51 protein-coding genes and 1 tRNA gene are annotated in these 51664 nt (G+C 67.2%); 20 read left to right on the top strand and 32 right to left on the bottom strand.

From position 1 onward, the window contains the following. Positions 1–15: 15 nt before the first annotated feature. Positions 16–882, bottom strand: a complete 867-nt coding sequence (pssA, locus tag SCI24_RS06205; protein WP_318724546.1) for a CDP-diacylglycerol--serine O-phosphatidyltransferase — start codon at positions 880–882, stop codon at positions 16–18. A gap of 166 nt (positions 883–1048) precedes the next feature. Next, entirely contained in the window at positions 1049–2065 is a 1017-nt protein-coding gene (ilvC, locus tag SCI24_RS06200; protein WP_318724545.1) for a ketol-acid reductoisomerase, read from the bottom strand. 176 nt (positions 2066–2241) lie between these two features. Here ilvC and ilvY point away from each other — a divergent pair, with 176 nt between their 5' ends. After that, positions 2242–3132 (top strand): HTH-type transcriptional activator IlvY, encoded by an 891-nt coding sequence (ilvY, locus tag SCI24_RS06195; protein ID WP_318724549.1) that lies wholly within the window; start codon positions 2242–2244, stop codon positions 3130–3132. 75 nt (positions 3133–3207) lie between these two features. Here ilvY and ilvN read toward each other — a convergent pair whose 3' ends face one another. The 5 genes from ilvN to rluD form a co-directional block, all read right to left on the bottom strand. Beyond that, entirely contained in the window at positions 3208–3699 is a 492-nt protein-coding gene (ilvN, locus tag SCI24_RS06190; protein ID WP_040183026.1) for an acetolactate synthase small subunit, read from the bottom strand. Continuing rightward, on the bottom strand, positions 3699–5423 hold the full coding sequence (locus SCI24_RS06185) for an acetolactate synthase 3 large subunit (protein WP_318724544.1): 1725 nt from the start codon (positions 5421–5423) through the stop codon (positions 3699–3701). The genes ilvN and SCI24_RS06185 overlap by 1 nt, the downstream gene beginning before the upstream one ends. A gap of 541 nt (positions 5424–5964) precedes the next feature. Next, on the bottom strand, positions 5965–8547 hold the full coding sequence (gene clpB / locus SCI24_RS06180) for an ATP-dependent chaperone ClpB (protein ID WP_318724543.1): 2583 nt from the start codon (positions 8545–8547) through the stop codon (positions 5965–5967). A gap of 259 nt (positions 8548–8806) precedes the next feature. Continuing rightward, positions 8807–9562, bottom strand: a complete 756-nt coding sequence (gene pgeF / locus SCI24_RS06175; RefSeq protein ID WP_133636828.1) for a peptidoglycan editing factor PgeF — start codon at positions 9560–9562, stop codon at positions 8807–8809. Positions 9563–9572: 10 nt separating this feature from the next. Beyond that, complete coding sequence (rluD, locus tag SCI24_RS06170; protein ID WP_318724542.1) at positions 9573–10532, bottom strand: 23S rRNA pseudouridine(1911/1915/1917) synthase RluD; 960 nt, start codon at positions 10530–10532, stop codon at positions 9573–9575. Positions 10533–10657: 125 nt separating this feature from the next. On the opposite strand from rluD, the gene SCI24_RS06165 reads away from it, so the two are divergent. Beyond that, positions 10658–11473 carry an outer membrane protein assembly factor BamD gene (locus SCI24_RS06165; protein ID WP_318724541.1) on the top strand — a complete coding sequence of 272 codons (816 nt, stop codon included), beginning with the start codon at positions 10658–10660 and terminating at the stop codon, positions 11471–11473. On the opposite strand, the gene SCI24_RS06160 is transcribed toward SCI24_RS06165, so the two are convergent. Beyond that, on the bottom strand, positions 11448–11708 hold the full coding sequence (locus SCI24_RS06160; protein WP_318724540.1) for a hypothetical protein: 261 nt from the start codon (positions 11706–11708) through the stop codon (positions 11448–11450). The two genes, SCI24_RS06165 and SCI24_RS06160, sit on opposite strands and share 26 nt — an antisense overlap. Between SCI24_RS06160 and SCI24_RS06155 the strand changes: the two genes are divergently transcribed. Both SCI24_RS06155 and brnA read left to right on the top strand, forming a co-directional pair. After that, positions 11707–11973 (top strand): BrnT family toxin, encoded by a 267-nt coding sequence (locus SCI24_RS06155; RefSeq protein WP_318724539.1) that lies wholly within the window; start codon positions 11707–11709, stop codon positions 11971–11973. The genes SCI24_RS06160 and SCI24_RS06155 overlap by 2 nt on opposite strands. Further along, positions 11960–12196: a type II toxin-antitoxin system BrnA family antitoxin gene (gene brnA, locus SCI24_RS06150; RefSeq protein WP_282734438.1), complete on the top strand. Its 237-nt coding sequence runs from the start codon at positions 11960–11962 to the stop codon at positions 12194–12196. Before SCI24_RS06155 ends, brnA begins: the two co-directional genes overlap by 14 nt. 87 nt (positions 12197–12283) lie before the next feature. Here brnA and SCI24_RS06145 read toward each other — a convergent pair whose 3' ends face one another. Then, positions 12284–13915: an NAD+ synthase gene (locus SCI24_RS06145; RefSeq protein ID WP_318724538.1), complete on the bottom strand. Its 1632-nt coding sequence runs from the start codon at positions 13913–13915 to the stop codon at positions 12284–12286. A gap of 101 nt (positions 13916–14016) precedes the next feature. Between SCI24_RS06145 and SCI24_RS06140 the strand changes: the two genes are divergently transcribed. Together SCI24_RS06140 and SCI24_RS06135 are read left to right on the top strand one after the other, a co-directional pair. After that, the gene (locus SCI24_RS06140; protein ID WP_318724537.1) at positions 14017–14331 is read left to right on the top strand and encodes a PP0621 family protein; all 315 of its coding nucleotides are present in this window, start codon (positions 14017–14019) and stop codon (positions 14329–14331) included. Positions 14332–14516: 185 nt separating this feature from the next. Then, the gene (locus SCI24_RS06135) at positions 14517–15050 is read left to right on the top strand and encodes a GspH/FimT family pseudopilin (protein ID WP_318724536.1); all 534 of its coding nucleotides are present in this window, start codon (positions 14517–14519) and stop codon (positions 15048–15050) included. A gap of 97 nt (positions 15051–15147) precedes the next feature. On the opposite strand, the gene SCI24_RS06130 is transcribed toward SCI24_RS06135, so the two are convergent. From SCI24_RS06130 to SCI24_RS06110, 5 genes are read right to left on the bottom strand one after another with little or no spacing between them, the layout of a single operon-like run. Then, positions 15148–16758 (bottom strand): PilX N-terminal domain-containing pilus assembly protein, encoded by a 1611-nt coding sequence (locus SCI24_RS06130; RefSeq protein WP_318724535.1) that lies wholly within the window; start codon positions 16756–16758, stop codon positions 15148–15150. Between the two features lie 56 nt (positions 16759–16814). Beyond that, on the bottom strand, positions 16815–17561 hold the full coding sequence (locus tag SCI24_RS06125; RefSeq protein ID WP_318724534.1) for a PilW family protein: 747 nt from the start codon (positions 17559–17561) through the stop codon (positions 16815–16817). Continuing rightward, positions 17558–18049: a type IV pilus modification protein PilV gene (gene pilV, locus SCI24_RS06120; protein WP_318724533.1), complete on the bottom strand. Its 492-nt coding sequence runs from the start codon at positions 18047–18049 to the stop codon at positions 17558–17560. Before pilV ends, SCI24_RS06125 begins: the two co-directional genes overlap by 4 nt. 16 nt (positions 18050–18065) lie before the next feature. Continuing rightward, positions 18066–18536: a GspH/FimT family pseudopilin gene (locus SCI24_RS06115; protein ID WP_318724532.1), complete on the bottom strand. Its 471-nt coding sequence runs from the start codon at positions 18534–18536 to the stop codon at positions 18066–18068. Continuing rightward, positions 18523–18966: a type IV pilin protein gene (locus tag SCI24_RS06110; RefSeq protein ID WP_318724531.1), complete on the bottom strand. Its 444-nt coding sequence runs from the start codon at positions 18964–18966 to the stop codon at positions 18523–18525. Before SCI24_RS06110 ends, SCI24_RS06115 begins: the two co-directional genes overlap by 14 nt. A 321-nt stretch (positions 18967–19287) precedes the next feature. Between SCI24_RS06110 and SCI24_RS06105 the strand changes: the two genes are divergently transcribed. Beyond that, positions 19288–19668 (top strand): hypothetical protein, encoded by a 381-nt coding sequence (locus SCI24_RS06105; protein WP_318724530.1) that lies wholly within the window; start codon positions 19288–19290, stop codon positions 19666–19668. A 62-nt stretch (positions 19669–19730) separates the two neighbouring features. Here SCI24_RS06105 and SCI24_RS06100 read toward each other — a convergent pair whose 3' ends face one another. The 13 genes from SCI24_RS06100 to rplU form a co-directional block, all read right to left on the bottom strand. Continuing rightward, positions 19731–20000, bottom strand: coding sequence for a BrnA antitoxin family protein (locus tag SCI24_RS06100; RefSeq protein WP_318724529.1), 270 nt, complete (start codon positions 19998–20000; stop codon positions 19731–19733). After that, on the bottom strand, positions 19978–20253 hold the full coding sequence (locus SCI24_RS06095) for a BrnT family toxin (RefSeq protein ID WP_318724528.1): 276 nt from the start codon (positions 20251–20253) through the stop codon (positions 19978–19980). The genes SCI24_RS06100 and SCI24_RS06095 overlap by 23 nt, the downstream gene beginning before the upstream one ends. 375 nt (positions 20254–20628) lie before the next feature. Next, positions 20629–21582 (bottom strand): 4-hydroxy-3-methylbut-2-enyl diphosphate reductase, encoded by a 954-nt coding sequence (gene ispH / locus SCI24_RS06090; protein WP_318724548.1) that lies wholly within the window; start codon positions 21580–21582, stop codon positions 20629–20631. Between the two features lie 258 nt (positions 21583–21840). Further along, positions 21841–22302: an FKBP-type peptidyl-prolyl cis-trans isomerase gene (gene fkpB, locus SCI24_RS06085; RefSeq protein ID WP_280553749.1), complete on the bottom strand. Its 462-nt coding sequence runs from the start codon at positions 22300–22302 to the stop codon at positions 21841–21843. An 89-nt stretch (positions 22303–22391) separates the two neighbouring features. Next, positions 22392–22940, bottom strand: a complete 549-nt coding sequence (lspA, locus tag SCI24_RS06080; protein WP_318724527.1) for a signal peptidase II — start codon at positions 22938–22940, stop codon at positions 22392–22394. A 22-nt stretch (positions 22941–22962) separates the two neighbouring features. Continuing rightward, positions 22963–25809, bottom strand: coding sequence for an isoleucine--tRNA ligase (gene ileS, locus SCI24_RS06075; RefSeq protein WP_318724526.1), 2847 nt, complete (start codon positions 25807–25809; stop codon positions 22963–22965). A 10-nt stretch (positions 25810–25819) separates the two neighbouring features. Further along, the gene (ribF, locus tag SCI24_RS06070) at positions 25820–26866 is read right to left on the bottom strand and encodes a bifunctional riboflavin kinase/FAD synthetase (protein WP_318724525.1); all 1047 of its coding nucleotides are present in this window, start codon (positions 26864–26866) and stop codon (positions 25820–25822) included. 82 nt (positions 26867–26948) lie between these two features. Continuing rightward, complete coding sequence (murJ, locus tag SCI24_RS06065; RefSeq protein WP_318724547.1) at positions 26949–28472, bottom strand: murein biosynthesis integral membrane protein MurJ; 1524 nt, start codon at positions 28470–28472, stop codon at positions 26949–26951. 219 nt (positions 28473–28691) lie between these two features. Then, positions 28692–28958, bottom strand: a complete 267-nt coding sequence (rpsT, locus tag SCI24_RS06060) for a 30S ribosomal protein S20 (RefSeq protein ID WP_133482677.1) — start codon at positions 28956–28958, stop codon at positions 28692–28694. Between the two features lie 380 nt (positions 28959–29338). Next, positions 29339–30478, bottom strand: coding sequence for a glutamate 5-kinase (gene proB, locus SCI24_RS06055; RefSeq protein ID WP_318724524.1), 1140 nt, complete (start codon positions 30476–30478; stop codon positions 29339–29341). Between the two features lie 52 nt (positions 30479–30530). After that, on the bottom strand, positions 30531–31721 hold the full coding sequence (cgtA, locus tag SCI24_RS06050; protein WP_318724523.1) for an Obg family GTPase CgtA: 1191 nt from the start codon (positions 31719–31721) through the stop codon (positions 30531–30533). 86 nt (positions 31722–31807) lie between these two features. Next, positions 31808–32065, bottom strand: coding sequence for a 50S ribosomal protein L27 (gene rpmA, locus SCI24_RS06045; RefSeq protein WP_040183062.1), 258 nt, complete (start codon positions 32063–32065; stop codon positions 31808–31810). Between the two features lie 34 nt (positions 32066–32099). Then, positions 32100–32411, bottom strand: coding sequence for a 50S ribosomal protein L21 (rplU, locus tag SCI24_RS06040; protein ID WP_040183063.1), 312 nt, complete (start codon positions 32409–32411; stop codon positions 32100–32102). Between the two features lie 293 nt (positions 32412–32704). Between rplU and ispB the strand changes: the two genes are divergently transcribed. Together ispB and SCI24_RS06030 are read left to right on the top strand one after the other, a co-directional pair. Beyond that, a complete protein-coding gene (ispB, locus tag SCI24_RS06035; RefSeq protein ID WP_318724522.1) occupies positions 32705–33712 on the top strand; it encodes an octaprenyl diphosphate synthase in 1008 nt (335 codons plus the stop codon). A 92-nt stretch (positions 33713–33804) separates the two neighbouring features. Beyond that, positions 33805–33881, top strand: a tRNA-Pro gene (locus SCI24_RS06030). A 251-nt stretch (positions 33882–34132) separates the two neighbouring features. Here the strand turns inward: SCI24_RS06030 and SCI24_RS06025 are convergent. The 4 genes from SCI24_RS06025 to SCI24_RS06010 form a co-directional block, all read right to left on the bottom strand. After that, complete coding sequence (locus SCI24_RS06025; RefSeq protein WP_318724521.1) at positions 34133–34585, bottom strand: universal stress protein; 453 nt, start codon at positions 34583–34585, stop codon at positions 34133–34135. Positions 34586–34679: 94 nt separating this feature from the next. Continuing rightward, positions 34680–36176, bottom strand: coding sequence for an SLC13 family permease (locus tag SCI24_RS06020; protein WP_318724520.1), 1497 nt, complete (start codon positions 36174–36176; stop codon positions 34680–34682). Between the two features lie 49 nt (positions 36177–36225). Then, a complete protein-coding gene (locus SCI24_RS06015; RefSeq protein WP_318724519.1) occupies positions 36226–37800 on the bottom strand; it encodes a phospholipase D family protein in 1575 nt (524 codons plus the stop codon). Beyond that, positions 37781–38023 carry a hypothetical protein gene (locus SCI24_RS06010; protein WP_318724518.1) on the bottom strand — a complete coding sequence of 81 codons (243 nt, stop codon included), beginning with the start codon at positions 38021–38023 and terminating at the stop codon, positions 37781–37783. The genes SCI24_RS06015 and SCI24_RS06010 overlap by 20 nt, the downstream gene beginning before the upstream one ends. Before the next feature lie 115 nt (positions 38024–38138). On the opposite strand from SCI24_RS06010, the gene SCI24_RS06005 reads away from it, so the two are divergent. Together SCI24_RS06005 and rapA are read left to right on the top strand one after the other, a co-directional pair. Next, positions 38139–38939 carry a TlpA disulfide reductase family protein gene (locus SCI24_RS06005; protein ID WP_318724517.1) on the top strand — a complete coding sequence of 267 codons (801 nt, stop codon included), beginning with the start codon at positions 38139–38141 and terminating at the stop codon, positions 38937–38939. Positions 38940–39053: 114 nt separating this feature from the next. Continuing rightward, entirely contained in the window at positions 39054–42002 is a 2949-nt protein-coding gene (gene rapA / locus SCI24_RS06000; protein WP_318724516.1) for an RNA polymerase-associated protein RapA, read from the top strand. A gap of 143 nt (positions 42003–42145) precedes the next feature. On the opposite strand, the gene SCI24_RS05995 is transcribed toward rapA, so the two are convergent. Further along, complete coding sequence (locus SCI24_RS05995; protein WP_318724515.1) at positions 42146–43051, bottom strand: TIGR01777 family oxidoreductase; 906 nt, start codon at positions 43049–43051, stop codon at positions 42146–42148. Positions 43052–43156: 105 nt separating this feature from the next. Between SCI24_RS05995 and SCI24_RS05990 the strand changes: the two genes are divergently transcribed. From SCI24_RS05990 to SCI24_RS05950, 9 genes are all read left to right on the top strand, one after another. Further along, the gene (locus SCI24_RS05990; RefSeq protein ID WP_318724514.1) at positions 43157–44215 is read left to right on the top strand and encodes an NAD(P)/FAD-dependent oxidoreductase; all 1059 of its coding nucleotides are present in this window, start codon (positions 43157–43159) and stop codon (positions 44213–44215) included. Between the two features lie 124 nt (positions 44216–44339). After that, on the top strand, positions 44340–45254 hold the full coding sequence (locus tag SCI24_RS05985) for a MerR family transcriptional regulator (RefSeq protein ID WP_318724513.1): 915 nt from the start codon (positions 44340–44342) through the stop codon (positions 45252–45254). A 13-nt stretch (positions 45255–45267) separates the two neighbouring features. Next, positions 45268–46686 (top strand): deoxyribodipyrimidine photo-lyase, encoded by a 1419-nt coding sequence (gene phrB, locus SCI24_RS05980; RefSeq protein WP_318724512.1) that lies wholly within the window; start codon positions 45268–45270, stop codon positions 46684–46686. 27 nt (positions 46687–46713) lie between these two features. Further along, positions 46714–47148, top strand: a complete 435-nt coding sequence (locus tag SCI24_RS05975) for a nuclear transport factor 2 family protein (RefSeq protein WP_318724511.1) — start codon at positions 46714–46716, stop codon at positions 47146–47148. Positions 47149–47173: 25 nt separating this feature from the next. Further along, the gene (locus SCI24_RS05970; protein WP_318724510.1) at positions 47174–47956 is read left to right on the top strand and encodes an SDR family NAD(P)-dependent oxidoreductase; all 783 of its coding nucleotides are present in this window, start codon (positions 47174–47176) and stop codon (positions 47954–47956) included. Beyond that, positions 47953–49323: an NAD(P)/FAD-dependent oxidoreductase gene (locus tag SCI24_RS05965; RefSeq protein WP_318724509.1), complete on the top strand. Its 1371-nt coding sequence runs from the start codon at positions 47953–47955 to the stop codon at positions 49321–49323. The genes SCI24_RS05970 and SCI24_RS05965 overlap by 4 nt, the downstream gene beginning before the upstream one ends. Further along, complete coding sequence (locus tag SCI24_RS05960; RefSeq protein ID WP_318724508.1) at positions 49320–50099, top strand: DUF1365 domain-containing protein; 780 nt, start codon at positions 49320–49322, stop codon at positions 50097–50099. The genes SCI24_RS05965 and SCI24_RS05960 overlap by 4 nt, the downstream gene beginning before the upstream one ends. Beyond that, on the top strand, positions 50096–51364 hold the full coding sequence (locus tag SCI24_RS05955) for a cyclopropane-fatty-acyl-phospholipid synthase family protein (protein ID WP_318724507.1): 1269 nt from the start codon (positions 50096–50098) through the stop codon (positions 51362–51364). The genes SCI24_RS05960 and SCI24_RS05955 overlap by 4 nt, the downstream gene beginning before the upstream one ends. A gap of 6 nt (positions 51365–51370) precedes the next feature. After that, on the top strand, positions 51371–51664 hold a 294-nt coding region (locus SCI24_RS05950), incomplete at its 3' end, for a DUF2878 family protein (RefSeq protein ID WP_318724506.1).

Raw genomic sequence — 51664 nt, 5'->3', positions numbered from 1 at the left:
GGGGGGAGACCCGGTTCAGTGCGTGGACGGCGAGTGCTTAAGCTTACGCATCACCGCCATCACCGGGCCGGAGACCACGTAGGCACCGAACAGCAGCAGCAGCATCACCGAGGGCTCGATGGAGATGACCACGAAGCCCAGCACGATGGCCAGCAGGAAGACGAAGGGCACCGGCCCCTTGAGGTCCACGTCCTTGAAGCTGTAGTAGCGGATGTTGCTGACCATCAGGATCCCCGCGGCGCCCACCACGAAGAGCATCAGCAGCTTGAAGCCGAAGGCATCGGCATCGAAGCTGTGGAAGGTCCAGACACTGGCCGCGACCAGGGCCGCCGCCGAGGGACTGGGCAGGCCGATGAACCACTTCTTGTCGACGCTGCCGATCTGCACGTTGAAGCGCGCCAGCCGCAGGGCGGCACAGGCGACGTAGAGGAAGGCCACCACCCAGCCGGTCTTGCCGATGTCCTGCAGGATCCAGGTGAAGGCCACCAGCGCCGGGGCCATTCCGAAGGAGATCATGTCGGAGAGGCTGTCGTACTCGGCGCCGAAGGCACTCTGGGTGTTGGTCATGCGGGCCACGCGACCGTCCAGGCCGTCGAGCACCATGGCGATGAAGATCGCCACCGCCGCGGCGGTGAAATCGCCGTTGATGCCCGCCACCACGGCGAAGAAACCGGCAAAGAGGGCGGAGGTGGTGAAGAGGTTGGGCAGCAGGTAGATACCCTTGCGCCGCACCTTCCTGCCGTCCTCCATCGATTCCTCGATCACCTCCGTCTCGCGCACGAAGGCGGTGGCCAGGTCCTCCTCCGCGGAGGACGCCTGGCGCTCCGGCTCGGCAGCGGCCTGCGACATGTCATGCTCGGTCTTGCGGGGGTCCTGACTCATGCGTTTCGTCCATTGCCGGAATGAGGTCGCCCTCGGGCGATAGGGTCATTCTACACGCCCGCCAGCCCCCCACAACGCCGCACGCCACGGCCGCTGAACGCACAACGCACAACGCACGAGGGCGCGGAATCCCGCGCCCTCGCATCAGCCGGAACGGATCGGGAGATCAGTTCTTCGACTTGTCGACCAGCTGGTTGGCGGCGATCCACGGCATCATGCCGCGAAGCTTCTCGCCGACCTGCTCGATCTGGTGCTCGGCATTCAGGCGGCGACGCGCGGTCATCGAGGGGTAGTTGCTGTTGCCCTCCTGGATGAACATCTTGGCGTACTCGCCGGTCTGGATGCGCTTGAGCGCATTGCGCATGGCGGCGCGGGACTGCTCGTTGATGACCTCGGTGCCGGTCACGTACTCGCCATACTCCGCGTTGTTGGAGATGGAGTAGTTCATGTTGGCGATGCCGCCCTCGTACATCAGGTCGACGATCAGCTTGAGCTCGTGCAGACACTCGAAGTAGGCCATCTCCGGGGCGTAGCCCGCCTCGGTCAGGGTCTCGAAGCCGGCCTTGACCAGCTCCACGGCGCCGCCGCACAGCACGGCCTGCTCGCCGAAGAGGTCGGTCTCGGTCTCGTCCTTGAAGGTGGTCTCGATGATGCCGCTACGACCACCGCCGATGGCCGCCGCATAGGAGAGCGAGAGTTCCTTGGCACTGCCGGTGGCGTCCTGATGGATGGCGATCAGGTCCGGGATGCCGCCGCCGCGCACGAACTCGGAGCGAACGGTGTGGCCCGGGGCCTTGGGCGCGATCATCACCACGTCCAGGTCGGCGCGCGGCTCGATCTGGTTGTAGTGGATGTTGAAGCCGTGAGCGAAGGCCAGGGTGGCGCCCTGCGCCAGGTTCGGTGCGACCTGGGTTTCGTAGATCGCCTTCTGGTTCTCGTCCGGTGCCAGGATCATCACCACGTCAGCGTTCTTGCTGGCTTCCTCCACGGAGGCGACCTTGAGGCCGGCGGCCTCGGCCTTGGCCGCGGAGGAGGAGCCTTCGCGCAGGGCCACGGTGACGTCGACACCGGACTCCTTGAGATTATTGGCGTGGGCATGGCCCTGTGAACCGTAGCCCACGATGGCCACCTTCTTGCCCTGGATGAGGGAGAGGTCGCAGTCCTTGTCGTAGTAGACGCGCATAGGGGGTCTCCTGAACGTAATAGCGTGGAATCGAGGTCAGCGTTGATGGCCACCCGCGCCGTCTGTCGCGGCGCTGGGATTCGTTGCAGCCGATGGGGTCACCTTACGCCAGCCCTTGCGTTGCGTAAAACGCGATATTTGCAATGTCACATCCCGAAACATGCAATACTGGCGACATGGACATGCGCCCCCTCAAGCACTTCCTCGCCCTGGCCGAGACCCTGCACTTCGGCCGCGCCAGCGAGGCCTGCTACGTCAGCCCCTCGACGCTCTCACGCACCATCCGCCAGCTCGAGGAGAACCTGGGCGGCGTGCGCCTCTTCGAGCGCGACAACCGCCATGTGGTGCTGACCCGCCAGGGTCGCACCTTCCAGGGCTATGCCCGGGACACCCTGGAGGAGTGGGAACGGCTGCGCCAATCGCTGATGAGCGAGGCGCGTACCCTCACCGGCGAGATCAGCATCTACTGCTCGGTGACCGCCAGCTACAGCTTCCTCTACGAGTTGCTCAGCGAGTTCCGCACCCGCCATCCCGGCATCGAGCTCAAGCTGCACACCGGGGACCCGGCCCAGTCCCTGCCGCGGGTGCTGGCCGGCAACGAGGACATGGCGATCACCCCGCGGCCGCGCCAGGCCCCCGACGCCCTGGCCTTCAAGTCGCTGACCCGCTCGCCGCTGGTGTTCATCGCCCCCCACGAGGCCCATGACTGGATCCCCCCCACGCCGGAGTCGCCCTCCGCCGAGCAGTGGCGCGAGGTGCCGATGATCCTCTCCGAGGCCGGCCTGTCGCGCCAGTTCAGCGACACCTGGTTCCGCGCCCTTGGCGTGGCGCCACGGATCTATGCCCAGGTGGCGGGCCACGAGGCGATCGTCAGCATGGTGGGGCTGGGGTTCGGCGTCGGCGTGGTGCCGCGCATCGTGCTCGACACCAGCCCCCTGGCGGAGCGGGTCAGGGTCCTGCCGGTCAAGCCGGAACTGCCCCACTACGATGTCGGGCTCTGCGTGCTCGAGCGCCGCCTGAAGAGCCCGTTGATTGCCGCCCTCTGGGACGAGGTCGTGGAGCACTGACACAGCACCAAAAAGCAAAGGCCGCCCCGAGGGGCGGCCTTTGCGGTACCGCGGATGTCACTCTTTCAGGAACCGCTACAGGGACAGCACCTTGTCGCCGCGGGCAATCCCCGACACCCCGGTGCGCGCCACCTCGAGGATGCCCACCGGCGCCATGGCCTGCAGGAAGGCGTCCAGCTTGCCGGCGTCGCCGGTGATCTGCACCGTGTAGAGGCTCGGCGTCACGTCGACGATCTGCGCGCGGAAGATGTCCACGGTGCGCTTCACCTCGTCGCGGGCCGCGCCCAGCGCCTTGACCTTGACCAGCATCAGCTCGCGCTCGATGTGGTTGCCCTCGGTCAGGTCCACCAGCTTGACCACGTCGATCAGCTTGTTGAGGTGCTTGGTGATCTGCTCGATCACCCGGTCATCCCCCACGGTGGTCACGGTCAGCCGCGACAGGCTCGGGTCCTCGGTGGGGGCCACGTTCAACGTTTCGATGTTGAAGTTGCGCTGGGAGAACAGCCCCACCACGCGTGACAGGGCGCCCGGTTCGTTTTCCATCAGAATCGAGATGATATGGCGCATCAGGTCCGCTCCGTCTTGGAAAGCAGCATGTCACGCATGGAGCCCAGGGGCACCTGCATCGGATAGACGTGCTCGTGCGGGTCGACGAGGACATCGAGGAACACCAGCTCGTGCGTGTCGGCAAAGGCGCGTTCCAGTGCCGGCTCGAGATCCGCCAGTGTCTCCACCCGCAGCGCGGTGAAGCCATATGCTTCGATCAACTGCTGGAAGTCGGGCAGTGACTCCATGTAGGAGTGCGCATGGCGGGACTTGTAGTTGAGGTCCTGCCACTGGCGCACCATGCCCAGCGAGGCGTTGTTGAGGTTGACGATCTTCACCCCGCCACCGAACTGCTTACAGGTCGAGAGCTCCTGCATCATCATCTGGAAGCTGCCCTCGCCGGTGACGCAGATCACCTGCTCCTCCGGGAAGTTGTGCTTGATGCCCATGGCCGCCGGGAAGCCGAAGCCCATGGTGCCCAGCCCCCCGGAGGTGATGAAGCGGTTGGGCTTGTCGAACTTGTAGTACTGGGCCGCGAACATCTGGTGCTGGCCCACGTCGGTGGTCACGTAGGCCTCGCCGCGGGTCACCCGGCACAGCGCCTCGATCACCTCCTGGGGCTTGATCGGCTCGCCGGGCTTCGAGGGCTCATAGAGCTTGCCCGTGCGCTCCTCGCGCCAGCCCTCGATCTGCTTCCACCAGTCGGCCAGGGCCTCGGGATTGGCGATCTCCTTGCCCTGCACCATGCTGATCATCTCGTTGATCACGCTGCCGGCCGGGCCGACGATGGGCACGTCCGCCCGCACCGTCTTGGAGACCGAACTCGGGTCGATGTCCACATGGATGATCTTGGCGGTGGGGCAGAACTTCGAGGTGTTGTTGGTGACGCGGTCGTCGAAGCGCGCGCCGATGGCGATGATCAGGTCGGCATGGTGCATGGCCATGTTCGACTCATAGGAGCCGTGCATGCCCAGCCAGCCCAGGCACTGGCGATCGCTCTGCGGGTAGGAGCCGATGCCCATCAGGGTGGTGGTGATGGGATAGCCCAGCCGCTGGACCAGGTCGGTCAGCCCCTCGCTGGCGTTGCCGGTGACCACGCCCCCGCCGGTATAGAAGACCGGGCGCCGGGCCTTGAGCATCAGCTCCACGGCCTTCTTGATCTGGCCGGTGTGGCCGCGGGTGACCGGGTTGTACGAGCGCATCTTCACCTTCTTGGGATAGACGTACTCGTAGCGCTCGGTGGGCGCGGTCATGTCCTTGGGAATGTCCACCACCACCGGGCCGGGCCGGCCGGTCGCGGCCAGGTAGTAGGCCTTCTTGAGGACTTCCGGAATCTCGGTCGGGTGCCGGATCGAGAAGCTGTGCTTCACGATCGGCCGGGTCACGCCGATGATGTCGGTCTCCTGGAAGGCGTCGTCGCCGATCAGGTGGCTCATCACCTGGCCGCACAGCACCACCATGGGGATCGAGTCCATGTAGGCGGTGGCGATGCCGGTGACGGCGTTGGTCGCCCCGGGGCCTGAGGTGACCAGCACCGTGCCCGGCTTGCCGGAGGCCCGGGCATAGCCGTCGGCGGCGTGGGTGGCCGCCTGTTCATGGCGAACCAGGATGTGCTTGACCTTGTCCTGGCGGAACAGCGCGTCGTAGATGTGCAGCGCTGCCCCTCCGGGATACCCATAGATGTATTCGACGCCCTCGTCCTGGAGGAAGCGGGCAATCATGTCTGCGCCGGAAAGCAGTTCCACAGATGTATCTCCCCTGGAGGTCTCGAGTGCGATCCGCGCCCACCGTGTGGACACGAAGTCGAGTGCGGCGGTATGCCGCTGCCGGCCGTGCCGGCACCTGATGCCAAACCCTGGCAGTAAGGGCCCTGTTGGGGCCTGCACTCTCATCACGGCGGATTGCCGCGTCGGGGCGTTGGCCGACCCGGGCGGTTGGCCCGGAGCCGGAAGTCCTTCGGCGGGTAGAGGCGCTCGGCCCACCCTTCGCGCGGGAATGGGGGGTTGCCCGCTGGAGTCCGCGCCCGTATCAGGAACGCTCAAGATTCCATTAGCACTGTGGAAGTGTCAACCGCGGAAACAGCGTGGGTAGCCCATGATGGGCCATCCGGCAAGGTAGTCGTGCCACCCGGGCCACCACAAAAGAGCCCGTCCACTCGCGGGGAGGGACGGGCAAGGGGGTTACAGGACGCAACCTGAATCTCAGTGTAGCCCGATACCGCCCGGTCGCCCGGGCGGCAAGGTAACGCTTTGTGGCGCAGTGTGACGCCGCTTTACGGCCTGTGCCTCAGCTCTGGAACACCAGCTGGTCGCCTTCCGCCTCCACATGGATGACGTCGCCCGGCGAGAACTTCCCGGCCAGCAGGTCCTGGGCCAGCGGGTTCTCGATGCGCGCCTGGATCGCCCGCTTGAGCGGCCGCGCCCCGAACACCGGGTCGAAGCCCGCCTCGGCCAGCAGGGCCAGCGCCGCCTCGCTGACCTCGAGGGAGAGGTCGTGCTCGGCGAGCCGTGCGCGCAGGCGGTCGAGCTGGATCTCGGCGATGGCCTGGATCTGCGCCTGGCCGAGGGCGTGGAAGACCACCACCTCGTCGATGCGGTTGATCAGCTCGGGGCGGAAGTGGTCGCCGACCACCGCCATCACCATCTCCTTCATCTGGGCGTAGTCCGAGTCGTCGCCGCCCATGCGCTGGATGATGTCCGAACCCATGTTGGAAGTCATCACGATCACCGTGTTGCGAAAGTCCACGGTACGCCCCTGGCCATCGGTGAGGCGGCCATCCTCCAGCACCTGCAGCAGGATGTTGAAGACGTCGGCATGGGCCTTCTCCACCTCGTCGAGCAGCAGCACCGAGTAGGGCTTGCGGCGAACCGCCTCGGTCAGGTAGCCGCCCTCCTCGTAGCCGACATAGCCGGGAGGGGCGCCGATCAGCCGCGCCACGGAGTGCTTCTCCATGAACTCCGACATGTCGATGCGTACCATTGCCTCCTCGGTGTCGAAGAGGAAGTTGGCCAGCGACTTGCAGAGTTCCGTCTTGCCCACCCCGGTGGGGCCGAGGAACAGGAAGGAGCCGTTGGGCCGGTTGGGGTCGGCGAGACCCGCCCGGGAGCGGCGCACGGCGTTGGCCACGGCGGTCACCGCCTCGTCCTGGCCGATCACCCGCTCGTGCAGTGCCTCCTCCATGCGCAGCAGCTTGTCGCGCTCGCCCTCGAGCATCTTGGCCACCGGGATGCCGGTCCAGCGCGAGACCACCTCGGCGATCTCCTCCTCGGTGACGTTGGAGCGCAGCAGCTGGTGCTTGGAGGTATCGGCCTCACCCTCCCCGGCCTCGGCGATCTTCTTCTCCAGGTCGGGAATTATTCCATACTTGAGCTCCGACATGCGGCCATAGTCATTTTGTCGGCGCGCCTGCTCCAGGTCGATGCGGGCCTTGTCGAGCTCGTCTCTGAATTTGGCCGCGCCCTGGATACTGGCCTTCTCGGCCTTCCAGATCTCGTCGAGGTCGGCGTACTCGCGCTCGAGCTCGCCGATCTGCTCCTCCAGGCTCTCGAGACGCTTCTTCGAGGCCTCGTCGGTCTCCTTCTTGAGGTGCTCGCGCTCCATCTTCAGCTGGATCAGCCGGCGGTCGAGGCGGTCCATCTCCTCGGGCTTGGAGTCGAGCTCCATGCGGATGCGCGAGGAGGCCTCGTCGATCAGGTCGATCGCCTTGTCGGGCAGCTGGCGGTCGGTGATGTAGCGGGTCGAGAGCTTGGCCGCGGCGATGATCGCGCCGTCGGTGATGTCGACACCGTGGTGCACCTCGTAGCGCTCCTTGAGGCCGCGCAGGATCGCCACGGTGTCCTCCTCGGAGGGCTCGTCCACCAGCACCTTCTGGAAGCGGCGCTCCAGGGCGGCGTCCTTCTCGATGTACTTGCGGTACTCGTCCAGGGTGGTGGCGCCCACGCAGTGCAGCTCGCCGCGGGCCAGGGCGGGCTTCAACATGTTGCCGGCATCCATGGAGCCCTCGGCCTTGCCGGCGCCGACCATGGTGTGCAGCTCGTCGATGAAGAGGATCACCCGGCCCTCCTCCTGGGCCAGCTCCTTGAGCACCGACTTGAGGCGCTCCTCGAACTCGCCGCGGAACTTGGCCCCGGCCAGCAGCGCACCCATGTCCAGCGACAGCACGCGCTTGTCCTTGAGCCCTTCCGGCACCTCGCCGTCGACGATGCGCTGGGCCAGGCCCTCGACGATGGCGGTCTTGCCCACCCCGGGCTCGCCGATCAGCACCGGGTTGTTCTTGGTGCGCCGCTGCAGCACCTGGATGGTGCGGCGGATCTCGTCGTCACGGCCGATCACCGGGTCGATCTTGCCGCTGGCCGCCCGCTCGTTGAGGTCCAGGGTGTACTTTTCCAGCGCCTCGCGCTGGTCCTCGGCGTTGGGGTCGTCGACCCTCTCGCCGCCGCGCACGCTGTCGACGGCCGTCTCCAGCGACTTGCGGGTCACCCCGGCCTGGGTCAGCAGCTTGGTCACCGCATGGCCCATCTCCAGCGCGGCCAGCAGCACCAGTTCGCTGGCGATGTATTGGTCGCCTCGCTTCTGGGCCTCGCGGTCGGTGAGGTTGAACAGCTTGATCAGGTCGCGGGAGGGCTGCACCTCGCCATCGAAGTTGGCGACCCTGGGCAGGTCGTCGAGGTGGCCCACCAGGCCGTCGCGCAGCCGGGCGGCATCGCCGCCGGCCTTCTGGATCAGCGCCTTGACGCCAGTATCGGTGGCCTCCAGCAGCGCCAGCAGCAGGTGGCCGGGCTCCAGCTGGTTGTGGCCACGCCCCACGGCCAAGGACTGGGCATCCGCCACGGCGTTCTGCAGCTTGGCAGTGAACTTGTCGAATCGCATTCGCTTTCCTCCATCGGGGTGACGGCGCGGTCGGACGCACCGTTTGGCCCTGTCAATGTGTCTTGACGGTATCAATGGAGACAGCGTGGCCGGCTTTCAAGTCGGCGGCCAGGGAAAGGGCGCGGGGAGTTGACGCTGGTCAAGCGGGCAAGGGGCAAGGGGCAAGGGGCAAGGGGCAAGGGGCAAGCAGGGTGCCCCGGGAGCCGGGACCAGAGAAAGGGTGTCCTTGTAACTTGCTCCTTGAACCTTGTAGCTCGCGTCAGCGCAACCAGATCACGCTGGCCATGCGGCCGGTGAGGCCGTCGTCGCGGCGGTAGGAGTAGAAGCGGGGCTCGCAGGCGGTGCAGAAGTGGCCGCCACTGATATGCGAGACGCCCAGGCGCTCGAGGCGCAGGCGGGCCAGCTTGTAGAGGTCGCCCATGTAGTGGCCGAGCCGGTAGGGGCTGGGGTCGAAGGCCGCCTCGGCCTCCGGGTGCACGCCGACGAAGGCCTGCTGCACCTCGGGGCCGACCTCGAACTGGGCGTTGGAGATCGCCGGGCCCAGCCAGGCCATCAGCTCCTCCGGGGGCAGGCCCATCGCCCCCACGGTGGCCTCGATCACGCCGCCGGCCAGCCCGCGCCAGCCGGCATGGGCCACCGCCACCCGCTCGCCGCGGCGGTCGCAGAGGAACACCGGCAGGCAGTCGGCGGTGAGCACCACGCAGGCGTAGTCGCGGTTCGTGGCCACCGCCGCGTCCGCCTGGGGCCGGGCGTCGGAGTAGGCCTGCTGCACCCGGGCACCGTGCACCTGGTCGAGCCACAGCAGCGGGCGGCCATCGCCGACCTCCTTCTCCAGCTGCCGGCGGCACAGCGCCACGTGGTCCGGGTTGTCGCCAAGGTTCTCGGCGGGATTGAAGGCGGCGAAGGGGCCCTGGCTGGGCCCGGTCTCGCGGGTGGTGACGAAGGCGCCCACGCTCTCCGGCGCCGGCCAGTCGGGCAGGATCGGGGTCGGGCGCAGGTCGAAGGTATCGCTCATCACGGGGTCCTTAGCGCATGGTCTCGCGGTCTTCGCGCAGGTAGTCGAGCAGCATCAGCAGGTCATCCGGCAGCGCCGCGCGGAAGGCCATCCGTTCGCCGCTCGCCGGGTGCACGAAGGCCAGCTTGCGGGCATGCAGCGCCTGGCGGGGAAACTCGCGCAGGATCTCCTTGAGGGTGTCGCCGGCGCCGGCCGGCAGCTTGAGGCGTCCGCCGTAGACCGGGTCACCGATCAGCGGATAGCGCGCATGGGCCATGTGCACCCGGATCTGGTGGGTGCGGCCGGTCTCGAGCTTGCAGCGCACATGGGTATGGGCGCGGAAGCGCTCCACTACCCGGTAGTGGGTCACCGCCGGCTTGCCCGAGGCGTTCACCGCCTGGCGCTTGCGGTCCTTCGGGTGGCGGCCGATGGGAGCGTCCACGGTGCCGCCGGCGGTCATCACCCCGACCACCACGGCATCGTATTCGCGCGAGACGCTGCGCGCCTGGAGCTGCTCGACCAGGGCGGTCTGGGCGGCCAGGGTCCTGGCCACCACCATCAGCCCGCTGGTGTCCTTGTCCAGGCGGTGCACGATGCCCGCCCGGGGAATGGCCGCCAGCGCCGGGTCGTGGTGCAGCAGGGCATTGAGCAGGGTGCCGTCGGGGTTGCCGGCGGCGGGATGCACCACCAGGCCCGGCGGCTTGTCGATCACCAGCACCTCGTCGTCCTCGTACACCACCGTCAGGGGGATGTCCTCGGGCTCGAAGCGGGTGTCGTCCTCGATCTCGGCGGCCAGCGCCAGGGCCTCGCCGCCGTAGACCTTGTCCTTGGGCTTGGCCACTCGGCCGTCCAGGGTCAGGGCCCCGCTCTTGATCCAGGCCTTGAGCCGCTCCCGGGAAAGGTCGGCGAAGAGTTCGGCGGCGGCCTGGTCGAGGCGCAGGCCCGCCATGCGTTCGGGAACGCGATGCTGGGCTTCGAGGGTCTGGGACATGGGTCGGGACAGGGCTCTTTGCGCACCGGGAGCGATGACTGCGTTTCACCGCAAGGTGCTTTATAGTGGGCGGATATCGGCCGATTCTACCACGGCCGTCCGGGTTGTTAGACACGAGGATCACGATGCGCGTTATCACCTCCCCCGCCCGCCTGGCGTCCCTGCTGCTGGCCGGCGTCCTGCTGGCCGGCTGCGCCAGCACCGATTCCCAGGAAGACGAGCTCGACGGTGTCGCCGAACGCCAGCTCTACGAGGAGGGTCGCGAGGCCCTGGAGGATGGCCGTTATACCACCGCCATCAATCGGCTCGAGGCCATCGACACCCGCTTCCCCTTCGGCGAGCATGCCCAGCAGGCGCAGCTGGAGCTGATCTACGCCTACTACGAGACCGACGACTGGGAAGGCACCCGTGCCGCCGCCAGCCGCTTCATCCGCCTGCACCCGGACCACCCGCAGGCGGACTACGCCTACTACATGCGTGGCCTGGCCGCCTGGCAGGCGGGGCGCTTCAGCCTCGAGCGGCTGCGGCTGATCGACATCGCCAAGCGCGACCCGGGCGCCACCCGCGATGCCTACGCCGACTTCCGCGAGCTGATCCAGCGCTACCCGGACAGCCAGTACGCCCCGGACGCCCGGCAGCGCATCGTCTACCTGCGCAACGTGCTGGCCCGCCACGAGCTGCACGTGGCCGACTTCTACCTGCGTAAGGGGGCCTACCTGGCCGCCGTGGAGCGTGGCCGCTGGGTGATCGAGAACTACCCGCAGTCCGAGGCCACCCATGACGCCCTGGCGGTGATGGTGGAGGGTTACCTGGGCCTCGAGATGCGCGACCGCGCCCGCGAGACCCTGCAGGTGCTGATCGACAACGCCCCGAACCACGAGCGCCTGCGCGGCCGCTCCTTCCGCCCGGAGCACGTCAAGGCCGACGCCCTCTCGGCCTGACGCCGCCGAGCAGGTTAATGCCGCCGTCGTGGCCGACATCAACAAGAAACCCCGCCCAGTCAGAGCTCGGCGGGGTTTCTGTTTTCCGTCTGGACACCGGCTGCCGGTCACCGAACTGCTTGGCGCCGAGCACCGTGACCACTTCCCAGGCAGGCAAAAGCAGCACCGATACTTGTACCCCGCCTCGAACAAATACCTTTTCCATGGATATGGAAAAGGTATACTTTTTACTCATGGACGCCTTCGAGTTCGACTCGCGCAAGAGCGAAGCTAACCGGCACAAGCACGGCATCGACTTTGTCGAGGCCCAGCGTCTCTGGGAAGACCCGGACTTGCTTGAGATCACGGCAAAGACTCTGGATGAGCCACGTTTCGTCGTGATTGGCAGGATCGATGGCAAGCACTGGTCCGGCATCATCACGTACCGCGGTAGACGCATTCGCCTGATCTCGGTCAGACGTTCGCGCAGCAGTGAGGTAGCCCTCTATGAAAGCCCATGATCTCGATAACCGCTTCGATGAAGGTGACGACATCATCGATGAGCTCGACCTGTCGCAAGCCAGTCGTCCGCTCAGAAAGCAGAAGCGCGTCAACGTCGACTTCCCGACATGGATGATCGACTCGCTGGACCGGGAAGCCGCTCGTCTCGGCGTCACCCGTCAGTCCATCATCAAGATCTGGCTGGCCGAGCGCCTGGAGCAGCATGGCTCGCATTCGCACTGACCCTGCCCCCTGACAGCAGAACGCCACCGCCCGAAAGGGGGTGGCGTTTCTCGTTTCTATTGGCCCGGTGCTTGCAACTTGGCGCCGTCAGTCCCCCGGCTGCCAGCCGTTGACGATCGGGTAGCGGCGGTCGCGGCCGAAGCCGCGGCGGGTGACGCGCACCCCCACCGGTGCCTGGCGGCGCTTGTACTCGCAGCGGTCCACCAGCTTGACCACCTTGTAGACGTCCTCGCGCTCGAACCCCGCCTCGATGATCGCCTCGGCGCTCATGTCGCCCTCGATGTAGCGCACCAGGATGGCGTCGAGCACGTCGTAGTCCGGCAGGCTGTCGCTGTCCTGCTGGTCCGGGGCGAGCTCCGCGGTAGGCGGCCGCTCGATGACCCGCTCGGGGATCGCCGGCGACTGGGCGTTGCGCCAGCGCGCCAGGCGGTAGACCCAGGTCTTGTAGACATCCTTGATGGCGTTGTAGCCGCCGACCATGTCGCCGTAGAGGGTGGCGTAGCCCACCGCCATCTCGCTCTTGTTGCCGGTGGTCAGCACCATCAGGCCCTTCTTGTTGGAGATTGCCATCAACAGCACGCCACGGCAGCGCGACTGCAGATTCTCCTCGGTGGTGTCCCGCTCGGTGCCGGCGAAGCTCTCGGCCAGGGTCGTCATGAACGCCTCGACCATCGGCTCGATGGGCAGCACCTCGTAGCCCACGCCCAGCAGCTCGGCCTGCTCCGCGGCGTCCTGCCGGGAGATGTCCGCCGTGTAGTGGTAGGGCATCATCACCGCGTGGACGCGCTGCGGGCCCAGGGCATCCACGGCGATGGCCAGCGAGAGCGCCGAGTCGATGCCGCCGGAGAGCCCCAGCACCACGCCCTGGAAGCCGCTCTTGTTGACGTAGTCGCGCAGGCCGGTGACCAGCGCGCAGTAGAGGTTCTCCTCCGGCTCGACCTCGGGCTCGGTCTCGCCCGGCTGGGGCACCCAGTGGTGGGCATCGCGCACGAACTGCACCGGCATCAGGCCCACCGCCCAGTGGGGCGCCTGCACCACCAGCTCGCCCTTCGCATCGACGCAGGCCGAGCCGCCATCGAAGACCAGCTCGTCCTGGCCGCCGATCTGGTTGACGTAGACGATGGGCAGCGCCACCTCGCGGGCCCGGGCCTCGAGCAGCGCCAGGCGCTCGGCGGGCTTGTCCTGGTGGAAGGGCGAGGCATTCAGGGTGACCAGTATCTGGGCGCCGGCATCGCGGGCCTGGCGGACCGGCTTCTCGCTCCAGATGTCCTCGCAGATCAGGATGCCGAGCCGGGCGCCCTGGTGCTCCACCACCAGCGGCCGGTTGCCGGTGGCGAAGTAGCGCTGCTCGTCGAACACCTCGTAGTTGGGCAGCGCCTGCTTGGCGTACTCGTCGAGCCACTCGCCGTTGTAGAGCACCCCGGCGAGGTTCCAGGTCTGCCCCTCCCGGCGGCCCGGGTAGCCGACGATGACCATGACGTCGCGGGCCATCTTCTCCGCCATGTGGGCCCGGGCATGACGCAGGCGGGTCTCCATGGAGGGGCGCAGCAGCAGGTCCTCCGGCGGGTAGCCGGTGAGGAAGAGCTCGGGCAGCACCACGATATCGGCACCATGCTCGATGCGCGCCTCGCGTACGGTCTCGATGGCGAGGTCGGCGTTGCCGGGAATGTCGCCGACCAGCGGGTCGAGCTGAGCCATCACCAGGGTCAGGTCTTGCATGGGCTTGGAAATCTCTCGAGAATCGATGGATACCCGCCATTGTCCCGCAAGGGCGGCCGAGTGGCAAAGCCGGCCACCCCCACCTGGGAGTTCCACAAGGAATGAACCTGTTGCTGATTCGCCTGATCATCTTCGCCGTGCTGTTCTTCGCCGGCCTCAAGCTCTACCGCATGTACCGCGAGTGGAAACTCGACCGCGACGGCCCGCAGCGGGAGGGGGGCGACCAGGGCAACCGCATGGTGCGCTGCAGCTGGTGCCAGGTGCACCTGCCCGAGGAGGATGCCCTGCGCGAACGCGGCGACTGGTTCTGCTCCGGCGACCACCGCGACAAGTACCTAGCAGAACGAAAAGAAGAGCAGAAGGAAGAGAAGAAAGAAGAGCAGAGGGAAGAGAACAAGCAGGAAAGGGACGACTGAACAATGACAAGGGCGGGTTCTCCTCGTCCGCGTGATCCTCCCTGCCCTCTCGACCGAGGCTGCCCTCTCAGACTCCCCGCAAGGATGACGCACAACCCTTGTAGGCGATCGCCTACGGCGTGGCATTGCCTCCCGGCTAGCCTGAAGAAAGGACCCACCGAACAGGCCACCGCCGGGAGGGCACCATGCGCCCTGCTGCCAGATATCCGCTTTCTTCTCGCCAACACGGCTTTACGCTGATCGAACTGATCGTCGCCATCGCCGTGCTCGCCATCCTCGTCACCTGGGCTATCCCCAACTTCCAGCGCTTTACCGCCCGAAACGAGGTCGCCGCCGAGGTGATGCGCATCAAGACGGCTTTAGCGCTGGCAAGGAACACGGCGGTGACCAGACGGACGACGATTTCTGTGTGCTCGAGCCCCGGCCCCGATCACGACACCTGCACCTTCGATGACTGGTCGCATCCGTGGGTGGTCGTCGAGGGGAAAGCGACAGGAGGTGACCTGACAGGCGACAGGGTACTGAGGATTCTTGATGGACCTGACAATACGGCCGTCACCTTCAACCGGGATGACCGCCCCGTGAGATTCTCGGCGTTAGGGTGGTCGCAGGGCTACAATGGAACCTTCTCTGTTTGCGCGCAAGGGCACGGAGGCTCAGCCGTCGTCATCAGCAACATAGGCAAGGTACGCTCCGAGAGCAGCACATTTGTATGTTAATGGTTGCTGGCTCGAGCGTGACTCAATCCAGCAGAACAACAGAATCTTAATCCAGTATCGCAATGTCACAACGATGAGCGCAAAAACCAGCTCGTAGTTAGGGGTTGGCTATATCTCCGGGGCTGCTTCCGTCAAGAAATTTTGCAAGATCATCCGGCATATCAAAGGACTGCCTGTAGTCAACAGCATAGTATCCAAGCGGGTTGTCAGCATCCCCGTAAGCCAAAAGTTCGGAGGCTTTTTTTCCATCGGCGGTTGCACCCGTGTCATCGAGAAGTGAAACGGCTTTCTGAAGCTCATCAAGGTTATAAACATACTGTGAATCGCCCCCACCTCCTATTTCCATGGTCTTTTTATCAAAACCACAGATGCCGCTTTCATAACATGAAAGAGTATTGCCATAGGGGTCTGCATCAAACTGAAGGGCTACACCACCATCAATGGGGGCCGAGACTACAGAACCATTGAACTGCCCTTGAGTGCCACCGCCACCAATTACGATGTAATCGCCCAACACAATAATAAGACCATCAAAACTTGGCACACCGTTAAAGGACACATTACCATCGACAATCAGCACCCCGCTGCCGGAAAACTGCCCACTCTTACTGTAATTTACCCGGGGAACACCACCACTCCCACCCACATCCAAATCACTACTTATATCAATGACCTTCTGGGAATCATCTACCGAAACATCTGAGATAAGAGGTGTTACCCCATCGGCTCCCACCCAGATAAAGCTTCCATCATCCGTTACAGGTGTTGCATCAGGATCGTCAGGATCGGCATATGAAAGAACATCGCCAGACTTGGAGGTATCCCATGCCGTAGGCGTAAGAAAAGTAACACCACTTCTTTCATGTGCATCGGCAAGAGTATGGACCACTGCATCAGGAGGGGCAGCTGAACCACCTGGATTGAGCAATGCATTGGCCCATAAGCTGGACCTCAGAGAATCAATATATTCCGCCATCAGCGCAGGATTCTTGAAAATATCGATATCGATCGATGATTGTACGCCACCCACATAATTGCAGAATTTATTGCTGGGTGAATCGATACAAGTCTGGATATCCGGATTGCTATCGGACTCCTCAGCGACTTTACTAACATCCTTATTAGTAATATCTTCTATGAGCGCATCTGCAGCGGCTGGACATCCGACCTGTACTGCTGCTTTCAAGCTCCCAAAAACTTCGGTACCAATGAAATCTGCATTGGAGGTGGGAGGATTGATGATAGTGTCATTTGGGCAATCCAATCCATCTGAAGCAGCCACCAATGCAGCACCAGGGCCCAATGCAAGCTGTGCCTGAAACTGAATGTAACGGTACACGGAAGGATCTTGAATTGTCTCACCGATCGCAACGACATCATAACGGCCGTCACTCACTTCATTATAGTAATAATAGGCTGCAAGATTGTCATAGTCACTGGACCCGTTTCTGAGTCTATTCGTGACGGGAACCAAATCCTCAGCAGGATCACCGTCACCTCTAACAACACCGAGAAACTCATCATTCCACGCCTCTGAAGCGGCAAATTCCGCTGCCATGAAGGCACTACTTGAGGCCCGATAATTACCTGCCATGGATTCTTCAAGCCGAGAGGCCTGATAGCTTGAAAGGCCGAGAATTAAGGTAACTACCAGCAATACAAGGGTGACAAGAAGTGCGGCACCATTTTCTTTACAATGATTCCTCATGACTGAACTCCTCATGCACCGTGGAAAGCTTGACCTGTTAAAGATCTTCATCCTTCTCAGTTCAGGCCGGCATTGACACTTGACAATGCCTTTATCCTATTAGTTATAACAAATTCAAAACGCTGAGCCTGATCATCTTCACTCAACGGAGGTAGCTCCAACTGCACACCAATGGTTGCCGTAGCTGCGCTCGCAGGCCTGGAAAAAAGTATACTTTCAATGCCACCGGCAACTGCAGAAGGCGCACTATAAGTAACACCGGAATGAGTAACTCCCGAAGGATAAATCTCAAATTCCTGCTCAGGATCTGGGGCAATACCATCAGCCTCAAGCCAACCACATCGGTAAGAGACCTTCAACTCTCCCGCGGCATCATCGAATTCATATCTTACATTATAGACATCGTCCACTCCGTCAATGAACGGGGCAATCTCGTCGGCGGAAGTAGAATTTTTACAATAGGGTATCCCCTCCCTTCCCCTTAGGCTCAAAGCATCGAAATACTCAATCTCAACCGCACTTCCTGAATCGACAACTCTGACTTCTGTTGATGCCGTATTCGGATTTTGTGAAGAAGCATTAAAAGCGGACCTTACGTCATCTGACATGACATCCACGACATAACGCAAAATTTCCTGCCTTTTAGCCAAAGCTTCCATTCTCTGGAAAGACTGAAGACCAGTGATAAAAACTTTTCCGGCACCCAGCAACACGATCAGCCCAATCAATAAGGCAACCATTAATTCGACAAGGGAAAAGCCTTTGTCTTTAGCCCCGAATTGACATAAATTATTATTTCTCATGGAACAATCTCTGCCGGAACAGCGGGAATCTTGACAACATACTTCAAAGTAGACACATCTTCGACACTACTGCTATTGTTACTTTGCAGCACAAAGCGCTCATCATCCCAGCTGATTACGATGTCAAAACGGCACTCGTCCCCAGCAACGCTCGTTGTGTTAGGCAACCCAATAACATTCAACCCCGGAAGATAAGTAATCCAGACATCATGCCAGTCGGGCCAATAATTACCAGCATCCCAGTCTTCCATCGAGACTATATCATCACATTTTCCATTTTTTTCAGAAGCCGAAGCCCACAGGCGCTCAACCGCATCCTGCGCCGCCAGTGTCGCCACTGACCTTTGATACGCTGCATGAGAACTCTGCATGGCTTTTATCTGCATAGCTGCCACACCGAGCAATCCAACGGCCAAAACCAAGATAGCCACCAAGGCCTCGATCAGAGTAAAGCCACAGGACTTTTTTTTCACTGAAAAAAACCTCAAACTAGAACTCCATTTTTCATTGGCGATTTATTCTTCCGGATGCTTCAACTTCCATTGTTTCTGATTTCTGATAGGAAACCGTCACCTCACAAGGATCATCAGAGCAATTTTCTCTGCGACCAAGCGGATTGAATGTTACAGAAAAATCACCTGATTTTGACTCTATAGCGACACGATTATCTCTCGCCTCCATCACTCTCAGTGTCGATACAGCGCCACTGGGGCCTGCCGTTACCTCGAGTTTCCATGGAACTGCACCAGACGCCGACATCACTACCGACACATCGGCTCTGCGTTTTACCGCTTCGCTGCGCGCATAATTCAACCCGGTCAGAATCTGATTATAATCCGCAGCGAAGCGGTTGCTGGCCACAAGGTTCTGAAAGCTTGGCACGGCGATGGTCGCCATGATGATGATGACGGCAATCGTCACCAACAACTCGATCAGGGTAAAACCCTTCAACTTCGTGACTTTACCAGCAGCCATCAGGTGTACTCCCGCGCTGGCCTGTCTGCTCCACCCAGAGTTCAGTACAAGCCACCTCATCTGAAGAGCCTGTGGCCTTTATCTTGAATGCCGATGTGCTCACGGCACCACTAGCATATGGGCTTATGCTATAAAAACCTTCTTCCGACGGAACATCAAACGTAACACAAGCACTACCATCGCCGGTCTTGGTATAGTCACTCGTCACCGTGTAACAACGTTCAAGCCGTCCGGCAATCTCCATCAACTTGGCTTGGCCATCACTGACGCGGGCTTCTTTTACATACTTCGTGTAGTTTGGATAAGCAATCGCCGCCAGGATTCCGATCACAGCAACCGCAATCAGCAGTTCGATCAGCGTAAAGCCGGCGCTGAGCCGGGGGCTGCCTGAAGGGCCCTGGGGCCTGGATTGTGTGCTCGTGGGCGTCACGCGGTGCGTCTCCCTGCGGGTCGAGGCATTTGTTTCAGTATGTATCAAGATGTGGCGTTTCGATAGGGTGAGGGTGCAAAAATGCCATGCTGCCCAGGTGAGCGGCTGCTTACGGGGTAGGCCTCGGCGGCCCCGGCAGGCTTGCCGGGCCCGCGCGTACGGGGCTGTCGCTGGCGCGGCTTGCCGCGACGGACCGGGCCCTGGCACACCAGCAAGAACACATAGGGTATATCAGGATATGAATTTAGCGTTTTTCATTATAACCAACATACTGTGCAAGGAGGCGCAAAACTCCCCCTCCCCTGACCCTCAGGCAGCACGATGCGACTCAACCCTTCCCTGCTGGTGCTGGCGGCCCTCGCCGCGGCGCTGGCCATCAACCGTTACTTCCCCCACGGCTACGGCACCATCCATCAGGGCATGGCCGGCGCCGGCACCGCCCTGGCCCAGGACAGCATCGCCGCGGCCACCATTCCGGCTGGCATGGCCTTCTACTCGCCGGAAGAGGAAGAGACCGTGCGCGGCGAGCCCCCCTGGGGCAGGGCCAGGAGATCCGGTGAGCTTGTACCAGCTGGGGGCCGCGCTGAGCCTGGGCTGGCAGTTCTGATTCACCATCGCTGCGCGATGGATCGCGCTGCAAGCCGGGACGCCGGACCGAGAGCTCCTACGAAACCCCTTCCCTCTACCCCCTCACCCATATGAAGAACGCCGCCGTCATTGGCATAACGGCGGCGTTCTCGTCTCGGCGCGGTGAATAACCGCTCTCATTCGTGGCCATGCTCCTTGATGTACTGCTTCAGGGCTTGATCGATGCGGCGCTGCCAGCCTTCTCCTTCCGCCTTGAAGTGGTCGATCACCTCCTGGGAAAGTCGAATCGACGTCTTCACCTTCGTCGGCGAGCGCTGCTTGCCTCGCTGGCCAATGGTGCGCTGCAGGTTGGCAGGCAGGGCCTCCGACATCGGGCGCATCCGCTTCACGTCGTCATCGGTAAGCTCGCGAACCTCCCCGTCCTTATCCGTGAGTCGCGTTTTCATAGCGGCGTACCTCCCTCGGGTTAGCCTTCCTCAGGCTGATGACTCGAATCCCGTCCTCGATCGGCGTAAAGCACACCACATGGACGCGCTGGCCAATTTTCCCCAATGCGACAAACCGCCGTTCGGGGTACTCGAAACGAGTATCTTCCGAGAAGAGCGCGCCCTCCCAGTCAAGGCGCTCTACCGCGGTGAACGGTATGCCGCGTTCCCGTTCGTTGCGAGCGCTCTTGGCGGGATCGAAGTCGATAATCATGAATTTTATTGTATAGACAAAAAGAGAAGACGGAAAGTTCAGGTACACCCATCAGCCCACATCATGATAGAGGAAGGAGAGTATCGAGAGAGGGCTGAGGTTTCAGGCGCTTGCAGGATCTGCGCGGTCGAGGGGGAGACGGGCAATACTGAGATAGAGGTTTCAATTCCAGCCGACACAGGCGGCGCCATCGCTGCGCGATGGATCGCGCTGCAAGCAGGAAAGAGCGCTCCTGCGGGGAGCACGAAATCCGCCATCGCTGCGCGATGGATCGCTCAGCAGCTGATCTCCCACGAAAACCTTCCCCTACGATGAAGAACGCCGCCGTCAGGTCCCTGACGGCGGCGTCTTAGTGTCCGCGGGGCGGGGAGCGCGTTACTCGCTGGCGATCACCCGCTCGCGCAGTTCGCGGGGCATGGAGAAGGTGATGGTCTCCTCGCGGCCGGCAAGCTCCTCGGGAGCCGTTGCCCCGAGCGCCTGCAGCCGCTCGATCACGCCCTTGACCAGCACCTCGGGAGCGCTGGCGCCGGCGGTGACGCCGATCACCCCGACTCCGTCGAGCCACGCCGGGTCGACCTGCTCGGCGCTGTCGACCAGGTAGGCCGGGGTGCCGACCCGCTCGGAGAGCTCGCGCAGGCGGTTGGAGTTGGAGCTGTTGGGGCTGCCCACCACCAGCACCAGGTCGGCGCCGTCCGCCAGCTCACGCACGGCGTCCTGGCGGTTCTGGGTGGCGTAGCAGATGTCGTCCTTGCGCGGCCCCTGGATCTCCGGGAACTTCTCGCGCAGGGCGTCGATCACCCGGGCGGTGTCATCCATGGAGAGGGTGGTCTGGGTGACGAAGGCCAGCTTGCTCGGGTCCTTCACCTCGAGACGCGCCACGTCGGCCTCGTCCTCGACCAAGTAGATCTGCCCGCCATGGGAGGTGTCGTAGCGCCCCATGGTGCCCTCCACCTCGGGATGCCCCTCGTGGCCGATCAGGATGCACTCCTGGCCACGGCGGGCGTAACGCAGCACCTCCAGGTGCACCTTGGTGACCAGCGGACAGGTGGCGTCGAACACCTTGAGGCCCCGGCGCTCGGCTTCCTCCTGCACGGCGCGGGAGACCCCGTGGGCCGAGAAGATCACGATGACGTCGTCGGGCACCTCATGGAGCTCCTCGACGAACACCGCCCCCCGCTCGCGCAGGCTGTCGACCACGAAGCGGTTGTGGACCACCTCGTGGCGCACGTAGATCGGCGGGCCGAAGACGTCCAGCGCGCCATTGACGATCTCGATGGCGCGGTCAACGCCGGCGCAGAAGCCGCGGGGGTTGGCCAGCTTGATTTGCATGGTGTCGGGTTGCATGGGGGCCTTGCCTTGATGCTCTTGCATCGATATCTCATTGAAAACGCTAGCGGTGCCTGTGGTGGCAGCGCCTGCCATAACGCCATTGTCATGTGCAGTGCCGCGCCCTTGGGGTCTGACCCCGCTTCTGCATATTACACCCACCATTTGATGGTACTGAGTCATCAACGACGTGGGGGTCAGACCCCAAGGGCTACGCCGAGCTCTAGGAGGGCCCAGGGCGTGCCCCCGAAGACATGTGCCTCAATGGGTGGTGGCGGGCTTCACGTCCAGTACCTCCACCTCGAAGGTCAGGGTACGCCCCGCCAGCGGGTGGTTGAAGTCCACTTCCACCTGCTCGCCCTCGATGTGCCTGATCACCCCTGGCAGCTCGCCGCCGGCGGCATCGGCGAAGGACATCACCATGCCCACCTCCGGCTCGTCGCTCTCGAAGTCGTCGCGCTTGAGCAGCTGGATGTTCTGGGGGTTGTGCTGGCCGAAGGCGTGCTCGGGGGTGATCTCGAAGCTGCCGGTATCGCCGCTCGCCAGCCCCTTCAGGGGATGCTCGAAGCCGGGCGGCAGGTTGCCGTCGCCCACCTGGAAGGTGGCGGGCGCCTTGTCACGGGTGGAATCCACCACGGTGCCGTCTTCCAGGCTGAGGGTGAAGTGCAGGGTCACTTCCATGCCCTCGTCGATGCGGAGGTCCTGGGATTCCTGGTTGCTCATGGCGTGTCTCTCGAAGCGTGCATGAAGTTTCACACATGAAGGTTGCGAAGGTGGTGGCGGCTTGGACGGCCGGGCGGCAAGCGGGTTCCTCAGCCACGCCGGCGGGCCCGTCGCCGCTCGGCGAACAGCGACTCCCAGATCAGGCCGATGGCCCCCAGGGTGATGCCGATGTCCGCCACGTTGAAGGCCGGGTAGTACCAGCCGGCCACGTGGAAGGAGAGGAAGTCCACCACGTAGCCGTGCACCAGCCGGTCGTAGAGGTTGCCCAGCGCCCCGCCGATGATCAGCGCCAGCGACACGGCCAGCAGCGTCTCGTCGCGCCTGAGGCGGCGCATCCAGACCGTCAGGCCGATGCTCGCCCCCACCGCGATGGTGGCGAAGAACCAGCGCTGCCAGCCGGGATGCCCGGCCAGGAAGCTGAAGGCGGCGCCGGTGTTGTGCAGCAGCGTCAGGTCGAAGAACGGCAGCACTTGCACCGGCCGGGCGTAGTCGAGCAGGCCGCTGGCGGCATACTTGGTGCCGAGATCCAGCACGATCACCGCCAGCGCCAGCCACAGCCAGCGCAGGGGGCGGTCCATGGGCGCGGCCTCGGGCCGGCCGCTCTTGTCGCTCATGCTCGCCTCGCTTCCCTCGGACATCGCCATCTCCTCGTGCCGGCCGTCAGGCATACTGCCGCGTCTCGCCGGGGCCGTCCGGCAGGTTGCTGATGCAGCGCCCGCAGAGGTCCGGATGCGCCGGGTGGGTGCCCACGTCCTCGCGATGGTGCCAGCAGCGCTCGCACTTGTTGTTGGGGCTCTCGACCACGGCCACCTTGAGCCCCTCGAGCTCGGTGGCCTCGGCGCCCTCTCCTTCACCCTCGGCCTCGCCGAGCGGCTTGAGCGTCACCTCGCTGGTGAGCATCACGAAGCGCAGCTCGTCGCCCAGCTTGGCGAGCGTGGCCTGCAGGGCGTCGTCCACGTAGAGGGTGACCTCGGCGGCCAGGCTGCCCTTGATGGTCTTGGCGTTGCGGGCGTCCTCCAGGCACTTGTTGACCGCCTGCTTGACCTCGAGCACCTGCTCCCAGAAGTCGCGGCCCAGGGCGGCGTCATCGGCGAGCGTCTCGAGGCCCGTGTAGTACTCGGCGAGCAGCACGCTGTCGCCGCGCTTGCCCGGGATGTTCTCGTAGATCTCCTCGGCGGTGAACGAGAGGATCGGCGCCACCCAGCGCACCAGCGCCTCCACCACGTGGTAGAGCGCGGTCTGGGCGCTGCGGCGCGCCACGGAGTCGGCCTGGGTGGTGTACTGGCGATCCTTGATCACGTCCAGGTAGAAGCCACCGAGCTCCCGGGCGCAGAAGCCGTGCACCTGCTGGTAGACGTCGAGGAAGCGGTACTCCTCGTAGGCGGTCTCGATGCGCGCCTGCAGCTGGGCGGCGCGATCCACCACCCACTGGTCCAGGGCCAGCATCTCGCCGAAGGGCAGCGCGTCGCGCTCCGGCTCGAAGCCGTTGAGGTTGGCGAGCAGGAAGCGCGAGGTGTTGCGGATGCGCCGGTAGACGTCGGCGGTGCGCTTGAGGATCTCGTCGGAGACGGCCATCTCGCCGGAGTAGTCGGTGGAAGCCGCCCACAGGCGCAGGATGTCGGCGCCGAGCTTGTCCATCATCTCCTGGGGCGCCACCACGTTGCCCACCGACTTGGACATCTTGCGGCCCTGGGCGTCCACGGTGAAGCCGTGGGTGAGCAGGCCGCGATACGGCGGGTGGCCGTCGATGGCGCAGCCGGTCAGCAGCGAGGAGTGGAACCAGCCGCGGTGCTGGTCGGAGCCCTCCAGGTAGAGGTCGGCGATCGGGCCCTGCTCGTGGCCGTGGGGGTGCGAGCCGCGCAGCACGTGGCGATGGGTGGTACCGGAGTCGAACCAGACGTCCAGGGTGTCGGTGACCTTGTCGTAGTCGGCGGCCTCCTCGCCCAGCAGCTCCGCCGGGTCGAGGCGGAACCAGGCGTCGATGCCCTCCCGCTCCACGCGCTGGGCGGCCTCTTCCATCAGTTCGATGGTGCGCGGATGCAGCTCGCCGGTGGCCTTGTGCAGGAAGAAGGGGATCGGCACGCCCCAGTTGCGCTGGCGGGAGATGCACCAGTCCGGGCGGTTGGCGATCATGCTGTGCAGGCGCGCCTTGCCCCAGGCCGGCGTGAAGGTGGTCGCCTCGATGCCCTCCAGGGCCCGCTCGCGCAGGGTCCTGCCGTGACTGCCCTGCACGTCCATGCCCACGAACCACTGGGCGGTGGCGCGGTAGATCACCGGCGTCTTGTGGCGCCAGCAGTGCATGTAGCTGTGAGTGATCGGCTCGTGATGCATCAGCGCCCCGACCTCGCGCAGCTTCTCGACGATACGGGGGTTGGCCTTCCAGATCATCTGGCCGCCGAAGTAGGGCAGGTCCTCGGCGTAGACGCCATTGCCCTGCACCGGGCTCTCGATCTCCTCGAAGGCCATGCCGTGCTCGCGGCAGGTGACGAAGTCATCCATGCCGTAGGCGGGGGCGGAGTGGACGATGCCGGTGCTGCCCACCTCGGCCTCGACGTAGTCGGCGAGATACACCGGCGAGAGGCGCTCATAGAAGGGGTGGCGGAAGCGGATACCGTCGAAGGCCTCGCCCTTGGCGGTGGCGATCACCTCGCCCGTGAGGCCGAAGCGCTCCAGGCACGACGCCACCAGTTCCTCGGCCAGCACCAGCAGCCGCTCGCCGGTGTCCACCAGGGCGTAGGTGAACGCCGGGTGCATGTTGAGCGCCTGGTTGGCGGGGATGGTCCAGGGCGTGGTGGTCCAGATGACGATGGCGGCGGGCTTGGCGAGGGCCTCGAGGCCGAAGGCAGCGGCCAGGCGGTCGGCATCCTCCACCGGAAAGGCCACATCGATGGCGTCGGACTTCTTGTCGGCGTACTCCACCTCGGCCTCGGCCAAGGCCGAGCCGCAGTCGAAGCACCAGTTGACGGGCTTGAGCCCCTTGAACACGTAACCGGCTTCGACCATGTCGGCCAGCGCGCGGATCTCGCCGGCCTCGTTGGCGAAGTCCATGGAGCGGTAGGGGTTGTCCCAGTCGCCGATCACGCCCAGGCGCACGAAGTCGGTGAGCTGCTTCTGGATCTGCTCGGCGGCGTACTCGCGGCACAGCTCGCGGGCACGCGCCGGCTCGAGGTGCTTGCCGTGGGTGGTCTCCACCTTGTGCTCGATGGGCAGGCCATGGCAGTCCCAGCCGGGCACGTAGGGGGCGTCGAAGCCGGCCAGGTTCTTCGACTTGACGATGATGTCCTTGAGGATCTTGTTGACGGCGTGACCGATGTGGATGCTGCCGTTGGCGTAGGGAGGGCCGTCGTGCAGCACGAACAGCTCCCTGCCCCGGCGCTCCTCGCGCAGGCGATGGTAGAGGTCCATCTCCTTCCACTGCGCCACCCGGGCGGGCTCCTTTTTCGGGAGCATGCCACGCATGGGGAAGTCGGTTTCTGGCAGGTTCAGAGTGTGCTTGTAGTCGCTCATATCCTGGGGGTCAGCCGTCGTCGTGGTCGGCGGGCGCACCCGCCGAGGAATCGGAAGTCACGGCCTCGCGCGCCAGCGGCGCCGATGCCAGAGGAAGATCATCACCGTCGCCGGCCTGTCGGTCGGCGGCGTGGTTCGCGAAGTAGGCGCGGGCCCGCTTGAGGTCGAGACCGATCTGGTGCTTGAGGGCCGCGAAGTCGTCGAACTTGACCTCGCCGCGCAGCTTGGCGCAGGGGAACACCGTCAGGCGCCGGCCGTAGAGGTCGCCGTCGAAAGCGAAGAGGTGCACCTCGAGCACCGGCCGCTCGCTGCCCACCGTGGGGCGCCAGCCGATGTTGGCCACGCCGGGCAGGCGGCGCCCGTCGGGGAGTTCGCTGACCACCGCATAGACACCCTGCAGGGCCAGCGACAGGGCCGGCTGCGGCAGGTTGGCGGTGGGCACGCCGATGGTGCGGCCCAGCTGCCGGTCGGGCACCACCCGGCCGCCCAGCCGGTAGGGGCGGCCCAGCAGGCGCGCCGCGGCGGCGAAGTTGCCGCTGGCCAGCAGGGTGCGCACCCGGGTGCTGGAGACCCGTTCGTCGTCGACGGTGAAGGTGCGGGTGTGCTCGACGCCGAAGCCGCGGGTCTCGCCCACCTCGGTGAGCAGGTGGAAGTCGCCGCGGCGGTCGCAGCCGAAGCGGAAGTCGTCCCCCACCACCAGGTGGCGCACGCCCAGGCCACCCACCAGCACCTGCTCGATGAATTCCAGGGCGGTCAGGCTGCGCAGGGCATCGTTGAACGGCAGGCAGAGGATGCGATCGACCCCGCACTCGCCGAGCAGCGCCACCTTGTCGCGCAGCCGGGTCAGCCGCGGCGGCGCCTGGTCGCCGGCGAAGAACTCCCGGGGCTGGGGCTCGAAGACCACCACCGTGACCGGCAGGCCGAGCCGGGCGGCCTGCTCGCGGCACTGGTCGAGGATCGCCCGGTGGCCGCGGTGCACGCCATCGAAGTTGCCGATGGTGGCCACGCAGCCGCGATCCTCGTCACGCAGGTTGTGCAGTCCTCGAATCACTCGCATGGGCGTCATCACGCTGGGAAATAAAGTCCACGATTATAACGGACCGGGGGCCCCTTGACAGCCGGCGCGGCTTGGTCTTTGTCTACCCCTTCATCCGAAAATGACGAAGCCGCACCCCGAAGGCCGCCAGCCAGGCGAAGTAGACCACCACCCCGGCCGAGACCAGCACCGCCAGCCAGCCGGCGCGGGTCCAGACGCTCCACTCGAGCCAGGCCTGCCAGTCGGGCGAGAGCCACCAGAGCCCCAGGCCCATCACCGTGCAGCCGCCGAGCAGCTGTACCGCATAGCGCCCCCAGCCGGGCTGGAAGACCAGCACGCCCTGCTTCCTGAGCAGCCAGCCCAGCAGGCCGGCGTTGAGGAAGGCCGATAGCGCCGTGGCCAGCGCCAGGCCGGCATGGGCCAGCGGCCAGATCAGGATCAGGTTGAAGACCATGTTGGCGACCATGGCGATGATGCCGACCTTCACCGGCGTGGCGGTGTCCTGGCGGGCGAAGAAGCCCGGCGCCAGCACCTTGATCAGCATAAAGGCCACTAATCCAAACGCATAAGCTCGAAGGCTCATCGCCGCCATGGCGATGTCGCGCTCGGTCATGGCGCCGTAGTGGAACAGCGAGATCAGCAGCGGCTCGGCGAGCACGGCCAGGGCCAGGGCGGCCGGCAGGCCGAGCAGCAGCACGGCGCGGATCGCCCAGTCGAGCATGGCGGCGAAGTGCTCGCCGGACTGCTCGGCATGGCGCTTGGAGAGCGCCGGCAGGATCACGGTGCCGATGGCGATGCCGAACACCCCCAGCGGCAGCTCCACCAGGCGGTCCGAGTAGTAGAGCCAGGAGACGCTGCCTGCCGCCAGCAGCGAGGCCAGCACGGTGTCGAGCAGCAGGTTGATCTGCGACACCGAGACGCCGAACAGCGCCGGCGCCATCAGCCGCAGGATGCGCCGCACGCCGCTGTGGGCGAAGTCGGGCCAGGGCCGCGGCAGCAGCCCCAGCCGCGCCAGGAAGGGAACCTGGAAGGCCAGCTGCGCGCCGCCGGCGATCAGCACGCCCCAGGCCAGCGCCATGGCCGGCTCCTCGAACAGCGGCGTGAGCAGCACCGCCGCACCGATCAGCGAGAGGTTGAGCAGCACCGGGGTGAAGGCCGGCACGGCGAAGCGGTTCCAGGTGTTGAGCGTGCTGCCGGCGAAGGCGGTGAGCGAGATCAGCAGCAGGTAGGGGAAGGTCAGCCGCAGCATGTCGGCGGTCAGCGCCAGCTTCTCCGGGTCGCGGCCGAAGCCGGGCGCGAAGGCCCACACCAGCCAGGGCGAGGCCAGCATGGCCAGCGCCGTGATCAGCGCCAGCACCGCCGTGAGGCTGCCGGCCACCGCATCGAGCAGCTCCTTCACCTCGCGCTTGCTGCCGCGGGTGGCATATTCCGAGAGCACCGGCACGAAGGCCTGGTTGAAGGCCCCCTCGGCGAACAGGCGGCGCAGGAAGTTGGGGATCTTGAAGGCGACGAAGAAGGCGTCGGCCCCGTTACCGGCGCCGAACAGGGTGGCGATCACCACGTCGCGCGCCAGCCCCATCACTCGCGAGAGCATGGTCATCACGCTGACCACCAGGCCGGAGCGCATCAGGCCACCCGCCTTGGGCGCCACCGCGCGGTCCTGGTCGTCGACGGCCGGCGGGCGGGGCGGACCGTCAGGCGTCTGGCGTTCGTCGTCCCGGGGCTCGGGGGACTGGTCGTGATCCGTCACCGTCTGTTCCTCGTTCGGCGCCGCGGCGGGCGCTCGGCAAGAATCGCGGACACAAAAAAACCGGCCGCAGCCGGTTTTTCTGCTGGCGCTCCCGACTTACGCCGCGAGAGCCTTGATACGCTTGTTCAGGCGGCTCTTCAGGCGCGCGGCCTTCTTCTTGGAGAGCACGTCCTTGTCGGCGATGCGGTCGATGACCGGCTGCGCCTGCTTGAAGGCGTCCATGGCCTGGGCGTGGTCACCGCCGTTGATGGCCTTGATGACGCGCTTGATGTAGGTACGGACCATGCTGCGCTGGCTCGCCTTCAAGACACGACGACCTTCCGCCTGACGGGCACGCTTGCGGGCTTGCTTGCTGTTCGCCACTGACTGTCTCCTTGGAGAAAGTTGTGGTCGCCATCTGCGGGCGACACTTGATAACTGTATGATCCAACAGGGAAATAAAAAATCCCCGCCGGCCTGGCCATGTTGCCGGCTGCGCCATCGAGCGCAGTCGCTTAGGGGCCGTGTCTGAGAGGATGGCGTATCCTATCACGCCAGCCCCGTGCTTGCCATAGTTCCTGCAATGGTGCAGGACGCTCGCAGATCGCAGCCTTACCCGGGGCTGATCCGGCGGCAGGCCTACGAGGAGGCGCTGTAAACCCCTCCCTGGGCGCTACCGATGCCGTCCCTGGCATAGGACCTCCTCTACGACCTGCCGCCGGCGCCCCTCGCACTAGTCAACTGCGATACCCCCGGCGGTAACACTAGAGCACCACCAGGTTGTCGCGGTGGATCAGCTCCGGCGCCTCCATGTAGCCGAGGATGGCCTCGATCTGGTGGCTGGGCTTGCCGACCAGCAGGCGGGCCTCGTCGGCGCCGTAGTTGACCAGCCCCTTGGCCACACGCTGCCCCTGGTCGTCGACGCAGAGCACCATGTCGCCGCGGCGGAACTGGCCGCTGACCGCGGTCACCCCCACCGCCAGCAGGCTGGAGCCGCTGCCCTTCAGCACCTTCACCGCGCCGGCATCCAGGGTCAGGCTGCCGCGCACCTGCAGCTGCCCCGCCAGCCAGCGCTTGCGCGCCGCCATGGGGGCCTGCTCGGGCAGCAGCAGGGTGCCCAGCCGCTCGCCCTCGGCCAGCCGACCGAGCACGTCCGGCTGGCGACCGCTGGCGATCACCGTGACCGCGCCGGAGCGGGCCGCCAGCTGGGCCGCGCGCACCTTGGTAGTCATGCCGCCACGGCCGAGCGCCCCGCCGCCGCCGGCCACCGCGGCCAGGCTCGGGTCATCCGCGCGCCCCTCGGCGATCAGTCGCGCCTCGGGGTTCGAGCGCGGGTCGGCATCGAACAGCCCTTCCTGGTCGGTAAGGATCACCAGGGCATCGGCTTCCAGCAGGTTGGCCACCAGGGCGCCCAGGGTGTCGTTGTCGCCGAAGCGGATCTCGTCGGTGACCACGGTGTCGTTCTCGTTGACCACCGGCACCACCCGCAACGCGACCAGGGTCCGCAGCGCCGACCGGGCATTGAGGTAACGCTTGCGGTTGGAGAGGTCGTCGTGGGTGAGCAGGATCTGGGCGGTGAGCAGGCCGTGGCGAGCGAAGTGGCCCTCGTAGCACTCGGTAAGGCCGTTCTGGCCCACCGCCGCCGCGGCCTGGAGCTCGTGGACGGCCGAGGGGCGGGCCTGCCAGCCCAGGCGCACCATGCCGGCGGCCACCGCCCCGGAGGAGACCAGTACCACCTCGATGCCACGCTTGTGCAGCGCGGCAATCTGGTCCACCCAGCCGCCGATGGCCGCCTCGTCGAGGCCGCGGCCGTCGTTGGTCAGCAGCGCACTGCCGATCTTCACCACCACCCGGCGGGCACGCTTCAGGGCCTCGCGGCCGACTACCTGCTCGTTGCTTTCCATCCTTTCCTCGGTTCACCCCTCAACGGGCACCCAGCTTGCGGATCGACCGCCCCTAGGGCGCGTACTCGACCTCGACATCGTAATCATCGTCATCGAAATCGTCGTCGTCATCCTCGTCGGTCGGCTTGCGCTTGCGGCCCAGGCGGGCCTCGGTGCGGGCCACCGCCTCGTCTTCCATGCGCGAGCGCATCTCGCGGGCACGCTCGGCGGCCTCCTCGTCCTCGTTCTCGAGGCGGCGCTGCTCGGTGAGCCAGCGGTAGGCGGCCTGCACCAGGGCATCGGTGCCGTCGCTGGAAATCGCCGAGATGCGGAACACCGGCCCCTCCCAGCCCAGATGACGGACGATCTCGTCGGCCACCGCCTCGCGCTCCTCGGCCGGCAGCAGGTCGAGCTTGTTGAGCACCAGCCAGCGAGGCAGCTCGGCCAGCGCCGGCGAGAACTCGCCCAGCTCGTGGATGATCGCCTCGGCGGCCTCCACCGGGTCGGACTCGTCGAAGGGCGCCACGTCGACCACGTGGAACAGCAGCCGGGTGCGGGTGAGGTGCTTGAGGAAACGCAGCCCCAGGCCGGCGCCGTCCGAGGCCCCCTCGATCAGGCCGGGCACGTCGGCCATCACGAAGTGCTCGTGCTGGCCGAGCTTCACCACGCCGAGGTTGGGCACCAGGGTGGTGAAGGGGTAGTTGGCGACCTTGGGCTTGGCCGCGGAAACCGAGCGGATCAGCGTCGACTTGCCGGCATTGGGCAGGCCCAGCAGGCCCACGTCGGCCATCACCTTCATCTCCAGGCGCAGGTTGCGGCGCTCGCCCTCGGTACCCGGTGTGGTGCGCCGTGGCGCGCGGTTGGTGGAGGACTTGAAGTGGATGTTGCCAAGCCCCCGGCGGCCGCCCTGGGCCACCAGCACCACCTGGCCGATCTCGGTGACGTCGGCGATCACCTCGAGGGTGTCCTCGTCGATCACCGTGGTGCCCACCGGTACCTTGACGTGCAGGTCCTCGCCGGCGCGCCCGCTCATCTGCCGGCCCATGCCGGGCTGGCCATTCTGCGCCTTGTAGAAGCGCTGGTACTTGAAGTCGATGAGGGTGTTGAGGGCATCGTCCCCGATCAGGTAGACGGTGCCGCCATGGCCCCCATCGCCGCCGTCGGGGCCGCCCTTGGGCACGTACTTCTCGCGCCGGAAGCTCAGGCAGCCATTGCCGCCCTTGCCGGCTTCCACGATGATCGAGGCTTCGTCGACGAACTGCATCTCTTACTCTCCTGACGGCCCATGCCGCCATGATACAAAGAAGGCCCCGCCTGGGCGGGGCCTTCTTGCTGCAAGCGTCAGGGGTCTCAGGCAGAGACGACACTGACGAACTTGCGGTTCTTCGGACCCTTGGTCTCGAACTTGACCACGCCCTCGTCCAGCGCGAACAGGGTATGGTCCTTGCCGATACCGACGCCAGTGCCGGCGTGGAACTTGGTGCCACGCTGACGGACGATGATGTTGCCCGGGTTGACGACCTGGCCGCCGAACAGCTTGACGCCGAGGCGTTTGGATTCGCTGTCGCGACCGTTACGGGTGGAACCCGCTGCCTTCTTGTGAGCCATTGCAAATACCTCGCTCGTTCAGGGGAACAGCCGCTTACGCGGAGATCCCGGTGATCTTGACTTCAGTGAACCACTGGCGGTGGCCCTGACGCTTCATGTGGTGCTTGCGACGACGGAACTTGATGATGGTGACCTTGTCGCCACGACCATGGGAGACGACCTCGGCCGCCACCTTGGCACCGTCGACCAGCGGGGCGCCAACGGTGACGTCCTCGTCGTTGCCCACCAGCAGGACCTCGTCGAACTCGATGGTGTCGCCGGTCGGCACTTCCAGCTTCTCGAGCTTGAGAGTCTGGCCTTCCTGAACGCGGTACTGCTTGCCACCGCTCTTGATAACTGCGTACATGCTTTTCTCTCCAGGACTCATCGGGTGTTGGCTCTTCATCGACCTGCTGCGAGTGGCGCCCCTTCCGGCAGCCATCTGACAGGGAGCGTGATGAGTGGGTCGCGGATTATAACCGCGGGCGCACGACCACACAACCCGTGGGCGACCCTCCCGGAGACGCGGCAGGCACCCCGGCCGAGGGCCCGCCAGCAGCGGCTTGACGCCCCCATGGGGGCCCCATAGCATGGCCGGCAACCCGATGCCAGAAGGGGCGCCCGCCGCCCCGGCCCCACCTACCCGTCGAAACCGCCTCCATGCCAGCGAACGCCTCACCGCCTCAGTCACCCCACCCCGCTCCCGCGTCGCCTCTCCATGCCGCGGTGGCCGATGACTTCCTCGCCGTGAACCGCACCATCATGGACCAGCTCGCCTCGCGCATCCCGCTGGTGGAGACCATCGGCCAGTACATCATCGAGAGCGGCGGCAAGCGGCTGCGCCCGCTGCTGGTGCTGCTGGCGGCGCGCTCGCTGGGCTATACGGGCGACCGGCACATCACCCTGGCGACCCTGGTCGAGTTCATGCACACCTCGACGCTGCTGCATGACGACGTGGTCGACGAGTCCCACATGCGCCGAGGCAAGGCCACGGCCAACGATGCCTGGGGCAACGCCCCCTCGGTGCTGGTGGGCGACTTCCTCTACTCCCGCTCCTTCCAGATGATGGTGGAGGTGGGCTCCATGCGCATCATGGACGTGCTCTCGCGGGCCACCTGCACCATCGCCGAGGGCGAGGTGCAGCAGCTCACCAACGTGGGCAACCCGGACACCGACGAGGCGGCCTATTTCGAGACCATCCAGGGCAAGACCGCCATGCTCTTCGAGGCGGCCTCCCACAGCGGCGCCATCCTCGCCGATGCCAGCCCCGAGCAGGAGGCGGCCCTGCAGTACTACGGCCGCTACCTGGGCCTGGCCTTCCAGCTGATCGACGACCTGCTCGACTACCAGGGCGACGCCGAGGCGATGGGCAAGAACGTGGGCGACGACCTGGCCGAGGGCAAGCCGACCCTGCCGCTGATCCAGGCCATGGCCGCCGGCACCCCCGCGCAGCGCGACCTGGTCCGCCGGGCCATCCGCCAGGGCGGCCTCGACCACCTGGACGAGGTGCTGACCATCGTGCGCGACACCGGCGCCCTGGACTACACCCGGGCCCGCGCCGAGGAGATGGCCGACAGGGCCCTGGCACAGCTCGACGCGCTGCCCGATAGCCCCTTCCGCGACAGCATGGCCCAGCTCGCCCGCCTGGCCGTCGACCGGCAGAACTGAGCGGTACAAAGCCGCTCGGGGGGCTTGCATGCCGGCAGGGCTTGCGTATAATGCGCTCCGTCGGTCAGCACAGACCCGACGCAAGAAAAATTCGGAGTATAGCTCAGCTTGGTAGAGCGCTGCCTTCGGGAGGCAGAGGTCGTAGGTTCGAATCCTGCTACTCCGACCAAGAACATTAGTAAAAACGGCCACTTAGCTCATCAGAGCGGTGGCCGTTTTTCGTTACGGAGTCTTCCTTCCCCGAGCCTGACGAGATAGGTGAAAGCCACCAAGGCTGCCTGGCCCGGCCGGCAGCGTCATTGGCCTGCACGTTGGCACGCACAACAAAAGCATTGAACAACAAGGCCTTGCGATCACTCGCAAGGCCTTGTTCGTTCCTGCCAGGGCACTGCCTCCCGAAGACAGGGGATTGTTTACACCTCAGGTCACGGTGATAACGCTGCAACCGGCGGTATGGCTGACCTTGTGGGAGACGCTGCCGAATACCATGCCGCGCACGTCGCTGACGCCGCGGCTGCCCATGACGATGGCATCGACCCCGAGCTCCTCGGCCTCGGCGGTGATCAGCTCCGCCGGGCGGCCCTGGCGGACCACCTCCTTGACGTCGATGCCGGCGAGGTCGACGGTGGCGCGCGCCTTGTCGATTACCTTGTGAGCCTCCTCCTTCATCCCGGCCGCCAGCTTCTCGCGCTCCTCCTCGGAGAAGGGTTCGGCGGTGCCACCGGTGAACAGGCCGATGTTGTCCGGCGGAAACTCGGCCACGGTCATCAGGTGCAGGACGGCGGACGTCCCCTTCGCCAGCTGGGCGGCCACCTGGAGCGCCTTCTCGGCATGGCTGGAACCGTCGACGGGAACGAGGATTGACTGGTACATGATATCTGCCCTTTCAGTGACCTACCGGGATACCCCGCGGCACCCCTCCTGAATTCTAGCCTAGACGCTGACGGCGATCCGGCAATGTCCTGGATCAAACGCTCCAGCCGAAACCCAGCACCGGCATGGCCAGGCCAAACACCACCAGGGTGATGACCAGGATCGCCGCCAGGCTCACCAGGGCCCCGGCGCGCATCATCTCCGCCACGCTCAGCCGGCCGCTGCCGAAGACCACGGCATTCGGCGGGGTCGCCACCGGCAGCATGAAGGCGCAGCTCGCCGCCATGGCCACCGGCACCGAGAGCAGCAGCGGGCTGGCCCCGAGGCTCACGGTCAGCGCGGCGGTCAGCGGCAGGATCGCCGCCGCGGTGGCGGTATTGCTGGTCACGTGGCTCATCAGCATCACCACCACCACGACCATCGCCACCAGCCCCCAGGTCGGCCAGGCACCGAAGGCCCCCAGCCCCTCGGCCACCGCCGCGGCCAGGCCGCTGCCCTCGATCGCCGTGCCCAGGCTGAGCCCGCCGCCAACCAGCACCAGTACCCCCCAGGGCAGTTGACGGGCGCTCTCCCAGTCCATCAGGAACTGGCGCTGCCGCCAGCGGGCCGGCACCACGAACAGCAGCAGGGCCCCGATCACGGCGATGCCGGCATCGCTGAGCGGCACCCGCAGCCAGGACTCCAGCAGCGGCCGGGTGACCCAGGCCAGGGCGACGAGGGCGAAGACCCCCGCCACGCGCTGCTCGGGGCGGCTCATGCGCCCCAGGTCCTCGGCCTGGTCGCGCAGCATCTGCGCCACCCCGGGCAGCTCGTCGTGGCTCACCGGGTAGACCCAACGGGTCAGCAGCCACCAGGCCAGCACCAGCAGCAGCAGGGCGGGGGGCACCGCCACCAGCATCCACTGGGCGAAGCCGATCTCGATGCCGTAGTTGTCGGCCATGAAGCCGGCCAGCAGCGCGTTGGGGGGCGTGCCGATCAGGGTGCCCATGCCGCCGATATTGGCGGCCAGGGCGATCCCCAGCAGCAGCGTCAGGGCCATGTGATGGCTGGCGCCCTCGCCGCCCTCCCGTTCCAGCATGGACAGCACCGAGATGCCGATGGGCACCATCAGCGCCGCGGTGGCGGTATTGCTGACCCACATGCTCAGCGCCGCCGTGGCGACCATGAAGCCGCCCACCAGCCGGTCCGGACGCAACCCGGAGACGCGCAGCACCAGCATGGCGATGCGCCGATGCAGGCTCCAGCGCTGGATCGCCTCGGCCAGCAGGAAGCCCCCGAGAAAGAGGAAGATCAGCGGATTGGCATAGGGCGCCGCTACCTGGTCGATGGGCGCCACCCCCATGAGCGGCAGCACGGCCACCGGCAGCAGGGCGGTGACCGCGATGGGCACCGGCTCCAGCACCCACCAGATCGCCATCCAGGCGGTCAGCGCCACCACCTGCCAGGCCGCCGGCGGCATCTGCGCCGGCGCCTCCATCAGCGCCAGCAGCAGGAAGGCCAGCGGCCCCAGCGCCAGCCCCAGCGGGACCTTGAGACGCGCCAGGCGTGACGGCGGAACCTCCTGGGCATCCGCGGAGATCGAGTCGGTCATGGTTCCTCCCTATAATCGGCTGTCCCAGCATACACGGGGACGACTGGCCTCAGAGCCAGGGCTCCAGCCCCAGCACGCCGCTGAGCCAGGCGAGCAGACGCGCGCCCGCGGAGCCCGGTTCACGGTCGAGGTGGACCGGGCGGCCATCGATCAGCGTCAGCCAGTGCAGCCGTCCCCGGGCATCGAGCTCGAGGGCATAGCTCTGCTGGGGGCTCGCCCCCTCGGCCACGAACGCCATGAAGTCGTCGAACAGCGCCTCGCTCTCGGCCAGCACCCCCACCTCGGTGTTCCACCACACCGATCGGGGATCGGCATTGGCCGAGCCCACGAAGAGCCGGTCCTGGTCGATCCCCAGTGCCTTGATGTGCAGCACCGAGGCGGAGCTGCCGAGATGCTCGTCGCGCGGGTCGGTGCCCGCCTGGAGGTCACCGCGAAGCTCGAAGAGCGCCACGCCACTCGCCAGCAGCTGTGCCCGGTAGGGCGCGTAGGCGCCGTGGACGACCGGGACGTCGGAGGCCTCCAGGGAGTTGGTCACCACCTTCACCTCGATGCCCGCCTCGGCGAGGGCCTGCAGCCGACGGCTGCCCGCCTCGGTGGGCACGAAGTAGCCGGAGACCAGCAGCAGCCGCGACTCGGGGGCGACCCGGCGCGCCAGCTGGCCGGCCATGGTCTCGGCCAGCGGCGGGCGGCCGCGGCGCGCCGGCTTGCCGGGCGGGTCCCAGAGGGCCTCGGCCTCCCCCCAGTGCAGGGCATCGGCCAGCCGGCTACGGGAGCGGCTCTCGTAGCGCTCGCGCAGGGCGCGGAAGTAGCTCGAGTCGGATCGCGCCTCGAGCCAGGCGGCCAGGTCGTCGCGCAGCCCCTGCCAGGCGTCGGGGGCGGACCGGCGATAGCGGCCGATGGGCTGGGCCAGGCCATGGTTCCAGTAGAGGTCGAAGCTGCGCGACAGCGGCTCCATCACCGGGCCCATGACCAGCAGGTCAAGGTCGGCGAAGTTACGCGGGGAGTTCGCGTTGTAGTACTCGTCGCCAAGGTTGCGCCCGCCGACGATGCCCAGGGCGTTGTCGGCGAGCCACAGCTTGTTGTGCATGCGCCGATGCTGACGGCCGGCCACCGGCAGCGAGGCCAGCACCCGGGTGGCCAGGTGGCCTCGCCCCAGCGGGAGGGCGTTGTAGACCCGCACCTGGATGCGGGGGTGGCTGTCCAGGGCGGCCAGGCGCGCATCCTGTCCGACGGCGCCAATATCGTCGAGCAGCAGCCTCACCGTCACGCCGCGCTCGGCGGCCTCCAGCACCCGGTGCAGCAGGGCTCGGGTGGTGATGCCGTCACCCATCAGGTAGGTCTGGATGTCCAGGCGCCGCTCGGCCCGGGCGGCGAGCAGCGAGCGCACGGCAAAGGCATCGCGGCCGTCGGCGAGCAGCGCCAGGCCGTTCAGGCCCTCGTGGGGCCCGGCCTGGTCGAGGGTCCAGCGGCCCAGGCTGGTGGAGGCGACTGCCTCGGGGGCCAGGGCGGTGGTGTGCTCCCGGGCGACCGGGGAGGCGGCACAGCCGGCAAGCAGCAGGGCCAGCGCCAGCAGACCGCCCCGCCACAGGCGCCCTGTCGCCCGCTCAGTCCGCACCGCCGTCATCGTCGGCCAGGCGCCTCGCCATGGCCTTGCGCGCCTGGTTGCGGCGGTAGAGGCGCACCAGGGCGATCCACAGGGCGGCCGCCACCATGGCCGCCAGGGTCCAGCCCTGCCAGGGGCGCGCGGCATCCCCCATCAGGGTCTCAAGGGTGATGATCAGGATGAAGCCCGTCGCCTGGCTGGCGATCGCCAGGGCGCGCAGGGTATCGAAGGCCGGTCGTGCCATGAGTGCTCCCGCTGGATGACAGCCCTGCCCGCCGGCAGTAGGCTTGGCGAAACGAACCCGCCCAGTGTACCCGCTGCGGCGCCCGCCGCCGACCTCTCGGAGTCACCGCCACGACATGGATGCCATCGCCCTGGGGCCCGTCCTGATCGCGCTGCCGCGCCTCTATGCCTTCTTTGCCGCCCTGGTGCTGCTGGCCGCCAGCGCCTTCCTCCTCGGCCTGCCCCGGGGCCGCCATGCCCGCTGGTTCAACGGCCTGCTGCTGGCCTGGCTGGTCGGCGCCCGCCTGGGGCACGGACTGATGAACCTGGGTGCCTATGCCGAGGCGCCGCTGGACATCCTCAAGCTCTGGCAGCCCGGCTACCATGGCCTCTGGGGCCTGCTGGCCGCGCTGGGCTGGACCGCCTGGTCGCTGCGCGACCGGCTGGGGGCGATGCTGGGCGGCATGGGCCTGGCGCTGGGCGCCTCGCTGCTGTGGCTGACGCTGGTCACCCTGGCCCCGCTGGGCGGCGGCATGGCCCTGCGCGAGCTGCCCGACCTCGCCCTGGAGAACCTCGAGGGCGAGGAGGTGAACCTGGCCTCACTGTCCGGCGAGCGGGTGGTGGTCAACCTCTGGGCCACCTGGTGCCCGCCCTGCCGTCGCGAGATGCCGCTGCTGGCCGAGGCCGACGCCCGGGAGGGGGTCACCGTGGTGATCGTCAACCAGGGCGAGGAGCTGCTGCAGGTGGTGCGCTACCTCGACGATCAGGGCCTCGACTTCGGCCATGCCCTGCTCGACCCGCGCCAGCGGCTGATGGTGCTGACCGAGTCGCCGGGCCTGCCCACGACCCTGCTCTTCGACGGCGAAGGGCGCGCCCTGGAGCAGCACGTGGGGGAGCTCACCCGCGCGCGGCTGTCGACCTGGCTGGAGGAGCGCTGATCGGCGCGAGTGCTTAAGCCGCGCCTGGCTTTGCTGTAAGATACCGCGCCCTGTCGCCGCCGGGCCGGGTGTGGCCAGCGGCACCGAACCGATCCCAAGCATCCCCGAGGCACCATGAGCGACTTCTCTCCCGGCCAGCGCTGGATCAGCGACGGCGAGGCCGAACTCGGCCTGGGCACCATCCTCAACGTCGACGCCCGCAGCGTCACCGTGCTCTTCGGCGCCAGTCAGGAAACCCGCACCTACAGCAGCCGCAATGCCCCCCTGACCCGGGTGGCCTTCGGCAGCGGCGACCGCATCCAGTCCGCCGAGGGCTGGCAGATGACCGTCGACGACAGCAAGGAGGTCGACGGCCTGATCGTCTACATCGGCGAGGACGACGCCGGCGAGCTCACCGAGTTGCCCGAGGCGCGGCTCGCCGACACCATGCAGTTCGACCAGGCCCGCGACCGCCTGCTTACCGGCCAGGTCGACCGCAACGACTGGTTCGACCTGCGCTTTCGCACCCTGCACCACTTCCACCGCATCGAGCAGAACCCGGCGCTGGGCCTTGCCGGCCCGCGCATCGACCTGATCCCCCACCAGCTCTACATCGCCGACGAGGTGGCCCGTCGCCACGCGCCGCGAGTGCTGCTGGCCGACGAGGTGGGGCTGGGCAAGACCATCGAGGCGGGGCTGATCCTGCATCGCCTGCTGCTCACCGGCCGCGCCGAGCGGGCGCTGATCCTGGTGCCGGCGAGCCTGACCCACCAGTGGCTGGTGGAGCTGCTGCGCCGCTTCGCCCTCGAGGTCACCCTGCTCGACGAGCAGCAGAGCCAGGCCCACGGCGAGGGGAATCCCTTCGAGGCCGGCCAGCTGGTGCTGGCCAGCCAGGACTGGCTGTTCGCCAACCCCCACCGCCAGCAGCAGGCGCTGGCCTGCGACTGGGACCTGCTGATCGTCGACGAGGCCCACCACCTGGACTGGAGCCCGGCGCAGAGCGGCCCCGGCTATGCCTGCGTGGGGCGCCTGGCCGCCCAGGTGCCCGGCATCCTGCTGCTTACCGCCACCCCGGAGCAGATGGGCCTCGAAAGCCACTTCGCCCGGCTGCGCCTGCTCGACCCGGATCGCTACCACAGCCTCGAGGCCTTCCGCGAGGAGGAGCAGCACTACGTGGAGGTGGCCGAGGCGATCGACGCCCTGGAGCGCCTGCCGGGCGAGGCCGCCGACCGCGAGCGCGTCGCCGCGGTGATCGCCGAGCCCGACAGCCTGGCCCTGCTCGACACCCTGTCCGACCCCGAACGCGGGGAGGACCAGCACGCCGCCGCCCGCGACCAGCTGCGCGACCAGCTGCTGGACCGCCACGGCACCGGCCGGGTGATGTTCCGCAACAGCCGCCGCCATGTGGGCGGCTTCCCCGAGCGCCGCCTGCACGTCGCGGAACTCGAGGCGCCCTCCTCCTACCGCCGGGTGCTGCGCCGCCTGGCGCGCGACGAGGACTACCTGGACGAGCTGCTGATCGAGACCGGCCTCGACCATCCCGAGGTGCTGATCTACCCGGATGCCATGTACCGGGCGCTGTCCGACGACCCGCTCAACACCGAGCCCTGGTGGCAGTTCGACCCGCGGGTGACCTGGCTGCTGGAGCGCCTCGCCGACGACGGCGAGGGCGGCTTCGCCGATGACAAGGTGCTGGTGATCGCCCATGACCGCGAGACCGCGCTAGGCCTCGCCGAGGGGCTGCGGGTGCTGGGCGGCTACCAGGCCCCGGTGTTCCACGAGGGACTCTCGCTGGTGGAGCGCGACCGCGCCGCGGCGGCCTTCGCCGACCAGGAGGAGGGTTGCCAGGTGCTGGTCTGCTCGGAGATCGGCTCCGAGGGGCGCAACTTCCAGTTCTGCCGCCACCTGGTGATGTTCGACCTGCCGCTCCACCCCGACCAGCTCGAGCAGCGCATCGGCCGGCTCGACCGTATCGGCCAGCGCCACGCCATCGAGCTGCACGTGGCGGTCTTTGCCGGCAGCCCCGGCGAGAAGCTGCTGCGCTGGTACCACCAGGGCATGGATGCCTTCAGCGCGCCCCATGGCCTGGGCAGCGAGATCCATGCCGCCTTCGGCGACACCCTGGCCGACAGCCTGCTCGACGACGAGGCGCTCGAGGAGGTGATCGCGGAGACCCGGGCGCTGTTCGAGGCTCGCCTGGCCGAGCGCGACGCCGGCCGCAACCGCCTGCTGGAGCTCAACGCCTGCCGCGGTGATCGCGCCGAGGCGGTCATCGCGGCGATCCGCGAGCTCGATGCCGACAAGGCCCTGAGCCGCTACCTGGACCAGGCGCTGGACATCTTCGGCGTCGACGGCCAGGAACTGGGCGGCGGCATCCTGCACCTGCAGCCGAGCCCGCAGATGCTCGACGGCCTGCCGGGCCTGGTGAAGGGCGAGGAGGGCTTCTCCGCCACCTTCTCCCGCGCCCGGGCCCTGGCCCGGGACGACGTCCAGCGCCTCTCCTGGGAACATCCGCTGCTGCGCGAGATGATGGGCCGGATCCTCGACGGTCCCATGGGCAACACGGCACTGGCCCTGCTCAGGCATCCCGCGATTCCCGCCGGCCGCCTGATGGTCGAGCTGGTCTTCCGCACCCACTGCCCCGCGCCGAAGCGCCTGCACCTCAATCGCTTCCTGCCACCCACCGCGGTGCGCGTGCTGCTCGACGAGTCCGGCGCCAACCTGACCGACAAGATCTCCTTCACCGGCCTCTCCAAGGCGGTGCAGAAGGTCAAGAAGGCGGTGGCCCGGGACCTGATCAAGAGCCGCCACGACCGGCTGCGCGAGCTGCTCGACGGGGCCGAGGAAGAGGCCGAGCGGGAGCTGCCGAGCATCGTCGAGGCTGCCCAGGTCCGCATGCGGGCCGAGCTCGATGCCGAGCTCAGCCGCCTCGAGGCGCTCTCGCGGCTCAATCCCGCGGTTCGCGCCGACGAGCTCGAGGCGCTGCGCACCGAGCGCACCGAGCTGGACACCGCCATCGAGGGCGCCCGGCTGCGCCTGGACGCGGTGCGGGTCATCGTGACTGTAGGGGAAGAAACAAGGTAGACGGGGCTTTTCCGGCGACAGGCTTGCGAGGAGGCGCTGTGAACCCCTCCCTGGGCGCTACCGATGCCATCCCTGGCATAGGACCTCCTCTTCAGCCTGTCCCCGGCGCCCCTTAGCCGCTTGGCTGCTTGGCTGCTTGGCCGCTACCCCAAGATATCGGCCAGGGCCTTCTCCAGCGTCGGGAACCGGAACTCGAAGCCCGCCTCGAGAAGCCGGGCCGGGCGCATGTCGGCCCCGGTCAGCAGCAGCCGCGACATCTCGCCGAAGGCGGTCTCCAGGGCAATGGCCGGCACCGGCATCAGGGCGGGACGTCCCAGCTGCCTGGCCAGGGTGCGGGTGAACTCGGCATTGGTGACGGGGTGGGGCGCGCCGCCATTGAAGGGGCCCTCCAGGTCGTCGCGCTCGATCAGGAAGAGGATCGCGCGGACCAGGTCCTCGCGGTGGACCCAGGGCATGAACTGCTTGCCGTCGCCGAAGCGACCGCCCAGCCCCAGCTTGAAGGGCGGCAGCATCTTCTGCAGGCTGCCGCCGCCGGCATCGAGCACCAGGCCGATGCGCAGCAGGGCCACGCGCACGCCGAAGTCCGCCGCCTCCCGGGCGGTGTCCTCCCAGCGCTTGCAGAGGCGGTGGGCGAACTCGTCATGGGGTGGGGTCTCTTCGGTGACCTCGCGATCGCCCTGGTCGCCGTAGTAACCCATCGCCGAGGCCGAGACCAACACCCGGGGGGTCCGGCCCTGGCTGGCCTGGAGCTGCTCGCAGAGCATCACCAGGTCACCGGTGATGTTGACCCGGGAATCGATCAGGCGCTTCTTCTGGTTGTCGCTCCAGCGCCGGGCGGCGATCGACTCGCCGGCCAGGTTGACGATGGCGTCCGGCGGGGTATCGACGAAGTCCAGCACCGAACGGCGGATGTCGCAGCCCTCCGGCAGGCGGTCGCGTACCTGCTCCGGCTCCCGCGACACCACCAGCAGGCGATGCCCTGCCTCCTTCAGCCGCCGGCAGAGCCGCTGCCCGACGAAACCACTGCCGCCCGTGATCAGCACTCGCATCCGGAATCCCTCCCCATGCCATTCAGACAAGCCATCGTGAGTTATACAGCCGTTGTACACTTCTGCTAGTCTAGCGATGAACGCCGTTGACTGCACGAGATGACCATGTCCCAGCCCCCCGTTTCCACCGCCATCATCGGCGCCGGCATCGCCGGCCTCGCCTGTGGGCAGGCCCTGAGCGCGGCCGGCCTGCCGGTGCACCTGTTCGACAAGGGCCGTGGCCCCGGGGGACGCATGTCCAGCCGGCGCCTGCCGGGCGCCGTGGTCGACCTGGGCGCCCAGTTCTTCAGCGTGCGCGACCCGGCCTTTCGTCGCCGGGTCACCGCCTGGCGAGAGGCAGGCCATGTCGCCAGCTGGCCCGAGACCCTCTGGCAGGTAAACGAGACGGGCTGGCAGCCTCACCGGGACGACGTCGAGCGCTTCATCGGCACCCCGCGCATGAGTGCCGTGACCCGCCGGCTGGCCGAGGGGCTCGAGGTCACCTCCGGCACGCGCATCGAACGCCTCGAATCCCATGACGGCCAGTGGTGGCTGCTGGACCAGCACCGCCAGCGCCATGGCCCCTACGCGCGGGTGGTGATCGCCGTCCCGACGCCCCAGGCCGCGACGCTGCTGGCCGGCCACGAGACGGCCCTGGCCGAGGCCTGCGAGGCGGTGATCCAGCGCCCCTGCTGGACGGCCTGGGCGCGTTTCGATACGCCGCTGCCCTCCCTGCCGGGCGTCGACGACGACTGGCAGGCGGTGCGCCTGGCTCCCGGCCAGGAGCGGGCGCCGGCCGCCGATCCGCTGCGTTTCGTCAGCCGCAACGACCACAAGCCCGGCCGCCACGGCCAGGGCGAGAGCCTCAGCCTGCTGGCGCGCCTGGAGTGGAGCGAGGCCCACCTCGAGCGCGATGCCGAGGCCGTGGCCCGGGCACTGCTCGACGCCTTCCGCGAGTGCCTGCCGCGCGGTGTCGCGCTGCCGAAGCCCACTGACCTGGGGGCCCATCTCTGGCGCTACGCCCAGCCGGATGTCTTCGCCGCGGGCGAGGCCGTCAACCTCGACTACCGGCGCTCGTCCGCGGGACTGGCACTCTGCGGCGACGGCTGGCGCGGGCCGCGGGTGGAGGATGCCTGGCTCTCCGGCCACCACCTCGGCGAGGCCCTGGCGGCCGACGCTCCCTGACCCCATCGCGACTGGAGATTTCCATGTCTCATGCCCCGATCCTGCTCGCCCACGGCTCCAGCAACCCGCACTGGCGAGCGCCCTTCCCACACGGCACCGAGCAGGCAAGGGAGTCGGCACGCTCATGAATGACGAGGCAAGGCGTCCGGCCGACACCCCGCTCTACCCGATCCGCGAGGTCTCCCGGCTGACCGGGGTGAACTCCGTCACCCTGCGCGCCTGGGAGCGCCGCTACGGCCTGATCAAGCCGCAGCGAACACCCAAGGGGCACCGCCTCTATGCCCGCGAGGACATCGAGCGCGTCGAGCGCATCCTGCAATGGCTGAATCGCGGGGTGCCGGTCAGCCAGGTGCGCGAGCTGCTCGACCAGCCGGAGAGCGCGGAGGCCCCCGCGCCGGCGGCCGGCGACTGGCCCGGCCAGCGCCGCCTGCTGGTCAGCGCCGTGCAGGCGCTGGACCTGACGCGCCTGGAGGAGCTGTTCAACCAGTCGCTGGCGCTCTACCCGGTACCCACCTGCCTGGACGAGCTCTGGCAGCCGGTGGTCCGACAGCTCGAGGAGGGCTGGGGGGAACAGCTCGGCGACGTGCTGCAGCGCCGCACCCTGGAGGCCTTCCTGCGCACCCGCATCGGCACCCGGCTGCTGCATGCCAACCGGCTGGGCAGGGGCCCGACCCTGCTGGTCGCCCCCCTGCCCGACGACCCCTCCCCGCTCTGGGTGCTGCTCACGGCCCTGGCCGCCAGCGACCGCGGCTATCGGGTGCAGCTCTTCGATGCCCCGCTGCCCTGCAGCGAGCTGCCGCTGGCGGTGGAGCGCTTCCAGGCGGCGGCCCTGCTGCTGGCCAGCGGCAAGGCCGAGAAGGCCGAGCTGGTGCGGCGCCAGCTGCCACGCCTGGCCGAGCAGCTCGAGGTGCCGCTGATGGCCTGCGGCCCCATGGCCCGCATCCGCGAGGCCGACCTGCAGGAGACCCGCGTGGAGCTGCTGGGCGATGACCTTGGCGAGGCCATGGAGCGCCTCCAGACCCGCCTGCCCGTGCGCTGAACCGGAGCCGCCCATGACCCGCCCCGTGATCGTCTGGTTCCGCAGCGACCTGCGCCTCCAGGACAACACCGCCCTGGCCGCGGCCGCCCGCCAGGGCCCCGTGGTCGCCGTCTTCCTGCGCAGCCTCCCCCACTGGCAGCGCCACGGCCATGGTGCCAACAAGCTCGATTTCTGGGGGCGCGGCGTGGCCGCCCTGCGCGACAGCCTGGACGGCCTGGGGATCCCGCTGCTGCACCGCGACATCGATGACTTCGGCGAGGCGCCGGCGGCCCTGCTGGCCATCGCCCGGGAGACCGGCGCCGCCGCCCTGCACTTCAACCGCGAATACCCGGTGGACGAGCTGGCCCGCGATGCCGCGGTGATCGAGGCCTTCGACGCGGCGGGCCTCACCGCCACCGGCCACCATGACGCCGTGGCCTTCGCACCAGGCGAGCTGCTCACCGGCAAGGGCGACTACTACGGCGTCTTCACCCCCTTCGCCAGGGCCTGGCACCGTCAGCTGACGCCGGAGCGGATCGCCCTGCGCGACGCCCCGCCGCCCCAGGCGCCCATCGGCATCGCCTCCGACCCGCTGCCCGGGTTGCCCGAGCTTTCGGACACGCCGATCGATGGCCGCACCTGGCCGGCCGGGGAAGACCCTGCCGCCGACCGCCTGGAGCGATTCCTGCGCTTCCGGGGACGCCACTACGCCGCGCAGCGGGACTTCCCGGCGATCCGCGGCACCAGCGAGCTCTCGCCCTACCTGGCGCTGGGCATGATCTCCCACCGCCAGTGCCTGCAGGCGGTGCTGGCCGAGAACGACGGCACCCTGGCCGAGGGCGACGCCGGGCTCACGGCCTGGGTCAACGAGCTGGTATGGCGGGAATTCTACCGCCACGTGGCCGTCGGCTTCCCGCGGGTCTGTCGCCATCGCCCCTTCCAGCGCCACACCGAGGGGCTCGCCTGGCGCGACGACGAGGCCGCCTTCGACGCCTGGTGCGAGGGACGCACCGGCTACCCCATCGTCGATGCCGCCATGCGCCAGCTCGTCACCACCGGCTGGATGCACAACCGCCTGCGCATGGTCACCGCCATGTTCCTCGCCAAGCACCTGCTGATCGACTGGCGTCGCGGCGAGGCCTTCTTCCTGCGCCACCTGGTGGACGGCGAGTTCTGCGCCAACAACGGCGGCTGGCAGTGGGCCGCCTCCACCGGCACCGATGCCGCCCCCTACTTCCGCATCTTCAACCCCACGACCCAATCGACGCGCTTCGACCCCGACGGCCGCTTCCTCGCCGATTGGCTGCCGGCGCTGGCCGACCTGCCGGCGAAGGCCCGCCATGCCCCCTCGCAGGACCTGCTGGGCGGGGTCGACTACCCGGCCCCGATCGTCGACCACCGGGCCGCCCGGGCCCGCGCCCTGGAGGCCTTCAAGGCCCTGAACGCGGCATAACCACCACCCGACACCGGAGACCCTGCCATGCGCCAGGCACCCGACCTGGAGGCCTTCTGCGCCTTCTTCAATAAACTGGACAAGACCTGTACAAGGAAGCTATACGAGGTATACACTGACGACGTCGACTTCATCGACCCGCTGCACCATATCAGCGGTCGGGAGGCGCTGGAGGCCTACTTTCGCACCCTGTACGACAACGTGACATCGTGTCGCTTCACTTTTCACGAGACGCTGCAACGGCACGACACGGCGTTCGTCACCTGGACGATGTACCTGGTGCATCCCCGCCTCGACGGCGGGCGCGAGGTGGAAGTCGAAGGCTGCTCGCACCTGCGCTTCGCAGACGACGGCCGGGTGGCCAGGCACCGCGACTACTTCGATGCCGGCGCCCTGCTCTACGAGCGCCTGCCCCTGCTGGGGGGCGCGATACGACTGGTGAAGCGACAACTGGGCCGCTGACGGCCACCGAGAACGGGGAGAGACCATGACCACAGCGAGTGACAGGCAGCGCATCTGGTTGACCGGGGCCACCTCGGGCATCGGCCGCGCCCTGGCCGAGCGCCTGCTCGACGAGGGGCACCGGGTGGCGCTCAGCGCTCGCAGCGAACCGGCGCTGCACGAGCTCGCCGCCGGTCGCGACAACGCCCTGCTGCTGCCCCTGGACGTGGCCGACCGCCAGGCCGTGCGCCTGGCCGGCGAGCGGCTGGGCGCGGCATTCGGCGGCCTGGACCTGGTGATCCTCAATGCCGGGACCTGCGAGTACCTGGACGCCCGCGACTTCGATGTCGACCTGGTCGAGCGGGTCTTCGCCCCCAACTTCTTCGGTGCCGTCTACGGCGTCGAGGCCGCCCTGCCCCTGCTGCGCCGGGCCCGTGCCGAGGGTGGGCGCCCGCTGCTGGCCGCCACCTCCAGCGCCGCCGCCTACCTGCCGCTGCCCCGGGCCGAGGCCTACGGTGCCTCCAAGGCCGCGCTGAGCCACTTCCTGGAGTCGCTGCGCCTCGACCTGGACGCGGAAGGCATCGACGTGAGCCTGATCCACCCCGGCTTCGTCAAGACCCCGCTGACCGACCGCAACGACTTCGCCATGCCCCTGCGCGTGAGCGTCGACGAGGCCGCCACGGCGATCCTCGAAGGCCTCGCCAGGCGCCGCCTGGACATTAACTTCCCGCGACGCTTCACGCTGCTGGTGCGGCTGGCGGGCATCCTCCCCCCGGCCCTGCGCCATCGCCTGGGCCTGCGCATGACCCGCCAGGAGACCCGCCCATGACCGCCTCGTTCACCCCGTCCAAACCGCCGCGCGATGCCCGACGGAATGCCGCCCAGCGCATTGCCGTGATCGGCAGCGGCATCGGCGGCATGGCCGCCGCCTGGTACCTGTCGAGCCGCCATGAGGTGACGCTGTTCGAGGCCGCCGACCGCCTCGGCGGCCATACCGCCACCATGGACGTGGAGCTCGAGGGGCGCCACTACGCCATCGACACCGGCTTTATCGTCTTCAACGACTGGACCTACCCGCACTTCCAGCGGCTGCTGTCACGGCTGGGCGTGGCCAGCCAGCCCACGGAGATGAGCTTCTCGGTGCACGAGACGGCCCGCGACTTCGAATACAACGGCCACACCCTGGCGAGCCTCTTCGCCCAGCGCCGCAACCTGCTGCGGCCCAGCTTCCACCGCCTGCTGCGCGATATCCTGCGCTTCAACCGCGAGGCGACCCGGGCGCTGGAGGAGGGCCGGCTCGACCCCGCCATGACCCTGGGTGCCTGGCTGGATGCCAACGGCTTCGGCGACGACTTCCAGCACCACTACCTGCTGCCCATGGGCGCGGCGATCTGGTCGGCCAGCATCCGTGACCTGCGCGGCTTCCCGTTGCTGTTCTTCGTGCGCTTCTTCCGCCACCACGGCCTGCTGTCGGTCAACGACCGGCCCCAGTGGCACACCCTGGTGGGCGGCTCGCGCAGCTACATCCCGGCACTGACCGCACCCTGCGCCGGCCGCATCCACCTGGCCACCCCGGTACGCGGCATCCGCCGCCATGCCGACCGGGTCGAGGTGCGCACCGCGGGCGGCGTCCAGCTCTTCGACCAGGTGGTGCTGGCCTGCCACGCCGACCAGGCGCTGGCGATGCTCGACGATCCGAGCGCCGCCGAGCGCGAGATCCTCGGCGCCCTGCCCTACGCCGACAACGAGGTGGTGCTGCATACCGACACCCGGCTGCTGCCGCGCCGCCGGCGTGCCTGGGCGAGCTGGAACTACCGGCTGGATGGCCGCGGCGACGACGCCCGGGTCTCGGTGACCTACGACATGAACATCCTGCAGCGCATCAGCGCCCCGCACACCTTCTGCGTGACCCTCAACGACAGCGCCGCCATCGACCCCGCCAGGGTGCTGGGCCGCTATACTTATGCCCACCCCCAGTTCACCCTGGCCGGCCAGGCGGCCCAGGCCCGCCACGGCGAGATCTCCGGGCCCGAGCAGCGCACCCACTACTGCGGCGCCTACTGGCGCAACGGCTTCCACGAGGACGGGGTCTGGAGTGCGCTGCGTGTGGCCCGGGCCCTGGGCTGCGACGAGGACGACCGCCGCGAGGGTCCGTCACCCATGGCGGCCCCGGCCGCCGAGGAGCAGGTGGCATGATTCGCTCGCCGCGCTCACGCATCTACCGGGGGGCCCTGCGCCATCGCCGCTTCCTGCCACGGCCCCACGCCTTCGAGTATGGCCTGTGGATGGCCTGGATCGACCTCGACGAGCTCCCGGAGCTGTTCGACGGCGTGCCCGGCTTCAGCGCCCGGCGCCCGGCGCTGGCGCGCTTTCGCCGCGAGGACTACCTTGCCCCCCACGACCGTCCCCTCAAGCAGGCGGTGCGCGAGGAGCTGGAGCGCCAGCTGGGCAGCGCCCCGGACGGGCGAATCTGCGTGCTGACCCAGCTGCGCACCCTGGGGCTGGGCTTCAATCCGGTATCGCTCTACTACGCCTATGATGCCCGCGGCGAGCTGCGCGCGGTGCTCGGCGAGGTGAGCAACACGCCCTGGGGGGAGCGCACCCGCTATGCCTGTGCCGTGTCGCCTGGCCACCATGGCCATGTCGCCGAGTTCGACAAGGTCATGCATGTCTCGCCCTTCAACCCCATGGACATGACCTACCGCTGGCGCTTCGACACCCCGGGCGACGCCCTGTCGATGCACATGGAGAACTGGAAGGACGGAGAGCGCCACTTCGACGCCACCCTGACCCTGCAGGCCCGCCCGGCGACCCGCGGCGTGCTGCTGGCCACCCTGGCCCGCCAGCCGTGGATGAGCCTGAAGACCCTCGCCGGCATCCACTTCGAGGCGCTGCGACTCTGGCTCAAGCGCATTCCCGTCCATGACCACCCCGGCCAGAACCACCCTTCCCGTGAGGAGAGCTCGTCGTGAATACCCTTCGCTCCGCCACTGCCCGCCCCCTGGCGCCCGAGGGCGACCGTCTGACCCGCTGGCTCAAGCCCCGGGTACTGGCCCAGCTCGACCGCCTGGAGGGCGGCAACATCACCCTGATCGACGGCCACCAGCGCCACCAGCTGGGCCAGGGAGGGCCGCTGCGGGTCACCCTGGTGGTGCGCCACCACCGGGCCTGGAAGCGCCTGGCCCTGGGCGGCACCGTGGGGGCCGCCGAATCCTACATGGAGGGGGACTGGGATGCCGACGACCCGGTGGCCCTGGTGCGGCTGTTCGCCGCCAACCTGGAGCGGGTCAACGGCGAGATCGAGAACGGCCCGGCGCGCCTCGGGCGCTGGCTGCTCGGGGCCCTCTACGGCCTGCAGCGCAACAGCCTGCGCGGGTCGAAGCGCAACATCGCCGCCCACTATGATATCGGCAATGCGCTGTTCGCCACCTTCCTCGACCAGGAACACCGCATGTACTCCAGCGCGGTCTTCCCGCACCCCGAGGCGAGCCTGGAGGAGGCCTCGACCCACAAGCTCGACCTGATGCTCGAGAAGCTCGATGTCCAGCCCCATCACCACCTGCTGGAGATCGGCACCGGCTGGGGCGGGCTGGCCATCCATGCGGCGAAGACCCGCGGCTGCCGCGTGACCACCACCACCATCTCCGCGGAGCAGCACGCCTACACGGCACGGCGCATCGAGGAGGAGGGACTGGGCGAGCGCATCACCCTGCTCCAGCAGGACTACCGTGAGCTCGAGGGCCAGTACGACCGACTGATCTCGGTGGAGATGATCGAGGCGGTGGGCCACCAGTACCTGGGCACCTACCTGGCGACCCTGGACCGGCTGCTCACCGATGACGGCCAGGCCATGCTGCAGGCGATCACCATCCGCGACCAGCGCTACGAGGCGGCCAAGCGCGAGATGGACTTCATCAAGCGCTACATCTTCCCGGGGGGATTCCTGCCGTCGCACCGCGCCATCCTCGACGGCCTGACGCGCCACACCTCGCTCAACGTCATCGACCTGGACGAGATCGGCCTGCACTATGCCCGCACCCTGCGCGAGTGGCGCCACCGCTTCGAGGCCAGCCTCGAGACCGTCCGCCGGCTCGGCTACGACGAGCGCTTCATCCGCATGTGGCGCTACTACCTCTGCTACTGCGAGGGCGGCTTCCTGGAGCGCACCATCGGCACCTGCCATCTGCTGCTGGCCAAGCCCGGGGCCCGGCCGGCCCCGCTCACCGGGGCGGCGTGACCCGCGATGGCCATCCTGTCCGACGCCCCCGTGAAACTGCTGGCCAACCTGGCCGCCTTCCAGGCGGGCTGGTTCGCCTGCGTGCTGGGCGGCTCGCGGGTCGGCCTGCTGGCGGTCGCGCTGATCCTCACCCTGCACCTGGCCTGGCTGGCCCGTCCCGGGGAGTGGCGCTGGCTGGCGGGCTTCGCCGCGCTGGGGCTGGTGGTGGACGGCGGCCTGACGCTGGCCGGCGGCTTCGCCTTCGCCGAGGGGACGCCCCTGCTCGGGGGCATGCCGCCCTGGCTGTGGCTGCTCTGGCCC

It is taken from the genome of Halomonas sp., assembly GCF_033549285.1.
Classification (GTDB): domain Bacteria; phylum Pseudomonadota; class Gammaproteobacteria; order Pseudomonadales; family Halomonadaceae; genus Halomonas.
The sequence above is the reverse complement of the archived record's forward strand: the minus strand, read 5'-3'. Positions and strand labels throughout refer to the sequence as shown.

Coding starts and splice junctions, on each gene's coding strand:
- SCI24_RS06155 (WP_318724539.1), top strand. CDS start 11,707: ATGGACGCCTTCGAGTTCGACTCGCGCAAGAGCGAAGCTAACCGGCAC.
- ilvY (WP_318724549.1), top strand. CDS start 2,242: ATGGACATGCGCCCCCTCAAGCACTTCCTCGCCCTGGCCGAGACCCTG.
- SCI24_RS06105 (WP_318724530.1), top strand. CDS start 19,288: ATGCGACTCAACCCTTCCCTGCTGGTGCTGGCGGCCCTCGCCGCGGCG.
- SCI24_RS05970 (WP_318724510.1), top strand. CDS start 47,174: ATGACCACAGCGAGTGACAGGCAGCGCATCTGGTTGACCGGGGCCACC.
- SCI24_RS06145 (WP_318724538.1), bottom strand. CDS start 13,915: ATGCAAGACCTGACCCTGGTGATGGCTCAGCTCGACCCGCTGGTCGGC.
- SCI24_RS05975 (WP_318724511.1), top strand. CDS start 46,714: ATGCGCCAGGCACCCGACCTGGAGGCCTTCTGCGCCTTCTTCAATAAA.
- fkpB (WP_280553749.1), bottom strand. CDS start 22,302: ATGAGCAACCAGGAATCCCAGGACCTCCGCATCGACGAGGGCATGGAA.
- SCI24_RS06100 (WP_318724529.1), bottom strand. CDS start 20,000: ATGAAAACGCGACTCACGGATAAGGACGGGGAGGTTCGCGAGCTTACC.
- SCI24_RS05965 (WP_318724509.1), top strand. CDS start 47,953: ATGACCGCCTCGTTCACCCCGTCCAAACCGCCGCGCGATGCCCGACGG.
- rluD (WP_318724542.1), bottom strand. CDS start 10,532: ATGTCCCAGACCCTCGAAGCCCAGCATCGCGTTCCCGAACGCATGGCG.
- murJ (WP_318724547.1), bottom strand. CDS start 28,472: ATGCGCTCCGGCCTGGTGGTCAGCGTGATGACCATGCTCTCGCGAGTG.
- pgeF (WP_133636828.1), bottom strand. CDS start 9,562: ATGAGCGATACCTTCGACCTGCGCCCGACCCCGATCCTGCCCGACTGG.
- SCI24_RS06095 (WP_318724528.1), bottom strand. CDS start 20,253: ATGATTATCGACTTCGATCCCGCCAAGAGCGCTCGCAACGAACGGGAA.
- cgtA (WP_318724523.1), bottom strand. CDS start 31,721: ATGCAGTTCGTCGACGAAGCCTCGATCATCGTGGAAGCCGGCAAGGGC.
- SCI24_RS05990 (WP_318724514.1), top strand. CDS start 43,157: ATGTCCCAGCCCCCCGTTTCCACCGCCATCATCGGCGCCGGCATCGCC.
- rpmA (WP_040183062.1), bottom strand. CDS start 32,065: ATGGCTCACAAGAAGGCAGCGGGTTCCACCCGTAACGGTCGCGACAGC.
- SCI24_RS06125 (WP_318724534.1), bottom strand. CDS start 17,561: ATGAGAAATAATAATTTATGTCAATTCGGGGCTAAAGACAAAGGCTTT.
- proB (WP_318724524.1), bottom strand. CDS start 30,478: ATGGAAAGCAACGAGCAGGTAGTCGGCCGCGAGGCCCTGAAGCGTGCC.
- ispB (WP_318724522.1), top strand. CDS start 32,705: ATGCCAGCGAACGCCTCACCGCCTCAGTCACCCCACCCCGCTCCCGCG.
- ispH (WP_318724548.1), bottom strand. CDS start 21,582: ATGCAAATCAAGCTGGCCAACCCCCGCGGCTTCTGCGCCGGCGTTGAC.
- SCI24_RS06020 (WP_318724520.1), bottom strand. CDS start 36,176: ATGACCGACTCGATCTCCGCGGATGCCCAGGAGGTTCCGCCGTCACGC.
- SCI24_RS06160 (WP_318724540.1), bottom strand. CDS start 11,708: ATGAGTAAAAAGTATACCTTTTCCATATCCATGGAAAAGGTATTTGTT.
- pssA (WP_318724546.1), bottom strand. CDS start 882: ATGAGTCAGGACCCCCGCAAGACCGAGCATGACATGTCGCAGGCCGCT.
- SCI24_RS06165 (WP_318724541.1), top strand. CDS start 10,658: ATGCGCGTTATCACCTCCCCCGCCCGCCTGGCGTCCCTGCTGCTGGCC.
- SCI24_RS06135 (WP_318724536.1), top strand. CDS start 14,517: ATGCGCCCTGCTGCCAGATATCCGCTTTCTTCTCGCCAACACGGCTTT.
- SCI24_RS06130 (WP_318724535.1), bottom strand. CDS start 16,758: ATGAGGAATCATTGTAAAGAAAATGGTGCCGCACTTCTTGTCACCCTT.
- ribF (WP_318724525.1), bottom strand. CDS start 26,866: ATGCGAGTGATTCGAGGACTGCACAACCTGCGTGACGAGGATCGCGGC.
- rapA (WP_318724516.1), top strand. CDS start 39,054: ATGAGCGACTTCTCTCCCGGCCAGCGCTGGATCAGCGACGGCGAGGCC.
- clpB (WP_318724543.1), bottom strand. CDS start 8,547: ATGCGATTCGACAAGTTCACTGCCAAGCTGCAGAACGCCGTGGCGGAT.
- lspA (WP_318724527.1), bottom strand. CDS start 22,940: ATGTCCGAGGGAAGCGAGGCGAGCATGAGCGACAAGAGCGGCCGGCCC.
- SCI24_RS05960 (WP_318724508.1), top strand. CDS start 49,320: ATGATTCGCTCGCCGCGCTCACGCATCTACCGGGGGGCCCTGCGCCAT.
- ilvC (WP_318724545.1), bottom strand. CDS start 2,065: ATGCGCGTCTACTACGACAAGGACTGCGACCTCTCCCTCATCCAGGGC.
- SCI24_RS06005 (WP_318724517.1), top strand. CDS start 38,139: ATGGATGCCATCGCCCTGGGGCCCGTCCTGATCGCGCTGCCGCGCCTC.
- ilvN (WP_040183026.1), bottom strand. CDS start 3,699: ATGCGCCATATCATCTCGATTCTGATGGAAAACGAACCGGGCGCCCTG.
- SCI24_RS06025 (WP_318724521.1), bottom strand. CDS start 34,585: ATGTACCAGTCAATCCTCGTTCCCGTCGACGGTTCCAGCCATGCCGAG.
- SCI24_RS05985 (WP_318724513.1), top strand. CDS start 44,340: ATGAATGACGAGGCAAGGCGTCCGGCCGACACCCCGCTCTACCCGATC.
- SCI24_RS06140 (WP_318724537.1), top strand. CDS start 14,017: ATGAACCTGTTGCTGATTCGCCTGATCATCTTCGCCGTGCTGTTCTTC.
- rplU (WP_040183063.1), bottom strand. CDS start 32,411: ATGTACGCAGTTATCAAGAGCGGTGGCAAGCAGTACCGCGTTCAGGAA.
- SCI24_RS06010 (WP_318724518.1), bottom strand. CDS start 38,023: ATGGCACGACCGGCCTTCGATACCCTGCGCGCCCTGGCGATCGCCAGC.
- ileS (WP_318724526.1), bottom strand. CDS start 25,809: ATGAGCGACTACAAGCACACTCTGAACCTGCCAGAAACCGACTTCCCC.
- phrB (WP_318724512.1), top strand. CDS start 45,268: ATGACCCGCCCCGTGATCGTCTGGTTCCGCAGCGACCTGCGCCTCCAG.
- brnA (WP_282734438.1), top strand. CDS start 11,960: ATGAAAGCCCATGATCTCGATAACCGCTTCGATGAAGGTGACGACATC.
- SCI24_RS06115 (WP_318724532.1), bottom strand. CDS start 18,536: ATGGCTGCTGGTAAAGTCACGAAGTTGAAGGGTTTTACCCTGATCGAG.
- SCI24_RS06015 (WP_318724519.1), bottom strand. CDS start 37,800: ATGACGGCGGTGCGGACTGAGCGGGCGACAGGGCGCCTGTGGCGGGGC.
- SCI24_RS05995 (WP_318724515.1), bottom strand. CDS start 43,051: ATGCGAGTGCTGATCACGGGCGGCAGTGGTTTCGTCGGGCAGCGGCTC.